This is a genomic window from Pontibacter saemangeumensis (assembly GCF_039541895.1).
GTDB classification, from domain to species: Bacteria; Bacteroidota; Bacteroidia; order Cytophagales; family Hymenobacteraceae; genus Pontibacter; species Pontibacter saemangeumensis.
Genome location: NZ_BAABHC010000011.1, coordinates 1 through 57,671, shown reverse-complemented (window position 1 = coordinate 57,671; position 57,671 = coordinate 1). Strand labels below are relative to the sequence as shown.

Here is a 57,671-nt window from a genome sequence, read left to right as displayed (position 1 = left end):
CCGGTATATATATTTCGGCAGTCATATATTTTTCATGCTTTATTTTTAAAGTCATGACCCTGAAGCATATAGGCTATATAGAAACAGCACGGCCCGCTACGAGTAACGGGCCGTGCTGTTTCTATATAATAGCGCTAAGAGGCTTTGGAGGTAGCTCTGAGTTTTTTAGGCTTCTCGCTCTTCGGGGTCTCCTTCGGCATCACCATCTCCAGCAGGTCCGTAAGCTTTTGCTTCAGCGCCTTCCGGTCCACGATAAAGTCGAGGAAGCCGTGCTCCAGCACGAACTCAGCACTCTGGAAATCCTTGGGTAGGTCTTTGCCGATCGTTTCCCGGATTACGCGCGGACCCGCAAAACCGATCAGGGCGCCGGGCTCCGCAATGTTGAAGTCGCCCAGCATGGCATAGGAGGCTGTCACACCACCGGTGGTTGGGTCGGTCAGCAGGGATATATATGGCAGGCGCTCCTCTGAGAGCAGCGCCAGTTTGGCCGAGGTCTTGGCCATCTGCATCAGCGAGAAGCCGGCTTCCATCATGCGGGCGCCCCCCGATTTGGAGATCATCATAAAAGGGGTGCGGGTTTCGCGGGCGTGGTCTATGGCGCGGGAAATCTTCTCGCCCACCACCGAACCCATCGAACCGCCGATAAAGGCAAAGTCCATGCAGGCGATGGTAATGTTCTGGCCGTTCATTTTGCCGTAAGCCGTCCGGACGGCATCCTTCAGCCCTGTCTTCTTCTCTGTGGCGGCAATGCGCTGCGGATATGGCTTGGAGTCCACAAAGTTAAGCGGGTCTCCGGAGGTCAGGTTCCCGTCCAGTTCCGTGAATTTGTTGTCGTCGAACAGGATGGCGAAATACTCCTCTGACCCGATCCGGTCGTGGTAGTCGCACTTCACGCAGGTGTTCAGGTTTTTGCGGTGCTCGGCCATGCTGATCACGGCTTTGCACTCCGGGCACTTGTACCACAACCCATCCGGCGTCTCCTTTTTCTCCTCTGTGGGGGTATGGATTCCTTTTTCAACTCTTTTAAACCAAGGCATCATAGACAAAAGCGTGCTTGCTGCACTTTAAATTTTGGGTGTACACTTTTCTCGGCAAGTAAAGTGTGAAAATCGCATAACCTGCCTAAACAGCCTCGGAAGAAGGTACCGGAGAGGCAGGCTACAAAAATATGTAATTATCTGCAGTTGTGCTACACATTACGCCACTGTAATCTCGTTTGCCAGGTACACATCCTGCACGGCGTTCAGCAGTTCCACGCCTTCGGCAAACGGCCTTTGGAAAGCCCGGCGGCCCAGGATGAGCCCCATGCCGCCCGCGCGCTTGTTGATAACCGCCGTGCGCACCGACTGCTGCAGGTCAGAGGCTCCCTGCGACGCACCGCCTGAGTTAATGAGGCCGGCGCGGCCCATATAGCAATTCGCGACCTGGTAGCGGCACAGGTCAATCGGGTGTCCGGTGCTCAGCTCGGTGTACATCCTCTCGTCGTACTTGGAGAAATTGATGGCCTTGAACCCGCCGTTGTTCTCGGGCAGTTTCTGCTTGATGATATCGGCCTGAATGGTGACCCCTAAATGGTTGGCCTGCCCGGTGAGGTCGGCGGCCACGTGGTAGTCGGTGCCGTCCTTTTTGAAGGCGCTGTTGCGGGTGTAGCACCACAGGATGGTGGCCATGCCCAGCTGGTGCGCCCGCTCAAAGGCCGCCGCCACCTCTACCAGCTGCCGCGACGACTCCTCCGAGCCGAAGTAGATGGTAGCCCCCACGGCCGCCGCGCCCAGGTTCCAGGCATCCTCCACCGACCCGAACATGATCTGGTTGTATTTGGTGGGGTAAGTCAGCAGCTCGTTGTGGTTGATCTTGACGATGAACGGGATCTTGTGGGCGTACTTTCGGGACATCATGGCCAGAGTGCCGAAGGTGGTGGCCACAGCATTGCAGCCGCCCTCCAGCGCCAGCCTCAAAATGTTCTCCGGGTCGAAGTAGATCGGGTTCGGGGCAAACGAGGCGCCCGCCGTGTGCTCAATGCCCTGGTCGATGGGCAGGATGGATATATAGCCGGTGCCGGCAAGGCGGCCGTGGCTGTAGAGCTGCTGCAGGTTGCGCAACACCTGCGGGCTCCGGTTGGTCTGGGCAAAAACCCTGTCGATGAAATCCGGCCCCGGCAGGTGCAGCTGCGCCTTCGGGAACGTGTTGCTCTCGTACTGCAGCAGGCCCTCTGCATCAGCACCAAGTGTCGAAACAATGTTATCGTACGTCATCTGTCTTACTTTTAGTGACCAGAATACTTTACTTGTTTGTGTGTGCTTAAGTAGGTATACGGGAGGTTACGATCATCTGCACCGTGATTGTGCACATAAATGCGGGCCGGGCTTGGTTACCAGGCAGACATGCAGGCTGTTACTTAAAGTTTGCAGATAGTGAACGCTGCCGTACAAACTGAGGGAGAAACGACCTGCTGCTGTGCCTGCTATATATAGCCTTGCCCCCAACACATCTCCCGGGAGCCATGGTGCATAAGATGGAAAAGCCCTTCCTGCTGGCGAGGATGCAGGCCTGTGCAACACATCAAAAGCCCTGAAGCTGCGTTATATAAACATCGCAACTACTTAACCAGCAACAGACTTATGAGAAGAAACTTCCATTTCCCTACCCGGGCATTCCTGTCTTTCCTCTCCATGCTTTTAGTTGGGGCAGGGTTATATGGCTGCGCACCGTCCACCAGGATAACGGGCACCTGGAAAAACCCGGAGGTCGGCAACCGTGATTATGACAGGATCGTCGTCGCCGCTATCACGGATAACATCCGAGCCAGGCAGACGGTGGAAACCGACATGCAAACACAGCTCCAGCAGCGGGGCATCACCGCCATCAGAAGCATGGACCTGTTACCCCCGACTGTGAGCGAGGATGGCCCTGATGTGAACAAGCTGCTCCAGAAGATAAAAGACCAGGACTACGGCGCCATCCTGACGGTGGCCCTGCTGGACGAGGAAACGGAGACCCGTTACGTGCCGGGCAACTACGGCTATGCCCCGGTCACCCGGTTTGGCTGGTACGGCCGGTTCAGGGGCTATTATACCTACTGGCTGCCCACCCTCTACGAACCCGGTTATTATACCGAGGAGAAGATATACTTCTTGGAGACAAACCTATATGATGTGCACACAGAGAACCTGCTGTGGTCTGCCCAGTCTAAGTCGTACAGCCCGGCCAGCCTCCGGAAAGCCTCCGAAACGCTTGCCGAGTTAACCGCCAGCAGAATGGCCCAGGAGAACCTGATTAAGTAAAGACACACGGCATTAAAGCAGAAGAGGGAACCGCCGACGGCGGTTCCCTCTTCTGCTTTAATGCCGTGGCTGCATGCTATTCATTATATACAACGTGCAGCAGCGTTTGCCCTACCGCCTTCAGCGTGTTTTTGCTGATCACATCCATGTTGTCGGTGTGGCGGTGGTGGTACGGGCCGAAATAATCATCCGGGTTGTTCATGTTGTACTCAATGATATCAATCATGCGGATATTGCCGAACTTGTTCACGTAGTAGTGGTCGTCGATAATGGCCGGGGCATTCACGTATTTAAAGTAGTCGGAGTACCCGATGTTGTTTCCCGCCTTCCACACCTTGTTCACGATCTGGCGGGCAAACTGCATGGAATGGCCTTCGCGGGCAAAGCGGGCATTCTCGGCGCCCACCATATCCACCAGCACGCCGAAGTTGGCCCTGTAGTTGGGCACATGCTTGTTCTTGCTCCAGTACTGCGAGCCCAGGCACCAGGTATTGTCTTTGTAGGGCATGCCGCTGTTGTCCGGCTGCCCGTAGTCCTCCCCGTCGAAGAAGATCATATCCACGCCTATGTCCGGCTTTTGCTGCGCCGTGTGCAATGTGCGGGCAATCTCCAGCAACACGCCCACGCCGCTGGCGCCGTCGTTGGCACCTGCTATCGGCTTGTTTGGCTCGTTCTCGTCCTTGTCGGCCAGCGGGCGGGTGTCCCAGTGGGCGGCCAGCAGCACACGGTTTGCGGCACCGGGGTTGAAGGAGGCGATCACGTTGCGCAGGTTCAGGGTGGTGCCGTTGTAGGCCTCCATCTGGAACTTCTGCTCTTTCACCTCCGCGCCATACTCCTTCAGCTTTGCCACGATCCACTCGCCGGTGGCATAGTGGGCGGCGGTGTTCGGCACGCGCGGCCCGAAGGCTACCTGCTTCGCCACCAGGGCGTAGGCCGTGTCGGCGTTGAAGGCGGGCGCCTGCACCGTCGCTTTCTCCTCCTCTACCTTAGAGAGCTGCGCACTGCCTTTCTCTGCCGAGTCGCAACCGTTCATAAAAAGAAAGCCGCATAGGAGCAGTGCCAGCATATATAGGTTATTCTTCATAAGCCCAGTCAATTCCTGTTTTCAGGTCTTTGATCACGATGCCCTGCTTCTTCAGCTCGGCCCGGATCACGTCTACTTTGTCGTAATGTTTATTTTCTTTCGCTTCTTTGTAAAACTGCAGCACCAGGTCCAGCATCTCCTCCATATCACCCAGCGGCTCTTCCTGCAGCCCCAGCACATCCAGCACCAGCTCCTGGTAGGTATCCCGGATGGTGTCGAACGTTCCGCGCGTCAACTGCTCCATGCTGATCTGCCCCAGGTTCAGGCTGTTGATTTTCTTCAGCAGGTTAAAGAGCGAGGCGATGGTGCGGGCGGTGTTCAGATCGTCGTTCATGCCCCGGTAGCAGTCCTCGGTCAGCCGCAGCATTTCCTCGTTCAGCTTTTCATCCGGCTCCACAGCGGCCGTATTTTCCGGGTACTCCAGCTTTTTCAGCACGTTCAGGCCGTTCATCAGCTTGGTGTACCCCTTCCGGGCCGCCTGCAGCGCCTCATTGCTGAAGTCGAGCGTGCTGCGGTAGTGCGCCTGCAGGATAAAAAAGCGCACCGTCATCGGCGTGTAAGCCTGCTCCAGCATCTCGTGATTGCCGCTGAACAGCTCGCTCAGGTTGATGAAGTTGCCCAGCGACTTGCCCATCTTCTGCCCGTTCACCGTGATCATGTTGTTGTGGATCCAGTAGCGGGCGGCGTCGGTGTGGCTGTTGCTGGCCTGGCTCTGCGCTATCTCGCACTCGTGGTGCGGGAACATCAGGTCCAGTCCGCCCCCGTGTATATCAAAGGTTGTGCCTAAGTACTTGCGGCTCATGGCCGAGCACTCCAGGTGCCACCCCGGGAAGCCGTCGCTCCACGGCGAGGGCCAGCGCATGATGTGCGCCGGCGAGGCTTTTTTCCAAAGCGCGAAATCCACGGGTGATCGTTTATCATCCTGCCCCTCGGTGTCGCGGGTGTTGCCCAGCAGGTCATCGATGTTGCGGCCGGACAGCTTGCCGTAGTGATGGTCCTTGTTATAGGCTTTCACATCGAAGTAAATAGACCCGTTGACCTCGTACGCCAGCCCGTTGTCAATGATTTCCTGAATCATCCCGATCTGCTCGATGATATGGCCGGAGGCGCGCGGCTCTATATCCGGCGGCAGCACTTTCAGCTTCCGCAGCTCCTCGTGGTAGATGTTAGTATAGTGCTGCACCACCTCCATCGGCTCCAGGTGCTCCAGCTTGGCGCGTTTCTCGATCTTGTCTTCGCCCTCGTCCGCGTCGTTCTCCAGGTGGCCCACATCCGTTACGTTGCGCACGTAGCGCACCTTATACCCCTGGCTTTTGAGGAAGCGGTAGAGCACGTCGTAGGTCACGGCGCTGCGGGCATGGCCCAGGTGCGGCTCGCCATATACAGTAGGACCGCAGACGTACATCCCCACCAGCGGCGGGTGCAGCGGCTCAAACACTTCTTTCTTTCGCGTCAGCGTATTGTACAGGTTCAGTTTCTGTTGCATGGTCAAAATCACGTATGCTCACCAGGTGGTGTCGCACTTATATATAGGTTGCCCTTTCTTTCAGGTACGGGGCGATTAAAGTTCAAAGCTATGCATATTGCCTCCTATCTCCTAACGCGCCTCTTCCGTGCGTGGCTCCACCACATACGTAGCCGATATAGGATAATGATCAGAAAGGCCCATTTCGTGGTGCGTCTCAAACCCGACAGCCCGAAGCCCGCTTGTGTAAAACTGGTTATCGATGCGAAGAAAAGGCAGCGGCCCGTTGTACGTGGCGCCTATACCGGTACCTGCTTTCACAAAGGCATTCTCCATCACTTCGGCCAGTTCATTGTAGGTGTAGCTGAAGGGGATGTCGTTAAAGTCGCCGCACACAATCGCCCGGTACGGCGACTCGCGCACATGCTCCAACAGCATGTTGACCTGCTCCCCCCTGGCCACAAAGCCGTTTCGGAGGCGCCTTGCCAGGTTCCGCCCCTCCTTCTTAAAGCTCTCTTCGTTGCCGATGGCCGAGTAGGTGTTCTCAATGTCCTCCGACTTGATGCTCATCGACTGCAGGTGCGCCGCATAGATGCGCACCGTGTCGCCCTTCACATCCAGGTCCGTCCATATAACCCGGTTTGCGCTCGACTTGTTGAAATTAATCACCCCCTTCTCTATAATGGGGTAGATCGAAAAAATCGCAACCCCGATATCGCCCTTCTCCCGATCCACGTTGGCCACCGAAAAGAACCGGTGCTTGTTATACCGCACCCCGATCTTGCTGATCGTATTGTAGAGGTTAGAGTGGCGCTTGCTGTAAAACTCCTGCAGGCAGTACACATCCGCCGGGTGCTCCGCTATCCATTCGATCATTTCCTTTGCGGCCTCTGCCTCTTTCGGGGTCTGGCCCAGGTAGGCGTTAAACATGTGCGTGTTAAAGCTCAGCACCTGCAGGGCCTTAGCCCCTTTTGGCGGCTCCTGCTCAAAGTTGATGGCCAGCAGGCGGGCGTAGTAGTTCCAGCCGAGCAGCAGCACCGTCAGCGGCAGCACAAACAGCCACGAGCGGCTCAGCACCCAGTATAACAAAAAGAAGAAATTGAGCACGAGCGCCCCCGGCAGCGAGAACGCCACGAAGCCGGCTGGCCAGAACTCCTGCGGCGGCACCTGCAGGCACAGCACACCTGCCAGCAGCCAGAACACCACCCCGATGTTAAGGACAAGCCATATACGCCTGCGTATTTTTTTGAAGGAATCTGACACAAAAGCAAACTTACGAATTAAGAGATTATCTACCCTACGCCGGCAGACAGAAATATACAGGAACCCCGCTAATCCACATTTGGTTATATAGGCGTCAGCTCTGCGCAATACGAACTATTGCAACGGGGGCTTTGTTACAAATCAGGCTTCCCGGCAGCCTTGGGTTGCAGCAGGCTTTTGCCTTTACTTTTGCCACAATTTAGAGCATCGCAATAATTTAATAGAGGCAATGGCGGCACGGCATGTTGTTTATCTTAGGATTTTGTAGTAAATTTGCCATTATTTCTAAGGAGATGAGGGGACACGGAGTCCCCTTCTTTATTTCTTAAAGTTTGCTATGGCACTTACTGCAACAACCATAAGGAAGATGGCGGAGGCAAGCCTGCCGGAGCAGGACCTGTTTATCGTGGACGTGGCCGTGTCTGACACGCCGGTCCGCCCGAAGATAACGGTGCTTGCCGATGGCGAGCAGGGCATCACGATTGACCAGTGCGCCACCATCAGCCGCCGCATCAACAAGCAGATCGAGGAGATGCTGGGCGAGGAGGAAGCGAGCTATGTGCTGGAGGTAAGCTCGCCCGGCCTGGATTTCCCGCTCACGCAGCCGCAGCAGTTTAGGCGCAACCTGGGCCGCAGCCTGAAGCTGAGGCTGCAGGACGGCACCGAGAAAACAGGAAAGCTGGAGGAGGTGACCGGAACGGGCCTCAGCCTGCTGGAGGAAGTAAAACAAAAAGGCAAAAAGGCAACGTATGTGCCTGTGCAAATACCTTACGGGGATATTGTGAAAGCAAATGTTGTAATATCTTTTAAATGATAAAATAATGAATAGTTCAGTCCTGATCGAGTCGTTCTCGGAATTCGCGAAATTCAAGAACATTGACCGCCCGACCATGATGCGCATCCTGGAGGATGTGTTCCGCACCATGATCCGTAAGAAGTGGGGTACCGACGAGAACTTTGACATCATCCTTAACGTGGAGAAAGGTGACCTGGAGATATGGCGTAACCGCGAGATCGTGGACGACAACTCCGAGGACATCTGGGACCACGATAAGATCAGCCTTTCGGATGCCCGTAAGATTGAGCCTGACTTTGAGGTGGGTGAGGAAGTGTCGGAAGAGGTGAAACTGGAGGACTTTGGCCGCCGCGCCGTGCTCACAGCCCGCCAGACCCTGATCCAGCGCATCAAAGACATGGAGAAAGAGCTGGTTTTCCAGAAGTACAAAGACCAGGTGGGTGAGATCATCTCCGGGGAGGTGTACCAGGTGTGGAACCGCGAGGTGTTGCTGCTTGACCAGGAGGAAAACGAACTGCTGATACCGAAGGTAGAGCAGATCCCGAAAGACCGTTACCGCAAAGGCGACGTAGTGCGTGCCGTGGTGCAGCGTGTGGAGATCGTGAACGGAAACCCGAAGATCATCCTTTCCCGCACCTCCCCTGCGTTCCTGGAGCGCCTGTTCGAGAATGAGGTGCCGGAGATATACGACGGCCTCATCGCCATCAAAAAAATCGTGCGCGAGCCCGGCGAGCGAGCCAAGGTGGCCGTAGAGTCCTTCGATGACCGCATTGACCCCGTGGGTGCCTGCGTGGGCATGAAGGGCTCCCGCATACACAGCATTGTGCGCGAGTTGGAGAACGAGAACATCGACGTGATCAACTACACCGAAAACACCGAGCTATATATACAGCGCGCCCTTAGCCCCGCCAAGATCAGCAGCATGAAGATCGACGAGGAAAACGGCCGCGTGTCGGTGTTCCTGAAGCCGGACCAGGTATCGCTGGCCATCGGCAAAGGTGGGCAGAACATTAAGCTGGCGAGCCGTTTGGTTGGCCTCGAGATAGATGTGTTCCGTGAGTCTGAAAGTTACGAGGAGGACATCAGCCTGGAGGAATTCACGGATGAGATCGAGGACTGGGTGATCGCAGAACTCAGACGCATTGGCCTCGACACGGCGAAGAGCGTACTGGCTGTGAGCAAAGAGGATTTGCTGCGCCGCACCGAGCTGGAGGAGGAAACCATTGACGATGTGCTCTCGATCCTGCGCGAGGAGTTGGAAGAAGAAGACAATCAATAGTTGTGAGTTGCGTGCTGATCGCTTAATTTTGAAGTAATTACAGCAAAGCGAACCTATTTATCTCTGGCAAGGCAACTATATATTTATTAAGATCGAATTAAAAGACAGCATATTAGAACAAAATGGCAGAAGAACAAACAAGGAGGCTTAAACAGGTTGCGACAAAATTAAACATTGGTACCAATACCATTGTAGAGTACCTCTCTGCTAAAGGTTTTGACGTGGACAACAAACCCACGACCAAAATCACTGCGGAGCAGTTCAGTATGCTGGCGAAAGAGTACGCTTCCTCTATGCAGGACAAGCAGGAGGCAGAGGAAATAAACATTGGCAAGAAGCCGCAAAGCAACCAGGTGATCGACTCGGATAAGCCGTTTCACCAGGAGCCGAAGAAACAAAGCGAGCCTGAGCAGGAGATCCTGATAAAGAACGGCAGCCAGCACAAGCAGGAGGCACCGGCTGCGCCGGCCCCTAAGCCAGCGGCGGCACCGGCAGAGCCTGCCGCAAAACTTCCCGGCATAAAAGTGCTGGGCAAGATAGAGTTGGATGCCAAAGGCCGCCCCGTTCCGAAACAACCGGAGCCCGCAGCGGCGCCTGCTCCGGCACCGGCGCCAGAACCGACACCCGTTGCGGAGGCACCCAAGCCGGAAACTCCAAAGCAGGAAGTTGAGGCCCCTGCTCCTGAGCAGCCTGCCCCTGCCGCACCCGAGGCCCCTAAAGCCGCGGCACCGGAGCAGCAGGAAGCACCCGTATCAGCCAAGGCTCCTGAGGCTCCTGCCAAGCCAAAGGAACCCGAGGCTCCCGTAGCACAACCAGAAACTGCCCCGGCCGCTGCGAAGCCAGCCGCCGAAGCACCTCAAGCACCTGCCCCAGAGACGGCGCCACAGCAACCGGCCACTCCTGACGCAGAAAGTAACAAAGAAACCCAAGAGAACATAGAAAAGATTTCAGGAAGAGCAGACCAACTGAAAGGTCTGACGGTACTTGGCAAAATAGAATTGCCGGTAGAGTCGCGCAGAAAAGGATCTAAGCCGGTGGCGTCGTCAGACGACAAGAAAGGCAAGAAGAAAAAGCGCAAGCGCATTATTGTTGGCACAGAGGGTGCCGCGCAGGGCCAGCAGCAAGGCCAGGGTCCCGGACAGGGCAATCAACGGCCTACCGTTCCGGCCCAGCAACGTGGCGGCGGCGCGCAGCAGCGCCCGCCAAGGCCGGGAGGCGGAAGAGGTCCGCAGCGATCGAACGCCCCTGTTGGCAGGCCGGTTAAAACGGAAGTAACCGATAAGGAAATCCAGGAGCAGATTAAGGCGACGCTGGCGAAACTTAGCGGCGGCAAAGGCGGCGGCGGCGGAAACCGCGCCAAATACCGCCGCGAGAAGCGCTCTGCCATCGCCGATGCAACCGAAGAGCGCCGCATGGCGGAGCAGGCTGAGTCGAAGACGCTGCGTGTAACGGAGTTCGTGTCGGCCAACGACCTGGCGTCGCTGATGGACATCAGCGTGAACGAGGTAATCAAAGTGTGTATGCAGTTGGGCATGTTCGTGTCCATCAACCAGCGCCTTGACGCCGAAGCCATCACCATCATTGCAGATGAGTTCGGCTACGATGTCGACTTCATCACATCCGAGGACGAGCAGGCCCTGGAAGATATAACCGAGGAGAACGAGGAAGACCTGGAAGAGCGTGCGCCGATCGTCACGATCATGGGCCACGTTGACCACGGTAAAACCTCCCTGCTCGACTACATCCGGAACGCAAACGTGACAGCCGGTGAGGCCGGTGGTATTACGCAGCACATCGGTGCCTACAAGGTGCAGACCGAAAGCGGCCGTACCATCACCTTCCTCGATACCCCGGGCCACGAGGCCTTTACGGCGATGCGTGCCCGTGGTGCCAAGGTAACAGACGTGGTGATCATCGTGATCGCCGCTGACGACTCGGTGATGCCACAAACAAAAGAGGCGATCAACCACGCGCAGGCGGCCGGTTCGCCGATTATCATCGCGCTCAACAAAATAGACAAGCCAGGCGCCAACCCGGATAAAGTGCGCGAAGAGCTCGCCCAGATGAACATCCTGGTGGAAGAATGGGGCGGTAAGTACCAGTCGCAGGAGGTATCGGCTAAAACAGGCGCGGGTATCCCGGACCTGCTGGAGAAGGTATTGCTGGAGGCCGAGCTGCTCGAGCTGAAAGCGAACCCGGATCGCGCAGCGGTCGGAACCGTGATCGAAGCCTCCCTGGACAAAGGGCGTGGCTATGTGGCTACGATGCTGGTGCAGACAGGTACGCTCCATATCGGGGATATAGTATTGGCGGGATCGCATTACGGTAGAGTGAAGGCCATGACCAACCACCTCGGCAAGAAAATGAAAGAGGCCGGTCCGTCTACGCCGGTGCAGTTGCTCGGCCTGGACGGTGCGCCGCAGGCCGGTGACAAGTTCCTGGTGATGGAATCGGAGCGCGAGGCACGTGAAATTGCCTCTAACCGCTCACAGGTGCAGCGCGAGCAAAGCCTGCGTACCCGCAAGCACATCACGTTGGATGAAATCGGACGCCGCCTGGCCATTGGTACATTCAAGGAGCTGAACGTGATTGTGAAAGGCGACGTGGACGGATCGGTGGAAGCCCTTTCCGACTCCCTGCTGAAGCTGTCTACGCCTGAGGTGCAGGTGAGCATCATCAACAAAGGCGTGGGGGCCATTTCCGAGTCTGATGTGTTGCTGGCCTCTGCCTCCGACGCGATCATCATCGGTTTCCAGGTCCGCCCTTCGGTGAACGCCCGCAAGCTGGCAGAGCAGGAGCAGATCGACGTGCGCCTGTACTCGATCATCTACGATGCGATTAACGAGGTGAAAGACGCCATGGAAGGCATGCTGGCACCAACGCTGAAAGAAGAGATCACTGGTAACGCAGAAGTGCGTGACGTGTTTAAGATCACGAAAGTGGGTACCATCGCCGGTTGTATGGTAACGGATGGCACGATTCAGCGCAACGCCAAAGTAAGGCTGGTGCGCGACGGTATTGTGGTAATGGACGGCGAGATTCTCGCGCTGAAGCGCTTCAAGGACGATGTGTCCGAAGTAAGGCAGGGCTTTGAGTGCGGTATCAGCCTGAAGAACTACAACGACATCCAGGAAGGCGACGTGATTGAAGCGTACACTGAGAAAGAAGTGAAGCGAACGCTGTAGTAGCGTCGGCACTTATATATAAACAGGACGCCCCGGCTGCTCAGGTAGCCGGGGCGTCCTGTTTATATACCCCATGGTCAATAGATCAGAATTTATATATAGCAGCACATTAAACCATCATTCATATATGTGCCATTTCCTACCTGGAAAAGCCCCTCGTCCCGATCATCCGGGAAGTATCTTATGAGCAGTATGCGGGAAATGCCAGCGTCTCTCTAACAAGATATAGATCAGAATCATGTAGCTGATATCGCCTTGCCGGTAGTAAGTAAATGAAGGGAAGGCTACATGGTGAAGCGGCTATTCAGGACGGAGACAGAGCGGCGCCATATATAAAGCAGGCAGCGAGGCTCAACACCTGCCTCAATAATTGACCTTTCTGAACACAAAAGCGCCTGCCACGAAGAACGTGACAGGCGCTTTTTATATATGGAAGTAGCGTTGCTGCTACTGTGAACGGCGCAGGCGGCGTTTGTCGCGTCTGTGCTTCTTCATCATCTTCTCCTCTTTTTTCAGAATTTCCTTCATCCGCTTGCTGCGCGCGATCTTCTTTTTGTCGAAGGACTTGCGCCGGTCGTCCTCATAGGCGTTGAAGCGGGTGTCTAAGCCCTCTGCACGGCGGCTCACGGCGTCCACGGCGGCGGCCTTGGGCTCTGCCTTGGCAGTTCCCCAATACTCATCCTTGGTGGAGACGGTGCTGCTCTGGGAAGTCTGGGCCTTTGCCTCTGAGTAAAACAGAATAGTTGCGAGCGAAAACAGCAGCAGGGTTACTTTCATCATAGAATCTTATTCGCGTATCAGGGATATAACGTGGGTTCTTCTTAAAAAATTATGTTCTCCCATAACACGTAGTTTTACCGCAAAAGTTCTGCTATTTAAAATTATAGGAGAGGCCGATCCCCAATGTCTGCTTCAGTTGCATCCTCGGGCCTCTTCCGTCTGTGCTGCCATCGTCGTTCCGGTCTACCGCTACCTTTATGTCATCGTCGTAGATCAGGTGCGCGAACAGGCTGGCAGATATGTATTTGTTCACCTGGAAGTTCACGAGGTTTTCCCAGGCCACATCCACGTTCTGCGGGTTGCGCAGGTAATTGGTGAAGAGGTCGAGCTTGGACTGCAGCGTCACGTTCTGGACAATCTCGTTTTTATAGCGCACGTTTACATAACCGCCGAACTCCTTGCGGAAATGCTCCCCCGTACCCGGTACCGGGTCCCCTTCCACATCTTTCCCCGCCGGGGCCACCCCGAAGGCTCCCTGGTCTGCCAAAAACTGACTCTTCACCACCGTAAACTTGCCCGTAAACGGCGACAGGAACACCGACAGCTTCTCATTGGGCTTGTAGTCCATCCCCAGCGAGGTGAGGATATAGGCCGGGGCAAAAAAATCCGAGATCAGCGTGTCGCGCGAGGCGGTATAGGTGGGCGTGAGCTGGGTTTTCAGGTTCACCTGCGCGGTGTAAAACCAGTGCGCCGTGGCGCGGTACCCGTACTTCAGGTTCAGTTCCAGTTTATCGTCGCTTTTTTGCATGCGCCTGCCCTCCAGTTTCACCAGGCCGTAGGTAAAGTCGAGGGAGTTGTTCCAGGTGTTTTTCCCCTGTTCGTAATTGGCAAACATATTGGCGATGCCCAGCACGGAGAGCGAGTTCTGCCCCCCGGCGGCCCAGTTCGTCAGGCTCACCTGGCTGAAGTTAAGGGTGCCGGTGCCACCGAAATCCCATATGTTGGTGGTATCTGCGGCCGTATCCTGGGCAATGGCGCCGGAGAAGGGGCCGGAACATAAAAGAAAGGTAATGGAAAGAAAGAGAAGGGAAGGGAAATGTTTTAGCATGAACAGGGGCTTGCTTATACAACTTTGTTATCGGGCCGGGAGGCGGAGGCGTCGTTGTCTCCTTTCAGCAGGTCGCGTATCTCAGCCAGCAGCACTTCCTGCTTGTTAACAGGCGCGGCAGGCTTGGCCGCCTCGTTCTCGCGGATGCGGTTGATGGTGCGCACCAGCAGGAAAATGGCAAAGGCAATGATCAGGAAGTTGAAGACCGCCTGCAGGAAGTTGCCGTAGTTAAGGGTCACCGCCTGCTCCACCACCTCCCCGTTTTCCACCAGGGCATCGCGCAGCACCAGGTGCAGCCGCGAAAAGTTAACGTTGCTGACCAGCAGGCCCAGCGGCGGCATGATCACGTCGTCTACCAGCGACTTGGTGATGCCACCGAAGGCCGCGCCGATCACCACGCCGACGGCCAGGTCGATGACGTTGCCCTTGACGGCGAACTTCCTGAACTCTGAAAAAAATCCCATGTGCTTGTTTTACGCTGCAGTTAATAATGATTCTGCAAACATAGGGATTACGCGAGACTTTCCCAGCGCTCCCCGCCCCTCTCTCGTGATGGGCTCCTTTTTTAGGGCTTTAGGGAACAAATGAAATCACTATCTTTGCGAAAGTAAAAATTGGTTTTAACCGGAGTTAGATCAACGTATGGCTACATTCGAGAACCTGCTGCTTCACCTGGAAAACGGGATCCTGACGATCACCGTCAACAGGGCAGACAAACTGAACGCACTGAACATAGATACCGTCAAAGAGATAAGGACGGCCATGCAGCGGGTATATGACGACGCCGACGTGAAGGGCGTGATCATTACGGGTGCCGGCCCGAAGGCTTTTGTCGCCGGGGCTGACATCGCTGAGATCACGGAGCTGAGCGAGGTGACCGCGAGGAACTTCTCGGAGCGCGGGCAGGAGACGTTTGGCATGATTGAGCGCTGCAACAAGCCCGTGATAGCCGCTGTGAACGGCTTTGCCCTGGGCGGCGGCTGCGAGCTGGCCATGGCCTGCCATATGCGTGTTGCCAGCACCGGCGCCCGCTTCGGCCAGCCGGAAGTGAACCTGGGGCTGATACCCGGCTACGGCGGCACGCAGCGCCTGACGCAGCTGGTGGGCAAAGGCAAGGCGATGGAACTGCTGATGACCGGCGATATGGTGACGGCGGAAGAGGCCCTGGCACTTGGTCTGGCAAACTACGTGGTGGCGCCGGAAGAACTGCTGCCCCGTTGCGTGGAAATCCTGCAGAAGATCATGAGCAAGGCCCCGCTGGCCGTGGGCCTGGTGATTGAAGGCGTGAATGCCGTATATGACAAAGAGGAGAACGGCTACCAGACAGAGGCAAACGCCTTTGCCCGCTGCTGCGCCTCCGAGGACTTTGTGGAAGGCACCAACGCGTTTATGGAGAAGCGCAAGGCGGTTTTTAAAGGCATCTAATCTTCTCCTCCCCCCGACCCTCAACCCCATGACATGAGTATAGCCAAGAAATTGGTTGGGCAGACAGCCGCCTATGGATTAAGCAGCATCGTCGGCAGGGCCCTCAATTACCTGCTCGTACCCATCTACACGGCCGTTCTTCTAACAGAGGAATTCGGCGTGATGTCCTACCTGTACGCGGGAGTCGGTTTCTTCAACATCCTCTACACCTACGGCATGGAGACGGCCTTTTTCCGCTTCGCCAACAAGCCCGGGTCCGACCGAGACAAACTCTACAACCAGGTACTCAGCCTGATTATCTGCAGCAGCCTTCTTTTCACAACGGTACTCATCCTCGCCTCCGGGGCCATCGCCCGCTATATAGGCTTCCCTGAGCAGCAGGAGTATGTGGTATGGCTGGCGGTGATCCTCGCGGTGGATGCCATCGTAGCGATACCCTTTGCCAGGCTGCGGCTGCAAAACAAAGCGGTGAAGTTCGCCTCTGTCAAACTCGCCAACATCCTGCTTACGGTGGGGGCCAACATGTTTTTCCTGGTGCTTTGCCGCGCTATATATAACGGCGATTACCTGCAGGAACTGCGGCCGTTGGTCGCTTATATATACATCCCGGATTTCGGCATCGGCTATATCTTCCTGATCAACCTGGTGGCAAACGCCCTCATCATCCCCATGCTATGGAGAGAATTCGCAAGCTTCCGGCTGGAGCTGAACCTGGAACTGCTGCGCCCCATGCTGGTGTACGCCTACCCGCTGCTGTTCATGGGCCTGGCGGGCGCCGTGAACGAACTGCTCGACCGTATTCTCCTGCAGGAGTGGCTGCCGGAGGGCTTTTACCCCGGCAAAAGCAATTTCGACGCGATCGGTATATATAGCGCCTGCTACAAACTGGCCATTTTCATGACGCTGGCCATACAGGCTTTCCGTTACGCCGCCGAGCCGTTCTTCTTCTCGCAGGCCGAGGAGAAGGACTCGCCGCAGACATTTGCCTTCATCATGAAATGGTTTGTGATCGTGTGTGCCTTTATCTTCCTGTTCATCTCCGCCAACTTAGAAGACTTTGCCTTGTTTCTGCGCGGCGCCGATTACCGCGAGGGAATTATGGTGGTGCCGGTGCTGCTGCTGGCCAACCTGTTCCTGGGCGTTTACTACAACCTCTCGGTGTGGTTTAAGCTCACGGACAAGACAAAATTCGGCACCTATATCAGCTTTGGCGGCGCGACCATCACGATTATATTCAACCTGCTCCTGATCCCGGTTTTGGGCTATATGGGCTCGGCCATCGCCACGCTCGTCTGTTACTTCAGCATGGCGCTGGTCAGTTACCTCCTGGGCAACCGCCACTACCCCATCCCCTACCCGGTTAAAACCATCCTCGGCTACATCCTGCTGGCGGCGGGCCTGGTGTGGCTGGCGCTCGGGGTGGAGATCGCGAATTTCTGGCTGCGCCATCTGTACCACCTGGCTTTGTGTGCCGCCTTTGTCGTGGTGGTGGTGGTGCGCGAGCGGCCGCGCTTCGTTAAATTTTAATCCTTATATTGAAACATGATGCACACAGAAGAGCTTTTGGTTCACGTGATAAACCGGTCGAAACACGTGCTGCCGTCTTACCAGACCGCCCATTCGGCGGGCATGGACCTGCGGGCAAACCTGGAGGCGCCGGTTACGTTGAAGCCACTGCAGCGCGCCCTCATCCCGACGGGTTTATATATAGCCCTGCCGGAGGGGCACGAGGCGCAGATTCGCCCGCGCAGCGGCCTGGCCTACAAGCACGGCATTTCCATCGTGAACAGCCCGGGCACCATTGATGCCGATTACCGGGGTGAACTCAAGGTGCTGCTGGTCAACCTCTCGGATGAGGCGTTTGTGGTGGAGGACGGCGAGCGCATCGCCCAGCTGGTGGTGGCCCGGTATGAGCGCATTGCGTGGCAAGAGGCGGAGGAACTAAACGACACGGCACGTGGCGCTGGAGGCTACGGCAGCACCGGCACCAAATAATTTTTGTAACCCTGTCGCTTTTTCCCGTTATAAGAAGAAGCACCCTTTGGCATCCGGAGCATATACTACCCTGATTACGAAACCTATGTATAACAGCCACAGCGGCAGAAACTGCTCTGGCTATAATTCAAATCAATAAAAAACTATGAGAATAATCATACCAATGGCAGGCATGGGCAAGCGCATGCGTCCCCACACCTTAACTGTCCCTAAGCCCCTGATCCCGATTGCCGGCAAGCCTATCGTGCGGCGCCTGGTGGAGGACATCGCCAAAGTCTGCCACGAGCCCATCGAGGAGGTGGCGTTCATCATCGGGCATTTCGGCGAGAAGGTAGAGCAGAACCTGATCAAGATCGCGGAGGCCGTTGGCGCCAAAGGCAGCATCTATTACCAGGAGGAGGCCCTTGGCACGGCCCATGCCATCCTTTGCGCGCAGGAGTCTCTGCAGGGGAAAGTGGTGGTGGCCTTTGCCGACACGCTTTTCAAAGCCGACTTCCAGCTCGACACCAACGCCGACGGCACCATCTGGGTGCAGCGCGTGGAAGACCCGCGCCCGTTTGGCGTGATCAAGCTGAACGAGCAGAACGAGATCACCGATTTTGTGGAGAAGCCGGAGCACTTTGTGTCCGACCTGGCCATCATCGGCATCTACTATTTCCGCGACGGGGAGTACCTGCGCAGCGAGCTGCAGTACCTGCTCGACAACGACATCAAAGACAAGGGTGAGTTCCAGCTAACCAACGCGTTAGAGAACATGAAGAACAAAGGCACCACCTTTATCCCTGCCGTGATATCGGAGTGGCTCGACTGCGGAAATAAAAACGCAACCGTTTATACTAATCAACGCTATTTAGAGTATATAAAGGATGAGGAAGGCCTGGTGGCCTCGTCGGCGCAGCTGGAAAACGCGGTGGTTATCCCTCCTGTATACATTGGTGAGAATGTGCGCATTACGAATTCCGTGATCGGCCCACACGTTTCTATCGGCAACAACACGAATGTCTACAACTCAGTGGTAAGCAACTCAATTATCCAGGAAGATACTTCCCTTAAAAATGGCAATGTTGCAAACTCAATGCTTGGCAACTTTGTTGTGTTTGAGGGGCGCCAGTCTGACCTCAGCCTCGGCGACTTCAACACGCTTACAGAGTAGACCCATGACCACATTCAGAAACGTACTTTTAGCCTCTTGCTGCCTGGCCCTCGTAGCGACCGGAGAGAGCAACGCGCAGTCTTCTAAAAAGAAAGCGAAAGCTGCCACCGAAACAGCCCCGGCGCCAGCGGCGCAGGAACCTTCGGAACGGGACAGACAGGTGAGCGAGGCGTTGTTTCTGGATGGGATGAAATATTTTATGCTGGAGGACTACCAACAAGCCCTCCAGCTTTTTCAGAAAGCCTACACTGTTACGCCCAATAACGCCGCCTTAAATTACAAGATCGGCGAAACTTACCTGCAATTGCAAAATGCGGAGGCAGCCATGCCTTTTGCCAAGGCCGCCGTCGCCTTAGAAAAGCAGAACGCGTACTACTACCTGCTGGTAGCCCAGCTGCACACTGACAGGAAACAGTTTGATGAGGCCGCGCAGGCCTTCAACGACCTGCTGCGCAACGTGCCCAACTCCGAAGAATACCTTTTTAACCTCGCCGACCTCTACCTGTCGCAGTCGCGGTTTGATGATGCGCTGAAAACCTATGATCGCATCGAGAAGAAGTTCGGCGAAATGGAGCAGCTCCTCGTGAACCGCCAGCAGATATACCTGCGCCAGAAGAACATCGACAAGGCGGTTCAGGAAGGAAATAAGCTGCTGTCGTCAAACCCCACCGAGGTCCGCTATTTCCTGGCACAGGCCGAGCTGCTGAATGCCTCTAAAAAGCCGGATGAGGCGATCGCTGTTTTAGACAAGGCGCTCCGCATGGAGCCGAACAACCCCTTCGCCCACCTCATGCTCTCTGACCTGAACCGCCAGAAAGGCAATAAGGCCGCAGCTGAGAAAGAAGTGAAAACAGCGTTTGAAAGCCCACAACTGGACATAGACACCCGCGTGCGCATACTGGTGGATTTTATCCGCCAGTTGCCTAACCCGGAGATAGAGGGCGTGGCACTGGAACTGGCAGACCTGACGATCGAAACGCACCCGGAAGAGGCCAAGGCCTATGCTGTGGCCGGCGACCTGCAGACGATCACGGGCAAAAAAGAAGTGGCGCGCGACAATTACCTGAAAGCCGTAAAGCTCGACGACTCCCACTTTAAGATCTGGCAGCAGATCGTGCTGCTGGATGCTGAGCTGTCGCAGCCAGAGGCGATGGTGGAGCACTCGGAGAAGGCGCTCGAGCTTTTCCCGAACCAGGCTATTTTCTGGTTCTACAACGGCACCGGCCACCTCATCACGAAGGACTTTAAAAAGGCGGTGAAATCACTGGAGCACGGCAAGCGCCTGTCGGCTGGTGAACAACAGCTGCTGATGCAGTTTAACATGCAGTTGGGCGACGGCTATAATTCTTTGAAAGAATATACCAAGTCGAACGAGGCCTATGAGGCCGTGCTGGCACAGGACAAGGACAACGAGCACGTGCTCAACAACTACAGCTATTTCCTGTCGCTGCGCAACGAGAACCTGCCAAAGGCGGTTGAAATGGCGGAGCGCCTGGTAAAGCTGCACCCCACTAACCCCACCTACCTCGACACCTATGCCTGGGTGCTCTATAAAAACGGCAATTATACCGAAGCCCGCAAGTACCTGGAGCAGGCTGTTGCCATCTCTGACGATGCCACCATCGTGGAGCATTATGGCGATGTGCTGTTTAAGCTTGGGAAAAAAGAGGAGGCGGTGAGCCAGTGGCAGAAAGCTAAACTGAAGGGCGAAGCCTCTGCCTATATAGACAAGAAGATAAAAGACAAGAAACTCTATGAGTAAACCCCTTTTGCTTTGCCTGCTGGGGATTTTCCTGCTGGCAGGCTGCAAAAAAGAGGCAGTGCCCACTACTGCCTCCACCACTACAGAAAACATCGGTGCCGTAGAAGTAAGCAATTTCGATTTCAACTACCTCAGTTCCAAAGGCCAGATCACACTGAAAGACAACAACGACAACCTCTCCTCCGGTGTCACCATCCGGATGAAGAAAGACAGCGTGATCTGGATGTCGGTGCAGCCGGGCCTGGGCATTGAAGCCGCCCGGGTGATGCTGACCCAGGACTCGGTGTACATCGTGAACCGCCTGCAGAAAGAGTATGTGGCCGCCGATTACGCGTTCCTGCGCAACAAACTGCAGGTGGATGTGAGCTTTGAGCTGCTGCAGTCCATCCTGCTGGGCAATTACCAGTCGCAGGGCGCTGAAAAGGCACTGGACGAGGGAGACACGCAACACGTGCAACAGCTCCGCCAGAACCTGACCTTCGATTACTTTATCGGCCGGCTCAACAGCAAGCTGCTCCAGCTGAACGTGCAGGACAACAACACCGGCAACACCATTACGGTGAGGTATGATCGCTTTCAGGAGATCGGCCAAGTGCCTTTTGCGCATGGCCTGGCGGCAAAGGTGCTGCAAAAAGGCCAGGTGTCGGACTTCACGCTCACCCACAGCCGCATCACCGTCTCCGACGAAGTCCTCTCTTTTCCCTTCAGCGTACCAGCTGATTACGCACGCGCCGCGGTTAATTAATTCCCGGCGGCTGTTGGTTCTTCACTTATAGTTTTACCATCTTTGTAGACTTAGAGTAGAAGAACCACCCTTGTGATGAACGCCCTTTACAGATTCACTTTTTTCCTGCTGATCCTTTGCCTGCCGCTGGCTGCCCAAGCCCAGAAAAAGAAGAGCAAGGCGCAGCTGGAGAAAGAGAAGAAAGAAAACCTCTCCCGCATCAAAGAAGCCAACCGCATTCTGCAGCAGACCAAAAAGAAGAAAGAGGCTTCCATTGGCCAGCTTAATGCCATCAAGGAGAAAATAACGGTGCAAAAGGGCGTCATCAGCAACATCTCGCGCGAAATAAACTATATAGAGTCTGATGTCAGGGAGACGGAGGGAATTGTGGGTGCGTTACAGAACGATCTCGACAAGCTCAAGGCCGAATACGCCACCATGGTGTATGCCGCCTCCAAAACAGCCAACAGCTATAACAAGCTCATGTTCCTGTTTGCCTCCGACAACTTTAACCAGTTAGTCCGGCGCATGCGTTACCTGCAGCAGTACTCCGAGGCCCGCAAGAAGCAGGTGGAGCAGATAAACAAGGTGCAGACCGTACTGTCGGGCCAGCTTGCCGTGCTGGAATCCAAGAGAAGACAGAAACAGAACCTGCTGGGGAAGCAGGTGGCCGAGAGCAGAAACCTGCAGACGCTGCGCCAGCAGCAGGATAGTGTGATCACGAACCTGACGAAGCAGGAAACCAGCCTGAAGCAGGAAGTGGCGGCCCGGCAGGAGTCGGTGAGGAAACTGGACAAGCTCATCGCCGACATGGTGCGGGAGGAAATCGAGCGCGCGGCGCGCGCGGCAAGGGCAGCGGGCAAAGCCACGAGCGGCAGTTCCAGCAAAGTGACCCTGACGCCAGAGGCAGCGCTAATCTCCTCTTCTTTTGCTGGTAACAAGGGCCGTCTGGCCTGGCCCGTGGAGCGCGGCTTCATCTCGCAGAGCTTTGGGCGCCACAACCACCCGGTGCTGAAGGGCGTGGTGGTGGAAAACCATGGCGTGGACATACAGACCTCGCAGGGAGCCAGCGCCCGCGCCATATTCGAAGGCACGGTACTGACCGTGGCCTCGGTGCCTGGCATGAACAACATTGTGATGGTGCAGCACGGGGAATATTTCACGGTGTATGCCAAGCTAAAGTCTGTAACCGTAAAAGCCGGGCAAACAATCAAAATGAAAGACCCCATCGGCACGGTATACACCGACAGCGATGGCACCACCGAATTGCAGTTCCAGGTCTGGAAGAACCAGCAGAACCTGAACCCGGCTGGCTGGATCGCCCCGAAATAGCCTCTCCCTCTATATCAGCAGCGGGAAAGCCACAGTTGAGTAGTGGCTTTCCCCCTTTCAGGCTCCCCAGTCCATGCACCTGAAGATGCTGTAGATGCCCTCCTATATGCGTACTATCTTACTGCCTCCCAGCTATATATACTTCGTGAGCAGTGTCGTGAAAACAGCAAGCGCATGGAAAGGGCTAGTACTTAGCCCGGATTAAACCCATATATTATTTTTCGCTTTAAACAGGTGAGGTGCTCCGAACGATACGTAATACCGGGAAGTTGGGAAGTCTGACCGAGGGTTAAATAAAACAGGAAAGCTCTTAAATAAAAAAACACCCCACAGTGTAGGGTGCCTTTCCAAGCTATGAAAACAAACTTAATATTTTTATCTAAATGCAGCCTTTTTGAGGTTGCAGCGAATTCATGTTCAAATGTACAACGATCTGATTAATAATGCAACTTTAATGCATCCACTCAGAGTATTCAACAATTAATTTATATATATACTTATATCTAATCAAAAGGTTAAGCAAACGCCCCTTTTTATTTTAGAACAATCCGCGCCCACCAGAAGTTGCTAATTTAGCTAAAAAGAATCACAGAATTAATACTTACACTTCTCCGAAATAAAACACTAACAGGTTTCATCGGTACGGCGTGTTTCCCAAGACTTTAAGTAGTTTTCGGGGAGGGCTGTTGATTTAGTGGCTTCCTCTGATTACATTACCAAGGTAATTTGCTGTGTTGCCCCACTGCGGCTGCCAGTGTCCCGGCATTGGCTATATACATGGGGCCTGTGTTTTTGATGATGCCGATTCCTATGGCCTGCGGTGGGAAACACAACAGCCAAGCACCGGCAGCAGCATAGCATTAGCTTTGCTCCCGGGCAATAAAAATTTGAGATGAATAGGAGCCCGATTAAACTTATATAACTGGATATGGGTTTAAATTAAATATTAACTCTAATTTTGTAGCATTCATTTAAAATCGAAAAAGATGGGTATCAACAACATTTTCTTATTCTTAGGAGGCTTGGGAGGCACAGAAATCCTTTTGATCCTTTTTGTTATCCTGCTTCTGTTCGGCGCCAAGCGCATCCCGGAACTGGCAAGAGGCATGGGCCGCGGCATCCGTGAGTTCAAAGACGCCACAAAGGAGATCAAGAGCGACATCGAGAATTCGGTGAAGGACGATAGCCACAGCACCACGAAGTAGTAACCCATTTAGCTTTAAGTAGCTGTATGAATTCTGGTTCTTTGCTTCTCTTCCTGGGGGACCTGGGAGGAGGAGAAATGCTCGTCATTTTAATGGCCGTGCTGATGTTATTTGGCGCAGACAAGATTCCGGGTATAGCCCGCGCTTTCGGGCGTGGCATGCGGGAATTCAAGGATGCGACTGACCAGATCAAAAACGAACTTGAGCAATCCATCAAAGACGACCCTAAGTCAAAAATAGATTGAGACAATACAACTCGCTTCACGACATCCGTGCTGCTATCGCCGACGAACAGTTAACGTGCCGGCAGTTGGTAGAGCACTACCTACAGAATATCAGGGAAAAGGCAAATCTAAATGCTTTCCTGGAAGTATTTGAGCAGGAGGCATATACCCAGGCGGATATCGTAGACCACAAAATCGCAAATGGCACCGCCGGGAAACTGGCGGGTATGGTGATCGGCATCAAGGATGTGCTTGCTTACAAAGGCCACACCCTGCAGGCTTCGAGCCATATATTGGAGGGATTCAAATCCTTGTACACCGCCTCGGCTGTGGAGCGGCTCCTGCAGGAAGACGCCATTATCATCGGCCGCCAGAACTGCGATGAGTTTGCCATGGGTGCCTCCAACGAGACCTCTGCTTTTGGCAATGTGCTCAATGCCGATGACGCCTCCCGCGTGCCGGGCGGCTCTTCGGGTGGTTCGGCCGTGGCCGTGCAGGCCGGGCTTTGCCTTGCTTCCATCGGCTCCGATACCGGCGGCTCTGTGCGCCAACCGGCCTCGTTTTGCGGGGTAGTCGGTTTTAAGCCTACTTATTCCCGTATCTCACGCTACGGCCTTATCGCCTACGCGTCTTCTTTCGACCAGATCGGTGTGATCACCAACAACGTGCCTGATGCAGCCCTGCTGCTGGAGGTAATGGCTGGCAAAGACGGCATGGACAGCACCGCCAGCCAGCGCGAAGTGCCGCCGTACAGCGAGTTGCTTGGCGCCGATAAGAAATACAAAATCGGCTATATCCGCGACTGTTTCGAGAGCGAGGGGCTTGATTCCGAAGTAAAGGATGCGATTCTGGGCGTGAAAGAGATGCTGAAAGACGATGGCCACCAGGTGGAGGCCGTAGATTTCCCGTACCTCGATTATATTGTGCCAACGTATTATATCCTCACCACCGCCGAAGCCAGCTCGAACCTGGGCCGCTACGACGGGGTGAAGTACGGCTTCCGCTCCCAGAATGTGACTGACCTGACCTCGCTCTACAAAAAGACGCGGGCAGAGGGTTTCGGGCAGGAGGTGCAGCGCCGTATCATGCTCGGCACCTTCGTGCTGAGCGCCGATTATTACGATGCCTATTACACCAAGGCGCAGAAAGTGAGACGACTGATTAAAGAGAAGACGGATGAGTTGCTTCAGGCATATGATTTTCTTATATTGCCTACCGCCCCTACCACTGCTTTCAAGATAGGGGAAAACACAGCGAATCCGTTGGCCATGTATTTGGCAGACATCTTTACGGTGCAGGCCTCACTTGCCGGCGTGCCAGCCATCTCTATTCCGGTTGGGCGCGATGCCAACGGCCTGTCCATCGGGTTGCAGTTAATGACCCGATCATTCGAGGAGCCGCAGCTGCTGGCCTTCTCGAACCAAATTCTGGACAAGATATCCGTTGAAGCCTAAATAATGTCATGACGCATACAAAATTTCTTACACTGCTTTCGGCTGTGGTCTGTAGCATGTGGGCATCAAACGTCCCTGCTTTCGGCCACGGCCGTTTGTTTGAACAGCCTGCCCCCGGTGATACTCTTACCAAGCCCAGGGTGGATACCACGGTCCTCTCCCCCGAAGAGCTGGCCCTGCTGGTTGAGTATATCCCCAACGAGCCCAATGAAGTGATCGCCGACAGGCTGAGCTGCATTGACACGGAAATCCCGATTGAGTTCAACAACTATGTAAGAAACTTCATTGACTACTTCACTATCCGGAACCGCAAGTACACGCGCATGATGCTGACGCGCGAAAACGTGTATTTCCCGATGTATGAGAAGTACCTCAAAAAGCACAACATGCCGATGGAGCTCAAGTACCTCTCCATCGTGGAGTCCGGCCTTAACCCAAAGGCACAGTCGCCGGTAGGCGCGGCGGGCCTTTGGCAGTTCATGAAACCCACCGCCGGCGACTTCGGCCTGAAGTTTAACCAGTATGTAGACGAGCGCCTGGACCCCGAGAAGTCCACGGATGCTGCCCTGCGCTTTCTGCGCCGCCTGCACAACACCTACGATGACTGGGAACTGGCCCTGGCGGCCTATAACTGCGGCCCCGGCAACGTGAACAAAGCCATCCGCAGGGCCGGAGGCGGCAAAAAGACATTCTGGGAGATTTTCCCCTACCTGCCAAAGGAGACGCGCGGCTATATCCCATCGATGACGGCGGTGATCTATACCATGCACCACGCCGCCGACCACAACATTTTCTCTGACTCTATCCTGTACCAGCCACAGGTGGCGTACCTAGAGGTGACGCAGGAGCTGGACGTGGAGCGACTGGCCGAGGAACTGCACATAACCCCGGCACAGCTGATGGCGCTTAACCCGGAGCTGAAGCAGAACGTGATTCCGAAGCACCTGCGTTACAGGCTGCGCATCCCGGCAGAGCGTGCCGCTTTGTTGGCCTCGGCCGAAGACAAAAGCTGCATTATGATGGCCGCCGCCCCTTCCCGTGCGCCTTCCATGAAGCTGGCACCCGCCGAGGCGCCCGTCATGCTGGCTTCCTCCAAAAAGGAGCAGGCCGCCGAGGAGCCGGCGGAAAAGAAGGCGGTTGCCCAGAAAGAAGTCGGGGCTGCTGAAAAGAAGATATTCTACACCGTGCAGCGCGGCGATAACCTGACGCAGATCGCGTCGCGGCACCAGGTAACGCTGGCACAACTGCAGGAATGGAACAATATAAAAGGGAGCCGCTTGCAGCCAAACCAGAAGCTGGTGCTCTATAAAACCTCCCCCGAGGAAAACCAGGCCATCGCGCTTGCCACCCCCCACGAGGAGAAGCCGGCAATGGATAAAGCCTCGCAGGCAGCTGAGGCGCAGCAGCGGCAGGTGATACACCATGTGCAGCCCGGCGATACGCTCTGGAACATCTCCCAGAAGTACAACGGCATCAGCATTGAGCAGATCAAGAAGCTCAACAAGCTGAAGTCCGACAACCTGAAGCCCGGGCAGAAGCTGATCCTGAGCTAACGCCGGCAGGCAGGCTATATGAGTAAAGCACCTTCGTTCTGAAGGTGCTTTTTGTTTATTTAAGGTGTAGCTGCAGAAATGGATGAAAAAATGTACAATTGCTGCGCTGAAAACTCCTCTACCCCTTATCTTTGGCAACTCAACTTGGATAAGCGGTAAATTCTTATAAAATTGGTATTTAGCGATATACATATATAAAGCAGGCGAAGGCCTGATCGCGCAGCCCGAAACGATAACGCAAACGACAAACGCATTTATGAGTAAAATTAACAGAGAGGATGCTCTTGCCTACCACATGGAAGGCAAGCCCGGGAAAATTGAGGTAATCCCCACTAAAATGGTAAGCACACAGCACGACCTGGCGCTGGCTTACTCCCCCGGTGTTGCAGAGCCGTGCAAAGAGATCCATGCTGATAAGAACAATGCCTATAAATACACGGCCAAGGGCAACCTGGTGGGTGTTATATCGAATGGCACCGCCGTGCTTGGGTTGGGAAACATCGGCCCCGATGCCTCCAAGCCGGTCATGGAAGGGAAAGGCGTTCTTTTCAAGAAGTTTGCAGGCATCGATGTGTTTGATATAGAGATAGACTGCGAGGACCCGGAAGAGTTCATCCGCATTGTGCGGTCGCTGGAGCCGACCTTTGGCGGCATTAACCTGGAAGACATCAAAGCGCCGGAGAGCTTCAAGATCGAGGTGGCGCTGAAGGAGCAGATGAACATCCCGGTGATGCACGACGACCAGCACGGCACGGCCATCATCTCGGCTGCGGCCCTGCTGAACGCCCTGGAGATTACCGGCAGAAGGATAGAGGAGGTGAAGATGGTGATGAACGGCGCCGGAGCCGCCGCCATTGCCTGCGCCAAGCTATACGTGGCCCTGGGCCTGAAGCTCGACAACATCGTGATGCTGGACCGCGAGGGCGTTGTTCGCCCTGACCGCGACGACCTGGACATATACAAGGCCCAGTTCGTGACGATGCGTAAAATCCGCACGCTGGAAGAGGCCATGGAAGGCGCCGACGTGTTTGTCGGCCTTTCGGCGGGCAATGTGCTGGCCCCGGAGCTGGTGAAGACCATGGCCCCGAACCCGATCATTTTTGCGCTGGCAAACCCGGACCCGGAAATACCTTACGACATAGCCATGGCCACCCGCAATGACCTGATCATGGCCACAGGCCGTTCTGACCATCCGAACCAGGTGAACAACGTGCTGGGCTTCCCCTATATCTTCCGGGGTGCCCTGGATGTGCGCGCCACCGAGATAAACGAGGAGATGAAGCTCGCAGCCGTGCGGGCGCTGGCGGCGCTGGCCAAGGAGCCGGTGCCGGACGTGGTGCTCAAAGCCTACAGCGACACCACCATCAACTTCGGCCGCACCTACCTTATCCCCAAGCCGCTGGACACGCGGCTGATCACGACCATATCCCCGGCGGTGGCGAAAGCGGCGATGGAGAGCGGGGTGGCCCGCAACCCGATCACCGATTGGGAGGCGTACGAACTGGAACTGAAAGAGCGCATCGGCATCGACCAGAAACTGATGACCCGCATCACGAACCAGGCCAAGAAAGACCCGAAAACAGTGGTGTTTGCCGAGGCAGACAACTATAAGATCCTGAAGGCCGCGCAGATCGTGAAAGAGCAGCGCATCGCCAACCCGATCCTGCTGGGTAACCGCGAGCGGATAGAGGCCATCATCGCCGAGAACAACATGGACCTGCAGGGCGCCCGCATCATCGACCCCTTCCAGGAGGACGCCAAACGGGCGGAGTACGCAGAGCTGCTCTTCCAGAAACGCCAGCGCAAGGGCCTCACGCTGTTTGACGCCGAGCGCCTGATGCGCGACCGTAACTACTTCGGCAGCATGATGCTGAACAGCGGCGAGGCGGACGCCCTTATATCCGGCCTCACCCGCGACTACTCCAAAACCATTGTGCCGGCGCTGCAGGTGGTAGGCGTAGAGGAAGGCATCAACAAGGTCGCCGGCATGTACATCATCCTGAGCCGGCGCGAACCGTTTTTCTTTGCCGACACCACCGTGAACCTGAACCCGACGGCCGACGAGCTGGTGGACATCATCGGGCTGACGGCCCGCACCGTGAAGTTCTTCGACACGGAGCCGCGCGTGGCGATGCTGTCTTACTCCAACTTCGGGTCGGTGCGCGGCGAGGTGCCGGACAAGGCAGCCGAGGCCGTGCGCAAGGCAAAAGTGCGCTACCCCAGCCTGCTGATAGACGGCGAGATGCAGGCCAACACAGCGCTTAACCGCAACCTGCTGCGCGAGCACTACCCCTTCAGCGAGCTGGCCGAGAAAGGCGCCAACACACTGGTGTTCCCGAACCTGGCCTCCGGCAACATTGCCTACAAGGTGCTGCAGGAAATTGGCGGGGCCGAAGTGATCGGGCCGGTGCTGATGGGCATGCGGAAGCCGGTACACATCCTGCAGCTAGGCAGCTCCATCCGCGAAATCGTGAACATCGTTTCCATTGCGGTGGTAGATGCGCAGAACGATCATAACCAGCATATATAAATGATAGCCTATATTGACGGGAAACTAACGTACAAAGACCCCACCTACGTCATCATCGACGTGGGTGGGGTAGGTTACCAGATTAAAGTTTCGCTGAACACGTACTCTTCGCTGCCGGCCGGTGAGCGCTGCAAGCTGCACACCTACCTGAATATAAAGGAGGATGCGCACACGCTCTACGGCTTTAACACAATCGCTGAGAAAGAGCTGTTCCTGCTGTTGATCTCGATCTCGGGCGTGGGGCCGAACACCGGGCTCATGATCCTGTCTTCGCTGTCGGTGGAGGAGGTGCAGCAGGCCATTGTGCGGGAGGACGTGCGCACCATCCAGCACGTGAAGGGAATCGGGGCGAAAACAGCGCAGCGCATCATACTGGAGCTGAAGGATAAGGTTAGGAAAGAGGTCCTGCTGTCGGAGGCGGGCACGCCTGCGACAGCACACAATACAAACAGGGCCGAAGCGTTATCTGCATTAGTGACTTTGGGCTTTGCAAAGAATGTGGCCGAGAAGACCCTTGACTCTATCATCAAACGGGAAGGCAGCAGCCTGAGCGTAGAGGAGTTGATTAAGTTTGCGTTGAAGTCTTCATAAGAGAATATATCCTATTTTGATCTGGAAAAGCAAAAAGAACAACCTCCTTTGGGTTACGGTTGCTACTATTTCTATGCTGGGCTGGTGGTCGCAGGCGGAAGAGCTGCGTGCGGCAAGCCGGATCAGATTCACCATTCTGAAGAACATTTTACTGCTGCAGGACACAGTACAGACAGACACTTCCAAAGCACAGCAATATATCCCCAGCCGCAGGCCTACGTTCGTGCCTTCCGACAGGCGGGGAAGCCCTTTCAGCACGCGCCCTACCACCTCTCCCCTGCTGCTGGGCCAGCCGAGCAACCTCCAGCTGAACGTGGAACTGGACGACAGCCTGCAGGAATACAGGATATCGGAAACCATCGGGGGTATAAACTACCGGCCGCCCTCCACTATGTCGCTGCGGGAGTTCTCGGAGTGGCAGCAGCGCGAGTCTATCCGTAACTACTGGCGCGCCAAATCCGGCGGCCTGGACGGCGAGAGCGTGGTCAGCAGCAACCGCCTCATCCCAAAGCTATATATAAGCCCGATGTTCGACCGCATCTTCGGAGGCAACTACGTCGACATTCAGCCAAACGGCAACGTGTCGCTCAAGTTCGGGGCGCGCTTTAACCGAAACCAGAACCCGAGCATCCCGCTCAGCCAGCAGCGCACCGGCGACTTCGACTTTGAGCAGAACATCTCGCTGAACCTGGTGGGCCAGATCGGGGAGAAGATGCGCCTCAACTTTAACTGGGACAACAACGCCAACTTCGACTTCGAGAACAACATGAAGCTGGACTACACCGGCTACGAGGAGGAGATCGTGCGCAAAGTGGAGGCCGGCAACGTGAGCCTGCCGCTCAACAACTCCCTCATCATGGGCGCCCAGAACCTGTTCGGCATCAAGACGCAGCTGCAGTTCGGCCGCCTCGGCGTCACCACTATCGCCTCCAGCGTGCGCGGCACCAACGACGAAGTGGTGGTGCAGAACGGCGCCCAGAACAGGCCTTTCTCCATCCGGGTGGACGAGTACGACAACAACCGCCACTTTTACCTCTCGCAGTTTTTCAGGGGCCGCTACAACGAGTCGCTCAAGAACCTCCCGCTGGTGAACTCAGGCATCGTGATCCGGCGCCTGGAGCTGTACGTGACCAACAGCAACCGCTCCACAGAGAACCTGCGCAACATGGTAGCTTATATGGACCTGGGCGAGGCAGACCCATTCCGGGACCAGTTCGGGAGCGGCAGGCCCGCCACGGCGCCCGCCGACAACGCCGCCAACACACTCTACAGCCAGGTAGCCCGCAACAACACGGCCCGCGATAACTCGCAGGTAGACGGTTACCTCAACAGCCTGGGCCTGCAGAAAGGCATTGACTTCGAGCATGTGCGCGCCCGCAAGCTGGACCCGCGGGAATACAAGTTCAACCCACAGCTGGGCTATATATCCCTCAACACGGTGCTGCTGCCCGACCAGGTGCTGGGGGTGGCTTTTGAGTATACCTACAACGGCAAAACCTATCAGGTGGGCGAGCTGGTGGATGACTACCAGAACCTGAACGCCGAGCAGGTCATCCACCTGAAGCTGCTGCGCGCCACCAACCCCTCGCTGCAGTACCCGACCTGGGACCTGATGATGAAGAACGTCTACAGCCTGGACGCCACGCAGCTGAACCGCGAGAACTTCCAGCTTCAGATCATATATAAAGACGACGAGACCGGCGTAGACATCACCAGCATCAAAGAGCCAAGCCCGATCCAGAACATCCCGTTGGTGGAGGTGATGAACCTGGACAACGTGAACACGAACAACGACAAGCCGAGCGACGGCAATTTCGACTTCCTGTCCGGCATCACCATCGACCCGGAGACGGGCCGCATTTTCTTTCCGCAGGTGGAGCCGTTCGGCGACTACCTGGCCCAGAAACTGGAGGGCCGCCCCGAGCTGATCGAGAAATATGTGTTCCAGGAACTGTACGACCAGACGCAGACAGACGCGCAGCAGAACAGCGTCAAAGCCAAGTTCTATATTAACGGCCGTTTCCAGGCTTCCTCCGCCGACGAGATCACACTGCCCGGCTTCCGGATTGCGGAAGGCTCCGTGGCGGTGTACTCGGGCGGCACGCGCCTGGTGGAGGGCACCGATTACCAGGTGTTCTACGACCTGGGCCGCATCAAGATCCTGAACCCAAGCTACATCAGCTCGGCCAACGACCTGCGCGTGACCTATGAGAAGGCCGAGCTGCTGAACATACAGCCCCGCACGATGCTGGGCGCCCGCTTCGACTACCGCCTGAGCGACGATATAAACCTGGGCGCCACGGTGCTGTCCATCAACGAGCAGGCCTATATAAACCGCGTGAGCATCGGCGACGAGCCCGCCAACAACACCATATATGGCTTCGACCTGAACCTGCAGAAAGAGTCGCGCTTCCTGACGAAGATGACGGACGCGATTCCGCTGATCCAGACGAAGGAGCCGTCGCTGGTGACCTTCAGCGGCGAGTTTGCGCAGCTGATCCCGGGGCAGACAAAATCCAATGCCAACGAGGACGGCGCCTCCTATATAGATGACTTTGAGGGGGCGGAGACGCCTTACAGCCTGGGCGGCTTCAACAACACCAACTGGCGCCTGGCGGCCACGCCGGCGCCGCTGGTGCCCGGACCCGGGATAGAATACTCCTACAACCGCGCCAAAATAGCCTGGTATACCATCGACCAGATCTTCTACCGCAACAGCGACAACCTGAAGCCGGACAATATTTCGGATGATGACCTGAAGAACCAGTACGTGCGCCCCGTGCGGCGCACGGAGGTGTTTCCCGGCCGCGACGCGGAAACCTCCAACACCTTCGAGTATACCTTCGACGTGGCCTACTACCCCAACGAAAGGGGCCAGTACAATTACAACCCGAACCTCACCTCGCAGGGCCTGCTGGCCGGTGACCCGCGCGACAACTGGGCCGGTATCAGCCGGGAAATCTCTTTCGACACGGATTTTGACAACGCCAACATCGAGTATGTGGAGTTCTGGCTCCTGGACCCTTTCATCACAGGGCCGAACGGCCGGCAGGACGCGCAGGGCAACGAAGTGACGAACAACGGCGGCGGGGAACTGGTCCTGAACCTGGGCAGCGTGTCGGAGGATATCCTCAAAGACAACGAGTACGCGTTTGAGAATGGGCTGCCAACCAATGCCACCGACCTGCAGGACCTGGAGGAGACCATCTGGGGCCGTGTGACGCAGCAACAGTTCCTGACGGACGCCTTCTCTGCCGTGCCGGGCGCCCGCCAGAACCAGGACATCGGTCTGGACGGCCTGGGTGACGCAAACGAAGCCACTTACTTTCAGAACAGCTTCCTGAGCCGCATACCGGGCACAGCGCCGCAGTCGGTGCTCCGCGACCCTTCCGCTGATAATTTCCTGCACCACCTGGACCCGCTCTACGACCAGCAGGACGCAGGCATCCTGGCGCGATACAAGAACTACAACGGCATGGAGAACAACTCCCCGGAGGACAGCCGCTTCGCGAACTACGCCTTCCCGGACAAGGAGGACCTGAACCGCGACAACGTGATAAACGACCTGGAGCAGTACTACGAGTATAAGATAAACCTGCGCCCCGAGCAGATGGAGGTAGGCCAGAACTATATCGTGGATGCAGTGCAGGATGATAACACCAAAGCCACCTGGTACCAGTTCCGGGTACCGGTGCGCCAGCCCACCAACACGGTGGGGGGCATCAGCGGCTTTAAGTCCATCCGGTTTATGCGCATGTACCTGACGCAGTTTGCCGACCCGGTGGTACTGCGCTTCGTGCAGTTTCAGTTCATCGCCAACCAGTGGCGCAAGTTTGAGCAGCCGATCTCCGAAGGCACCCCGTGCCTGACCTGTACTGACGACGCCCGCAGCTTTACCGTGTCCACGGTGAACATAGAGGAGAACGGGCAGTTGGTGGAAGGCATCAACAACACGCCCTACAAGGTTCCGCCGGGCATCGACCGCCTCCGCGACTACGCCTCGGTGAACGACCGCCGCCAGAACGAGCAGTCGCTGCAGCTGTGCGTGGAAGACCTGAAGGACTCCTTCTCGAAGGCGGTGTACAAGAACATCTCCCTCGACATGCTCATATACAAGCAGCTGAAGATGTTCCTGCACGCCGAGACAAGCGACCCTTCCGCTACCGGGGACGACGATGTGCAGGCCTTTATCCGGATAGGAACCGACTTTACCCAGAACTATTACGAATACGTGGTGCCTCTTAAGCTGACCCCTTCGGGCAGCGACGCGGTGGCCGAGATATGGCCGGAACAAAACCAGATAGAGATCGCGCTGCAGGACCTGGTGGATGCGAAGGTGCAGCGCAACAGCGACCCCGATCACTCCTTTATCTATGTGCCGTATGAGGTGACGCTGCCTGACGGCAAGCTGATCCGCGTGGTGGGTAACCCGGACTTCAGCGAGGTGGAGGGCATCATGATCGGTGTGCGAAACCCGCGCCAGGCCAACGACGACAACCGTCCGCACTCGGTGTGTATATGGGCGGATGAGCTGCGCGTGACCGATTTCCGCAACCAGACGGGGTGGGCGGGCAATGCGCGCCTTAACACCAAGCTGGCCGACTTTGCCAACATTACCGCCACCGGGGCCTATACCACGATCGGCTTCGGCGGCCTGCAGCAGAAGATCGCGCAGCGTGCCCGTGAGAATACCGCCCTGTTCGACATGAGCGCCAACGTGATGATGGATAAGTTCCTGCCGCAGAAATGGGGCATAAAAGTGCCGCTTACCCTGCAGTACGGCACCCTGTACAGCGAACCACAGTTCGACCCGCTGGACCAGGACGTGCCGCTGGAGCAGTCGCTCACCAAGTTTGACTCAGACGAGCAGCGGAGGGCTTACCGGAAAGAGGTGACCACCCGCGAGACCCGCCGAAGCATCAGCCTGCTGAACGTGCGCAAAGACCGGGTGGACCCGGAGGCGCGGGTGCGCCTGTACGACGTCGAGAACTTCTCCTTTTCCTATTCCTACGCCGAGCGCCTGTTCACCAACGTGGAGACCGACCGCGACTTCAGCAAGACCTACACGGGCGGCGTGGCCTATACCTACAACAACACGCCCAAGAACTATACGCCCTTCGCCAACGTGCAGGGGCTCAGTTCGCCCTACTTCCGCCTGCTCAAGGAGTTCAACTTCTCGCTGGTGCCGAGCCGCTTTGCGGTGCGCGCGGACCTGAACCGTTTTTACAACGAGGTGTACCTGCAGCGCCCGGACCAGGAAACGGGCTTTGTGACAACCAGGGGGCTTACGCCGACTTTCCAGAAGTACTTTTACTTTAACCGCATCTACGACATGCGCTGGGACCTGACCAAGAGCCTGTCGCTGGACTACACAGCCACCAACCGCGCCGTGGTGGACGAGCCTTACGCCCGCATCAACAACGAGGTGGACTCCCTGCAGTACAAGAACAAGGTCATCTGGGATAACCTGATGCGCGGGGGCCGTAACACCAACTTCAACCAGCTGGTGGCCCTGAACTACAAACTGCCCTTCGACAAGTTCCCGCTCACCGACTTCCTGGACGCCGAGACGCGCTATGCCGCCACCTATATATGGACGGCGGGCTCTACGGCCCTGAACCAGGCGGCGGACTTCCAGTTAGGAAACACGGCCGAGAACAGTACCGAGCTCAGCGTGAACGGCAAGATCGACATGGTGAAACTGTACAACAAGGTGAAGTTCCTGAAGGAAGTAAACTCCCCGGCACCGGCAGGGCGGCCTGTCGCCTCGCCGGTACCGGCCGACTCGACAGCCGCCGCCACCAAGCCAAAGGCAGACCTGAAGGCGCTGAAGTCGCTGGCGAGGCTGCTGATGATGACGCGCTCGCTGAACGTGGCCTACCTCGAGAACCGCGGGTCGATGATGCCGGGCTACCTGCCGACCACCTCCTTCTTCGGCTTCGACGATGACTTCGAGGCGCCGGGGCTGCCGTTTATCCTGGGCAGGCAGTACGACCTGGACGAGCTTTACAACCGCGCCTACACCAACGGCTGGTACACCGACAGCAGCCAGTACCTCAACACGCCGTTCAGCGCCCTGAACACCCAGACGTTCACGGCGCGGGCCAACCTGGAGCCGTTCCGCAACTTCAACGTACAGCTGGACGCGCGCCGCACCAAATCGGTGATCGATGAGATCTTCTACCGCAAGGAGTTTGATGACTTCGGGGACATCAGCGAGATGAACCAGCGCCAGAACCCGTTTACCTCCGGCTCCTTCAGCACCTCGTTTTTAGCATTGGGCACCTTGTTTGAATCAACGGAGGACGGCACTTCGGAAGCCTTCAACAACTTTGTGCGCTACCGCCACAACGTGCACGACAAGCTCACCGCGGCCAACGAGTTCGCCGGCGACTCCGGCTATACCCTCAACTCGCAGGAGGTGCTCATGAAGTCGTTCCTGTACGCGTACCAGGGCCGCGACATCAACGGGTATGAGGCCGAGGCCGAGGAGAGCCCGTTCAAGCGCCTGCCGATCCCGAACTGGCGCATCGACTACAATGGCCTGGAGCGCCTGCCGATCTTCCAGAAGTGGTTCAGCCAGATCAACCTCTCGCACGCCTACAACTCCAGCTACAACATCACCAGCTTCACCACCTCGCTCATATATGACCAGGAGCCGGAGGGTTTCCCGACGCAGCTAAACGACGTGGGGCGCCTGGAGTCGTATTACATCGTGAACCAGCTGACGGTGGTCGAGCGCCTGGCGCCGCTGCTGGGGGTTAACTTCCGTACGAAAAACAACCTGACCGGCCGCATCGAGTACAAGATTGAGCGCAACCTGTCGCTGAACCTGACGAACGCGCAGGTGACGGAAACGAATGTGAAGGACTATGTGATCGGGTTTGGCTACACCACCAACAACTTCCGGATTCCGTTTAAGATTGGCGGGGAGCGCAAAGTGCTGGAGAATGAGCTGACCATGCGCCTCGACCTTTCGGTGCGCGACAACCAGACGGTGCAGCGGGCCATCTCCACCGACGACCAGAACGTGGAGCGGATTCAGAACCAGATCACCAACGGCACGCGCCAGTTGCAGCTGCGCCCCACCGTGGACTATGTGCTGAGCCAGCGCGTGAACCTGCAGTTTTATGTGCTGCGCACGGTGTCTGACCCGAAAATTTCCACCTCGTTCCGTAACAGTGTGACCGAGGGCGGCGTTCAGCTGAGAGTTAGTCTGCAATAAAATTTTAGCATTGCCAAAAAGAACGTAATTTTGGCAGAATTCTATATTAATCAAAACTCATGAACTTACCTGAGAACCTAAAGTATACCAAAGACCACGAGTGGGTACGCGTTGAAGGCGATGTAGCCGTAGTAGGCATCACAGATTTTGCACAGAGTGAATTGGGTGACATCGTTTACGTAGACATCGACACTGTCAACAAGCAGGTCAGCCAGGAAGACGTTTTTGGCACGGTAGAGGCGGTGAAAACAGTCTCTGACCTGTTCAGCCCACTGAGCGGCACGGTGCTGGAAGTGAACCAGAAGCTGGAGAACAGCCCGGAACTCGTGAACTCCGACCCTTACGGCGACGGTTGGATCATCCGGATGTCGATCGGCGACGCCAGCCAGATCGAGGGCTTATTGACGGCAGAAGGCTACCGTGAGGTGATCGGGCAGTAGCCATATATAAATAGGTTTGATACTCCGCTACAACCTGTTTACCATGATGTGGGCAGCAGTGATTTTGCTGACAACGCTGCTGCCCTCTTCCTCCATGCCCGCTGTTTCGGTTTGGGAGCTGTTCTCCTTCGACTCCTTCGCCCACGCCTTTCTGTTCAGCGTGCTCACGTTCCTGATGATCGTGGGCCTGGCAAAGCAGTTCACCTTCCCGCGGCTCCGGCACTACACCATCCGCTACTCCCTTTTCCTCAGCACCATGTTCGGCATCTCTATCGAACTGATGCAGCACTACTTCATCCCGGGCCGACAGGGCGACATCATCGATGTGCTGGCCAACACCATCGGCTGCCTCCTGGGCATTGTACTGTTCAAGTGGATATACGTCTGGTAACTTTCCCGGCAGACGCGCCGTAGCTTCCTTTTCTTTTCCCCAGTTTCCCCGGCTTCTACAGCGGATCATATATAAACCCCATGGCATTGCAAGCTGGTTATGTATGATGTATAAGTTTTATATTTAAGGAATGAAGCGATTCCACTTCCTGCTCCTGCTGGTATATATGGCAGCAACGTCAGGCACGGCGCAGGACATGCCCCGCGTGCGCCACACCATCGACACCCTCACCTCCGCCGCCATGCACGGACGCGGCTATCTATATAACGGCGATGCCAAAGCGTCAAGCTATATACAAAGCAGGTTCCGGCAACTGGGGCTGCAGCCGCTGGGCGATAGTTATACCCAATCTTTCACTTTCCCGGTAAACACCATCACGGGAACACCCCGGTTGCAGGTGGCGGGAAAGGCGCTGCAGCCGGGCAAAGATTTTGTAGCCAACGCAGCCTCCGCCTCCGGCAAGGGCAAAGCCGTCATAATTTCGTTGGATACCGCTGTTTTCAGAGATGCTGTGGCCGCCAGCACGTTCTTCTCCCAAAGCTTCCGGAACAAAGCCGTTATATATAACCAGCAGGATCAGAAGCGAATCAGCCAGTTGCCAGCACCCTACCAGCAGAAACTACAGCAGGCAAAGCTGCACGTGGTGCTGCAGCCGAAGGCGCTGCTGACCTCGGTGGCGCGGGAGCAGGCACCGCTGCCGGTGCTGGAGGTGCTGGAACAGGCTTGGCCGTTGGGCGCCAAAAAACTAAGGTTTGAGGTGAAAGCCCAACTGAAACCGCAGCACGAAGCAAATAACGTGATCGCATATATAGCAGGCAGTGCCCAGCCGGATTCGTTCCTCGTTTTCACGGCGCATTACGACCACCTGGGCGGCCAGGGCAAGGCTGTGTATTATCCGGGAGCGAACGACAACGCCAGCGGCACCGCCATGCTGCTGGAACTGGCCGCTTACTACAGCCAGCCGGAGCACAGGCCAGCTTACAGCATCGCCTTTATGGCCTTCGCCGCCGAGGAAGCCGGGTTGCTCGGCTCTTTTTATTACACGGAGCACCCGCCTTTCCCGCTCTCCCAGATCCGCTTCCTCATCAACCTCGACCTGCTGGGCACTGGCTCCGAAGGCATGATGGTGGTGAACGGAAAAGTACATGCGCCGGAATACGAACAGCTGCAGCAGCTGAACCAGCAGCACCAGTACCTGCCGCAGCTCAGAAGCCGGGGCAAAGCCGCCAACTCCGACCATTACCCTTTCTCCGAAAAAGGCGTCCCGGCTTTTTTCTTCTACACCCTGGGCGGCACCGCCGCCTACCACAACCCCAACGACCACGCCTCCCAACTGCCCCTCACCGAGTTTGAGGACGTGTTTCAGCTGATCGTGGATTTTGCCGGGGCGCTGCAGGAGTAGCCAGGTTGCCTGAATCAGGATTTCAGGATGGCCGGGAGATAGGGATTTAGAGATTTTGCATCCTGCTTCAGACGCTCGCAGGAACCGCGCACGCAGCCAGGTCTTGCGAAAAACAAAAAAGCGCCTGCCACTTTTTATAGCAGCAGGCGCTTTTATATATAGCTTTCCATCACACGGGCCAGTTAAAACCTCTCCCGCGGGTGTCAGGCTTACAGTATATTGTTGATCTGCTCCTTGATCTTCTCCAGTTCCTCTTTCATCTCCACCACATGGTGCTGGATGGTCGCGTCGTTGGCCTTGGAGCCGATGGTGTTGATCTCGCGGCCGATCTCCTGCGAGATAAAGCCGAGTTTTTTGCCCGTGGGCTCGGGCAGGTAAACGGTTTCGGTGAAGTAGTGCAGGTGGTTCACGAGGCGCACTTTCTCCTCGGCAATGTCCAGCTTCTCTATGTAGTACACCATTTCCTGCTCAAAGCGGTTCTTGTCGAAATGCTCCGACACGGATATCTCCTTTATATGCCCCCGGATGCGGCCCCGGATGTTCTCCATCCGAACCGGGTCGTGCTTGTCTGTCTCGGCCAGCAGAATCCTGATCCGGTCTATATAGCCCATGATCTCGGCCGTCAGCGCCTTGCCCTCATCCGAGCGGAACGTGTTGAGGTTCTGGATCGCCTCCTCCAGCAGGGGCTGCACCTTGTCCCAGTCGGCGTCCGTCACTTCCTCTTCCTGCTCCTGCTGCAGCACCTCCGGCATGTGCAGCGCCAGCCGGAACAGTTCTTCTTTTCCTGCGCCCAGCGTGTCGGCCACTGCATCCAGTTCGTTGTAGTAGGCCTGCAGCAGTTCTTTGTTGATGGTGTTCTTCGCCTTCTGCGCCTTGTTCTTCGAGAACTCGATGTTCACCCCTACCTTGCCGCGCACCAGTGCCCGCTGCACCATGTTGCGGATGTCGTATTCCCGGTCCGATAAAAATTTGGGGAGCCGCACGCTCAGGTCCATACTCTTGGAGTTGAGCGAGCGGATTTCAACGGAGATCGAATATTGGTCGGCATCAAGGCGTGCACTACCAAAGCCTGTCATAGACTGCAACATAAGCTCATCATCGTATGATACAATGGCAAAGTAACTAAATTTATCCAATTTTGCTTGCCCCGCCGCACGAAAGCTGTTTCCGGGTATGTTGCCTCACAGAAATTCCTTAACTTTGTGCCATGAAATTTGGTGTAGTCGTTTTCCCGGGGTCCAACTGCGACCAAGACCTTGTAGATGCCATCCGCATTGGCATACAGCAGGAAGTTGTAAAGCTGTGGCACAAAGACCACGATTTGCAAGGCTGTGATTTTATACTCTTGCCAGGTGGCTTCTCGTATGGCGACTACCTGCGTTCGGGTGCAATTTCACGCTTCTCCCCCATCATGCAGGAGGTAACGCAGCACGCAAACCGCGGTGGCTACGTGATGGGCATCTGCAATGGTTTCCAGATCCTGACGGAGGCCGGGCTGCTGCCGGGCGCACTGCTGCGAAACGTGAACCAGAAGTTTATCTGCGACAACGTCTATATAAAGCCTGTGACCACCAACCTGCTGCCGACGCAGCTGCTGGACGTAAACAAGGCCTATAAAATACCGGTGGCACACGGCGAAGGCCGCTACCATGCCGACAAGGAAACGCTGAAGCAACTGCACGACAACGACCAGATCATGTTTAAGTACAGCAGCAATGTGGCCGATACGCATGAGATCTATAATATAAACGGCAGCCTGCTGAACATTGCCGGCGTGAGCAACGCCAACAAGAACGTGTTCGGCATGATGCCGCACCCGGAGCGCGCCGTAGACCCTGAATTGGGCAACACCGACGGGCGCCTCATTTTTGAATCGATCCTGAACCTCGTGAACGCGTAGCTCCGGCTACGGTCCTATATATAAGATGCCCCGCCTGTCTTCGTAGCACGCGGGGCATCTTATATATATGGCTTTTGCAAGTGCTTGCCTGTCATATAATTACAAGATGCGCTTCCATCTTAGGCACGAAAGCCTTACCTTTGCACCCTCTATGAGAAAAGCAACGCCATTCCTTTCCCTGACTCCGCCGTGAGTTCCGACTGATCAAATTCTTCCTGTTTCTTCAGCGCCCTCCTATACCGGCCCTGACGATGCCCCTTTTTGATGTACCTCCATTTTCAGCAACCGCTAGTTGCTGCCGGTACCGTTTTCCCTATTTTTTGTAATTAATTACCAAGGATGAAGCCTTATTTACGCTTATTCGACTTCAGTAACAAAGTAGATTATAAAATTGAGATCCTGGCCGGGCTCACGGTGGCCATGACCATGATCCCGGAGTCCCTTTCCTTTGCCATCTTAGCCGGTTTCCCGCCGCTGGTAGGCTTATATGCCGCTTTTATCATGGGCCTGGTTACGGCCATATTCGGCGGAAGGCCGGGCATGGTGTCGGGTGGCGCGGGTGCCACCGCCGTGGTGCTGATCGCGCTCATGCAGTCGCATGGCGTGGAGTATGTGTTTGCAGCGGTAGCCTTGGCGGGGGTGCTGCAGATCCTGGTCGGGCTGTTCAAGCTCGGCAAGTTCATCCGCCTGGTGCCGCAGCCGGTGATGTTTGGTTTTGTGAATGGCCTGGCGGTGATCATTTTCATGTCGCAGATCGTGCAGTTTAAAACGGTGGTGAACGGCGAACTTGTCTGGCTATCAGGCAGCCCGTTACATATCATGGCCGGCTTAGTGGCCCTGACCATCGCCATCATTATCCTGCTGCCCAAAGTCACGAAGGCCGTGCCTCCTTCCCTGGTTGCTATTTTGGTAGTCTTCGGCCTTGTGCTCGGCTTTGGCATCGACACCAAAATGGTGAAAGACATTGCCTCCGTCAGCGGCGGCCTCCCGCCTTTCCATATCCCGCAGGTGCCGCTCACCCTCGATATGCTGCAGGTGATTTTCCCCTATGCCCTGATCATGACGGGCGTGGGCCTGACGGAGAGCCTGCTGACCCTGAACCTGGTGGATGAGATAACCGGTACGCGCGGTAGCAGCAACCGCGAATGCGTGGCCCAGGGCGGCGCAAACCTCCTCAACGGCTTTTTCTTCGGGATGGGCGGCTGCGCCATGATCGCGCAGACACTCGTTAACCTGTCGGCCGGCGCCAGGGCCCGGTTGGCGGGTATTGTGGCGGCGCTCACCATTCTGGTGATTATCCTGATCGGGGCGCCCGTCATCGAACGGGTGCCAATGGCCGCCCTGGTAGGCGTCATGATCATGGTGGCTTTCGGCACGTTTGAATGGATCAGTTTCAGGATCATCAACAAAATGCCGAAGCACGATGTGTTTGTGGGCATCCTGGTAGCCGTTATCACGGTCTGGCTGCACAACCTGGCCTTGGCCGTGCTGATCGGTGTGATTATCGCCGCGTTGGTGTTTGCCTGGGAGAGCGCCAAGCGCATCCGGGCCCGAAAGTATACGGACGTGAATGGCGTAAAGCATTATGAGATGTACGGGCCGCTGTTCTTCGGCTCTGTGGCCGCTTTCACCGAGAAGTTCGACGTACTCCATGACCCCGAAGAAGTGATCATCGACTTCAGGGAAAGCAGGGTGGCCGATATGTCGGGCATCGAGGCTCTGAACAAACTGACGGAACGTTACCACAAGGCAGGCAAGAAACTGCACCTGAAGCACTTGAGCCCGGATTGCATCGTGCTGCTCCGCAACGCCGACAAAGTGATTGACGTCAATATCCTGGAAGACCCGAATTATGTGGTGATGGGCGACTAGGCCGGTTCCGAAACACCAATCCTGATTTAACCAGCGACGGTGCCTGCAGTATATAGCAGGCATTGTCGCTATTTAGTACATAACCTATGTGCGGTATATAACCGGTTATCTTTTTATGACGAACAAGCTACCCCTCCCGGCAGAGGAATTTTCCGCAAAAGTAGTTCATTCCCCACCTCGGAGAGGTTAGGGGTGGGGCATGTTAATAAGGTAGGTAAATCGCAACTCGGGTTATATATGAAGTGATTCCCTCAGGCGAAAGTGGTCATTTCCACGTGGCATTTAGAAAGGGTTTTGCCCTCACCTACTTCACCACCTTGTTCACCGCATCCACGATCACCCGTAGATCAGAGGGGTGATTGGCTACAAGTTCGCTTCGCTCTTTTCCCAGCCGCACGATCACCAGCTGCTTCTCCGGGATCACAATGATGTACTGCCCCAGAATGCCGCGGGCGTAGAAAATGTCCTGGCCTTTGTAGCCGGGCATCAGCCACCACTGGTAGCCGTAAAAATCGACCTTGCTGCCATCATCGGCCTTGGGAAGGCCGGTGGGTGTGAGCGAGGCTTTTACATAAGCGGGCGGCACAAGCGTGTCTCCGTTCCAAACCCCGTTGTGCAGGTATAATTTACCGAGGCGTGCCAGGTCGCGGGCATTGGAGAAGAAGCAGCAGTAGGCTTTCTCCATTCCGTCGGGTTTGTCCACACTCCACTCCGCGTTGCGCGCCGCCCCCATGGGTTTCCACAGCTTTTCTTCTACCAGCTGGCTCAGGCTTTTGCCGGTGGCCGCCTGCAGCACGAAGGCCAGCACCTGCGTATCGCCGCTTTTATATGTCCACTGCTGCCCTGGTTCTTCCACCGCCTCCAGCCTGTCGATCACCTTTTTCAGGTCAGAGCCATAATAGCTTTCGGTGGTCATGGAAAAGGGATTTATATAGGACTCGTCCCAGTTCAGGCCGGAGCTCATCCGCAGCAGGTCAATGATCCGGATCTTTGCCTTAGCCCCTTCGCTGAACCCTGGCAGGAAATCCCCCACCGGCTGCTCCACGCTTTTGATCTTGCCCTCTTTGATGGCGACACCAACCAGTATGCTCACGATGCTTTTGGCCATGGAAAAGGAGTTGCTCAGAGAGGCATCGGAATAACCGCCCCAATACTGCTCGTGCAGCAGCGAATCATCTTTCACCACCAGGAACGCCACCGACGACAGTTCTTCATGCAGGTGCTCTAACTCTCTGGGGAAGCTAAGCTCATTATAAGCAGCGGCCTTTGGCCATGGCTGCGTCACTTGCGGTGCTGTTATCTGCCGCTGCTCGAATATTTCATTATCGTCTATATCTGCCAGGTTATAGAAGGCGGCTCTGTACACGTAGTTTTTGTCGGCAATATGTATCCAAGCGGCCAGCAGCCCCAACAGCAGTACGGTTCCCAATCCAAAGCGCCTTGCTTTCCGGCTCATACAGCTCAGCTTAGAAGTCGTAGCCCAGGGTCACGTAAAACTTTGGCCCCGTACGACTCTCTTCCGCTTCGCCCCATGCCACATCCAACTTCCCATATACCCCCAACAAGGTAGTGCGTGCGCCCACGCCGTAGCCGATCAGGAACGGGTTACGGTAGTTGATAACGGTGATTTCAAAGTTGTCGCGCTCCGTCGGGCTGATAACGCCGCCAATGACGCGGGTGTTGATAGAGTTTTTCCCGGTGAACGGGTTGGCCCCGTCATAAGCAGAGCCGGCATCCGCAAAGGCTGACAGCTGCAGGTTACGGAAGAAGCCTGAGGCAATGGGCCCGTTGTAGAGGTACTGCACAATCGGGATGCGCAGCTCGGCGTTGGCGAGCAGGTGCCGGCTGCCACTGCGCACGTTGTAGTTAAAGCCGCGCAACGGTGTCACGTACTCCAGGTAAAACAGGTCCGCGGGCGAGGTGATCTCCACGTCGTTCAGCTCGGTGCTTTCGTCCTGGTCGGCCAGCAGCCAGTTGTCCATCCCGCCAATCAGAAACTTTTTATCGGAGTTGCCGAAGAAGGCCCCATAGCTGATGCGGGTGGCCAACACGATCTCGCGGTGTATTTTCTGATAATGCCTGAAATCAACATACAGTTTGTTGAAGTTGCTTGCCGCTCCGTTAAAACCTTTCAGCGAAAGGGCCCCCACTTTCAAGCGGGTTCCCTCCAGCATGTTGATGCCGGTCTTCACGCTGTTGTCATAGACCAGTTCCACGTTCCCTCCCCAGAAGTTCTCTACGCTGTCGGGCACGTAAAAGTCATTCATATAGGTAAAGCGCGTACTTACGAACTTGGGGATGGCGTGGATGCTGGTGCTGTGGCTCAGCGGGAAAACCACCGTCGGGCTCAGCTCGTTTTTGGCGAAGCGCACCCGTGACCCCGGCACGTTCAGCAGGCTTCCCTCCAGCGTCTCCCGCTCGAACTCCACCCCCACATCCAGGCGGTTCTTCAGGTTCATGTACTGCGCCCAGAAGTTACTCGCCCCCAGGTCGGTGCGCAGGAAGGCGGTGCCCTTTATATGATGATTCTCGAACAGGTCGCTCATGTTCACGCCAGCCACAATACCGAAACCCAGCAAGGGGTCCGCGTGCACTGACGTTACGATCTCCTGCACACTGAAGCGCAGGTCGTAGTCCAGCGGCCCCACCATCTGAAAAGGCCTGGCGGTAGAGGCGCGGCGAATAGGCGCCTGTGGTTTGGCCTCGGGCTCGGGGTCAGCGGTGGCAACCGAATCGTTCCCGAACTCATAGTCATTGATATTTACCTCGCCGTTCTTGCGGCGGGGGCTCGCGCGCCTTGTTACGGTATCATCCTCCTCCACCAGCTTGCGGGTGTTGGCGGCGCTGTTCGCGGTTCGCGCGCGGGTCTCCAGGATAATCTGGCGCGAGGTACGCGGCAGCTCCGGAAGGGTGGTTGGCGTAAACTGCGGCAGCAGGTACACGAAACTGCGCGATTCGTCTTTCGCAACCAAAGCCAGCACATTGGCGGACGGCACATAGTCATACGCTTCGATGCCCTGCACAAAGCTGGTGACAGGCATGCTGGCTCCGGTGCTGAGGTTATAGCTGTAGAGGCTGCGCACGCCGCTTTGCTCGCCCAGATACACGAAGTTGCCGTCCTGTGTTGCCCTCGGCATCAGTTCGCTGGCAATGGAGGTCGTCAGTTGTCGGGTGCGGGCATCAGGGCCCTGTTGCTGCTCCAGCAGGAAAATGTCGTAGTTGTTGACCACGCTGCTGAAGGTGGCTGCCGCGGCATTGCCCGTGCTGTCGGCAAGCCGGTTAGAGCTGAAGACGATACCCTGGTTGTTCCTCAGGAAAACAGGGTCTATGTCATCGTAGATGTCGTTGGTAAGCTGCTGCTGCAGGCGGCCGGTGGCGCGAAGCAGGAACAGGTCCGTCTGGCCGTTGCGCACCGCGCTCACCACCATGCTATTGCCATCCTCGGAGTAGCTCATGCTGTTCACCTGCGAAAACGGCTCCAGCACCACTCCCGCTGTGGTCAGGTTCTCTAGGAAGGGTACAAACGAGTAGCCATCGCGGGCGTCTACCTGGCGCAGCATCATCTCTCCCCGCCGCGACTCTATAAAACCCAACTGGGTGTTAGAGCGCCAGGCCAATACGGGCATCTTAAAGTCCACTTTCTGGTCTACGCTCTTGTACCCGGCGCGCCACACCACGCGGTCCCGCTTGCGGCGCACGTCTTTCACAAATATTTTATAGATGCCGTTGTCGTTCTTCACATAGGCCAGCAGCGTGCCGTTCGGGTTCAGCACCGGCTCCCCGTAGTGATGGCCTTCCTTGTTCTTTTTGAACAGCTTGCCGTTGTCTGGGAGCTGGATCAACGGACTGTCGGCACTGGTGTTTATCTGCACATAATAGTTGTACCAGTCCTGCAGGAAGCGCTTGTAGGGGATGTTCAAACTGCTGGTGATCCCGATCTCCACATCGCGGGTAATGCGGGTCAGGTTCAGGATATTCTGGATGGCCGTGTAGCCGTAGCGTTCTGCTATATAGTTCCACACTGATTGGCCGGTAAGCTCCGGGTTAAGGGCGAAAAGCTTCTCCGGGCGCTGCCTGTCCTGCTGCTGCTTTAGCAGCATATCGCGCATGTAGTTGTCCATGCGCACACTCCACCCCTCCGCCGTGTAGGCCGCCACGCCACCGATAAACCACAGGGGCAGCCGGAGCAGGTAGCTGCTTTGCAGCGCCTCTTTCAGGCTGCCGCCATACATCATGTCGTTCATCAGGAGCTGCGTCAGCTCATAGCTCAGGTCACGCTTGAACTCTGTCTGGGTGCCCTGGTACGCCATCTCGATCTTGCTCTTCATAAAGAGCGTCTCGCCGCCGGTCTGGTACTGGTCGTTGTTCAGGCCGATGTTGCTCTGCAGCAGGTCGGTGGGCGAGGTGTACAGCATCAGGGTGATCTTGGAGTACGGGTAGTACCCGATCAGGCTGGTGATGCGGCGCAACTCTTTTTCGGCATACTCCGCAGCGTTTTTGGCCGCCGCCTCACCGCCCTGGTAAAAGTAGACATTAAAGTTCTGCGTGCTGTAGAGCTTCCAATCGAAGTTCTTGTATTGGATCCGGCTTTTGCCGAACGTATCACGGTTTGGCTGCGCATGCAAGGCGGTACCCATCAGGGAGCAAAGCACAAACAGTAACAGTAACCTTATAGGAAAACGCATGCGCTTAAAGTTGAGTGTTTTGTTGTTTTATATAGTCGTAATATAACGATAAATACCGTGAAATTCGTATGTCAGGCATCACTTCCGCCCCGCCGCCCAGGGCATCGGCGAACTGCTGCGCCAGGTAGGGGGCCATCTGCACCGCCTTGGAGCCCATGCCGTTGAAAACGCTCAGTTGCGGGTACTTGGGGTGCACCCCTACCAGCGGTTTCCGGTCGCGGACGGCTGGCCGGATGCCAGCCCGATGCTTGATAATGCGAAAGTGTTGAGAGGTGATCTGGCTGAAGCGGGCCGCCAGCTCCTGCCGCCCCTCCGCGCTTGGCTGCTCGTCAGGTTGCCGCCAGTCGTAGGTGGCCCCGACCAGGAACCTGCCTGCCCCTACCGGAACAACGTAAACAGCTTTGTTATAGATGCATTCCGGGTTAAAATTCTCGGTCTGCACCTCCAGCACCTCCCCCTTGGTTGGCTTTACCGGCAGCCACTTAAAGTACGGGTTCTGCACCACCTGGAATCCCTCACAGAACACGAGGTGGCCCGCCTCCTGCTCCTTGTATTTCACCCCCTGCGCGGTAAGCTGCAGCTGGTCCATCTGGAAACGCTCCGGCAGCAGCAGCCCCTGCGCCAGCAGTTCCGCAGTCAGCAGGCGCAGCATATCCTCCACCAGCAGGCTGCCGCCCCTGCCGATCATGATGCCGCCGTACGGATCGTCTATGGTGGGCTGATGGGTGCTTGTTGTATGGGTGGCCAGTATGAAATCATTCCATCCTCCGCTGGCGCTATTGGCCATCCAGGTATTCTGTTCTTCTATGGTGGAGAAAATCTTATAGATGGGTTTGTGAACGAAAAGCTCCTGCCCGAAATGCGCCTCCAGTTCAGCATAAAATGCATCGGCGGCCGGTATAAACGCGTCGGCCATCCACGATTTGGCGAAGCGCTTCCCGGCAATGGGGTTCAGCAGGCCGGCCGCCACCCGCGAGGCGCTGCTTGGCCGCGGCTCGTCGACCACCAGCACCTGATAGCCGCGCTTGCGTAAGGTATAGCTTAGTATGGCACCGGCCAGGCCGTGCCCTACCACTATATAATCGTATTTCATCAGGGCAAGTTACGAGATGTACAGGTGAAATTAGTAACTTACAAGCCGATTTTGTACTTGCTACTCAACCTGAAACCGATGAAAGTGACCTGCCTTACGTTTAACCCCTTCCAGGAAAACACCTACCTGCTGCACAACGACACCAACGAGTGCGTGGTGATTGACCCGGGCTGCTATGAGAAAGAGGAGCGCGAGGAGTTGCGGCAGTATATACAGGAAAATGGCCTGAAGGTGGTGCGGCTGCTAAACACCCACTGCCATATAGACCATGTGCTGGGCAACAAGTTTGTGGCCGACACTTACCACGTGGGACTGGAGATACACCGCGCTGACGAGCAGACGCTGCGCGCCGTTACGGCCTACGCCCCTTCCTATGGCTTCCAGCAGTACGCCGAAACGCTGCCGGCAAACTTTCTGGAAGAGGGCGACACGGTAAAGTTCGGGAATACGGAGCTGCAGGTGCTGTTTACGCCAGGCCACGCGCCAGGGCATGTCGTGTTTTACAACGGCTCGGAGAAGATCTGTATCGGGGGCGATGTGCTGTTTCAGGGCAGCATTGGCCGCACCGACCTCCCCGGCGGCGATTTCGACACGCTGATCACCAGTATCAAAGAAAAAATGTTCGCCCTCCCCGACGACGTGACCGTTTACCCGGGCCACGGCCCTGAAACCACCATCGGGTACGAAAAAAGACACAACCCATTCCTGCGTTAGCACGCGTCGCCCCTTGCATATGAAGAAGCACATCCCCAACGCCATCACCTGCCTCAACCTGTTCGCGGGCTGCCTGGCCCTGTACTTTGCCTTCGAAGACCAGCTGGTGTACACCGCTTACCTGGTGGGCATAGCCGCCGTGTTCGACTTCCTGGATGGGATGGTGGCGCGCGTGATGAAGGCCTATTCTGAGATCGGAAAGCAACTGGACTCGCTGGCGGATATGGTGTCGTTTGGGGTGGTGCCGGGAACCGTGATGTTCATGCTGCTGCAGCGGGCCGATGCGACAGTGCTGGGCATCCCCGCCGACATAGTGGCTTTCTTCGGTTTCCTGATCACCGTCTTCTCCGCACTGCGGCTAGCCAAGTTTAACATCGACACCCGCCAGACCACCTCGTTTATCGGGCTGCCGACGCCGGCCTGCACCCTCTTTGTGGCTTCGCTGCCGCTTATCCTGGAGTATGGCGACCTTATCCATTACGAGATTATCCTGAACCCGCTGGTGCTGCTGGTGCTCACGGTGCTGCTCTCGTTTTTGCTGGTGGCCGAGCTGCCGCTGTTTGCGCTGAAGTTCTCCAACCTGACGTGGCAGGACAACTCGGTGCGGTTTATTTTCCTCGGTTTGTCGGTTATCTTGGTGGCTCTTCTTAAATTCGCAGCGATACCACTGATTATCGTGTTGTACGTACTTTTGTCTATCATCAAAAAAACATCCCACTCATCATGAAATTTGTCGCTGAAATAGATATAATGCCCCGCCCCGAGCTGTTAGACCCACAAGGCAAAGCCGTGCTGCTGGGCCTGGAGCACCTGGGCCTGGACCAGGTAAACGATGTGCGCATCGGTAAGCACATCACCCTGCAACTGGAGGCCGAGACAGAGGAGATTGCCCGCGAGAAAGTGGACAAAGCCTGCAACAAGCTCCTGGCTAACCTCATCATGGAGTCGTTCACGTATGAGCTGCAGCAGGCGTAACACCTGCTGGCATACAATAAATTAGCCGTATATTTGTTGATCAAGAAGGCTGCCTGCCGCTCTATATAGGTGCGGCAGGCAGCCTTTGTACAGGATATACAGGAGTGATGATGATGTGGCCTTCCCGACTGGTTTATGTTTGCGCGCTTTTTCTGCTGTGCTTACTGACAACGCAGGCGCATGCACAGGCCACCACCGTCACCCTGCAATGGCAGGCACAGGCCACTGTACTCCCCACCCGCAGCCCCGCCGGCAAAATCCCCACCTTCACAGGCGCCTCCGTTGATGCCGTGGAAGGCCTTCCGTATTACCGCCTGCGGCTACCCGGCGTGCAGGCCTCCGGTTTCCAACTGAAAGACACGCAGTACCAGGCCTTTACCCCGGAGGAGCAGAAGCTGTTCGGGGATTATGTGTTCCCCGCCGAGCCGCAGGTATATATAAACCCTTCCAAACAGAACAGGCAGCCAGTCACCTTAGTCTCCTTTCTCCCCATCCGGCGCAACCCTGCCAGCAACCAACTGGAGAAGCTGGTGCGCTTCCGGTACACCTACTCCGCCAGCGGCACCAACACCACGCTTGCCCGCACTGCCAGCACGAGCAGCTTTGCCGCTAATTCGGTGCTCAGTAGCGGAGAGTGGTATAAGCTGGCTGTCACCACAACGGGTATATATAAAATAGACAGAGGCGTGCTGCAGGCGCTGGGCCTGAATGCCCAGAGCATCGACCCGAAAAAAATACAGGTATATGGTAACGGCGGCGGCATGTTGCCCCAGCCCAACAGCGCCCCCCGCCCCGACGACTTGCAGGAGAACGCTATATATGTGGCCGGCGAGGCGGACGGCAGGTTTGATGCGGGGGATTATATCCTGTTTTACGCGCAGGGGCCGCACACCTGGGCATATGATTCGGCACAAAGTAAATTTCAACACTCCTACAACCTCTACTCCGACACCGCCTATTACTTTCTGCGGGTAAATTATGCGGCCGGCGCGCGCGTTGGCACCCGCAGCCCAACTCCGGGCGCTACGCAAACCGTCAGCACCTATGAGGAGCACCTGTTCCATGAGCAGGACCTGAAGAATATGGTGTACTCGGGCCGGGAGTGGTATGGCGAGGAGTTCAGCAGCTTCAACGCCTCCCGCGATGTTTCCTTTGCCGTGTCGGATGTGGTGCCGGATTCCGAAGTGCAGCTGACGGCGGCCCTGATGGCCAACTCCCCCGCCGCCTGCTCCTTCACGGTAAAGCTGAACGACCGGGAACTCGGCTCGCAAAGCATCCCCTCGCGCGGCACTTACAATTATCACCCCGAGGGCACCAACAGCTCTAAGACCTATACCATCCACCAACAGGCGCTGGGCAGCTCAGCTATATATAAAGTAAGCCTGGCCTTTGGCACCGGCGGCAGTTCCACCTCCCTCGGCTACCTCAATTACCTCGAACTTATATATGAGCGCCAGCTCAAGCTATATGGCGAGCAAACCAGTTTCCGTTCAGTGGCGAGTCAGGCTTCGCCGGTGAGCATGTTCAATATAGCCGGGGCACCGGCCGGGGTCATCGTGTGGGATGTGACGAACCCGCAGCGCCCCGAGGCACAGCAGCTTAGCAACGGCTCTTTCAGCGCCGCTACCCATATACTCCGCGAGTTCGTGGTGTTTGAAGGAAACAGCATCAGCACGAAACCGGTGGCGGTAGGCAAGGTGACAAACCAAAACCTGCACAGCGTGAACGCCGACGGTTCCCTCGACTTTGTGGTGGTGGCGCACCCGGCGTTTCTGCAGGAGGCAAACCGGCTGGCGGCCCACCGGGCGCAACACGGCAACATGCAGGTGCAGGTGTTCACACCGCAGCAGATCTACAACGAGTTCTCGTCCGGGGCACAGGACGTAACGGCCATCCGCGACTTTATGCGGATGGTGCACAGCCGCAGCGGCAAGCAGGGCGATGCCATCATTTACCTCCTGCTCTTCGGCGACGCCTCCTACGACTACAAATACCGCATCCGGAATAACACCAACTTTGTGCCCATATATGAGTCGCGGGAATCGCTGCACCCCATTACCAGCTACTCTTCCGAGGATTACTTCGGTTTCCTGGATGAGGAGGAGGGCGAGTGGGCGGAGAACGCCTTCGGGGACCACCTGCTGGACATCGGCATTGGCCGGCTGCCGGTGAAGTCGGCGGCGGAGGCTGCGACCGTGGTTGACAAGATCATCGCTTACGACAGCCCCGCCCACTTCGGCAACTGGCGCAGCAAGGTAACTTTTATAGCCGACGACGGAGACCGCAACGAGCACCAGGACGACGCCGAGTACCTGGCCCGCTACGTGGAGAGCAATTTCCCGGCCTATACGCCCAACAAAGTATATATAGACCTGTACCAGCAACAGGCGGTGTCGAATGGCCAGCGGGCACCGGGCGCCGCTGACGCCATCGACAAAGCCGTGGAGCAGGGTTCCCTCATCATGAACTACACCGGGCACGGAAACGAAATAAGCCTGGCGGCGGAGCAGATCCTGACCCTGCCCCAGGTCAACAGCTGGACCAACAAAGACAAGCTGACCTTCTTCCTGACAGCCACCTGCGAGTTTGGCCGCTACGACGACCCGGCCCGGGTATCAGGGGCAGAAACAGCCTTGTTGCTCGAGGGCGGCGGGGCCGTGGGCCTTGTAACCACCACCCGCCCCGTTTACTCCACCGACAACCGCGTGCTGAACCGCAACTTCTTCAAAAGCGCTTTTACGCCGCTGAACAACCGCATGCCGCGCCTCGGCGACCTGGTGCTTCAGACCAAGAACAACAGCATTTCTGATACCATCGGGGGCTCTACCGGCGTGAACAACCGTAACTTTTCGCTCCTCAGCGACCCTTCGCTGCAACTGGCTTACCCGGCCCTGCAGGCGCAGATCACGCATATAAACGGCAGCGAAGCCTCGGCAGACACGATTAGCGCGCTGAGCAAAGTGACGCTGAAAGGACAAGTGACCACAAGCACCGGCAGCGTGGCCTCCGGTTTCAGCGGCGACCTGCACCTGACGGTATTCGAAAAGCTGGCCACCCGCTACACCCTCGGCGACGAAAGCTCCCAGAAAGTACCGGTAAAGGTGCGGGAGAATATCATATACGACGGCAAGGCGTCCGTGCAGCAAGGGCAGTTCGAGACTACGTTTGTGGTGCCCAAGGACATCGCCTACGACTACGGCACAGGCAAGATCGCACTATATGCCAGCAACAGCGCCACGGATGCGATGGGTGCAGACCACTCCATCATTATTGGCGGCACCGCCGCCAACGTGCCGGCAGACGATGTTCCGCCCACGGTGAATTTATATATGGACGATGAGTCGTTTGTGCACGGAGGCAGCACCGGCAGAACAACCGTTCTGCTCGCCAACCTTTTCGACGACAACGGCATCAACACAGCGGGCATGGGCATCGGCCACGAGATTACCGCCGTGCTGGACGGGAACAGCGAAAACGTGATTGTGCTGAATGATTATTATACCGCAGCGCAGAACAACTACCAGAAAGGACAGGTAAAATACACGCTGAAAGACCTGGAGGCTGGGCCGCATTCGGTGCGCCTGAAGGCATGGGATACGCACAATAACTCTTCAGAAGAATATATAGAGTTTTTTGTATCTATTGATGCTAATCTTGCGTTAGAGCATGTGTTGAATCATCCAAATCCTTTTTCCACGAATACCATCTTCCATTTTGACCATAACAGAGTTGGTGAAAACCTCGACATACAGGTGCAGATCTACACCATATCTGGTAAACTAGTGAAAACACTGCAAACCACTTCCTATGCCAGCACGGCCCATGTGGCAGATTTGTACTGGAATGGCAGAGACGAATACAATGATACGCTTGCGCGTGGCGTTTATGTGTATAGGATAAATGTACGGTCGCAGCAGGACGGTTCAAAAGCCTCTAAATTCGAGAAACTTGTAATTTTAAATTAACATAGTTATTCTTAATTTCTATATTTGATACAGCTATCAACCCTATATATGTACAATAAACGTCAGATTCTAAAGGCTACTGCATTCGCTTTCGCCTTATTTTCAGCCCCTGCTGCTTTTGCACAAACTTCAACTGGTCAGGAAGTGAGTGCCGTGACGACGGCGGTACCAATCCTGACTGTAGCGCCCGACACCCGTTCTGCAGCCCTCGGAGACGCCGGAGTGGCTTTGTCGCCGGATGCAAACGCTGCCTACTGGAACGCCGCCAAGCTTGGCTTCGTAGAAAATGACATGAGTATCGCCTTCTCGTATGCCAAATGGCTGGGCAACATCGTGGACGATATGTCGCTGAACTACCTGTCAGGCTACAAGAAACTAAGCGAAACCTCCGCTATTTCTGCCTCCCTGATGTATTTTGACCTGGGCGAGATCCAGTTTATCGATGCCAACCAGGCGCCGCTGCAAAACTACAATCCGAAAGAGTATGCGGTGTCGGTGGCCTACGGCCAGGCGCTCAGCGAGAACTTTAGTGTGGGGGTAGCCGCCCGCTTCATCCACTCTAACCTTGCCGGCGATGTGAATGTGAGCGGAAGCAACATTGAGTCGCAGCCGGGCAACACAGCGGCCGTAGATGTGGGCGTATATTATAACAAAGACATCAACCAGAACCTGAACCTTGGCTTGGCGGCTAACGTCTCTAACATTGGCGGTAAAATAGCCTATTCTGAGAATGAGGATAAAAGTTTCCTGCCCACTAACCTGAAAGTAGGAACCGCCCTGACCTATAATTTAGACGCTTATAATTCTCTTACACTGGTTGTAGACGCCAACAAGCTACTGGTGCCTTCACCGGGCGCAGACACTGACCAAAGCGTGGTAAGCGGCATTTTTTCGTCCTTTGGCGATGCAGAAGGCGGCGGAAGCGAAGAGTTGAAAGAAGTAAACCTTTCTGCTGGGGTGGAGTACTGGTATAACAAGCTGTTTGCAGCACGCGCCGGTTATTTTTACGAGCACCCTGAGAAGGGCGGCAGGAAGTATTTCTCTGCCGGTTTGGGCCTGCGTTACCAGAAGTTCGGGTTGGATGCCGCCTACCTTATCCCCGGCGACCAGAGCAACCCGCTTGCAGACACCTGGCGCTTTACACTCGCGCTTAACCTTGAATAGTTAATTAAACAACAAAGAATGCTTGATAGAACAAAAGCACCAGAAACATACGAAATAGATGCCATCACACTCCAGGTAGCAGAAGTTACAAACCTGAGCAACGGAGCAAGAATGCATGTCATCAAGAGCGAAACCCAGCCTGTCATCAGGCTGGATTTTGTTTTTAAGGCGGGCAAGTGGTTCGAAGAGAAAACAGGGGAATCAGACCTCGCGGTTAAAATGCTTTTAGAAGGCACCTTGAACCATACCGCGAAGCAGATAGCCGATAAAACGGCTTTTTACGGGGCCTCCTTTGAGAACAACCACGGTTACGACCGCACTGAATTCACGCTTTACTGCCTCTCCAAGTATGTACCGGATTTACTCCCGCTCGTGCTGGACGTGCTGCAGAACCCCGTGTTCCCTGAGGAAGAGTATAAACTCTTAAAGCAACGCACCATTCAGAATGTAAAGGTACAGCGGCAGAAGAACAGTTACCTTGCCACGCACAGCTTCACTAAGCAGCTTTTTGGGGAGGAGCACCCTTACATCTTCGGGTTTGATGACGACGCCTTAGAAGCCCTGACGAAAGAAGACCTGCAGCAGTTTTACAGGAACAGGTTCCTGACGCAGGAGATGGAAGTATTTGCCTGTGGTGCTATTGATGCACCAATGCAACGCTACCTAGAGCATGAGATACAGCAGCTTACCCTGCAGCCATCTAAAGCCTCCCATACTACGGCCCAGAAAGAGACGGCGGTGCACGCCGCTGCAAAAACGAACCTGGTGTTGATGGAAGATAGCCTGCAGTCCTCAATCAGGATGGGGCGAAGGTTTCCGCATATAAAGGACAAAGATTACCTCCAGCTGTTAGTCCTGAATGAGATTTTCGGCGGCTACTTCGGCTCCAGGCTGATGCGCAACATCCGGGAAGACAAAGGCTATACATATGGCATCTATTCCGTGGTGTCTTCTAAGGAGCAGGACAGTATGTTTTATATAGGTACCGACGTGAACTTTGCTGTAACAGACAAGACCATCGAGGAGATCGTGAAAGAGATAAACCAGTTACAGCAGGAGGAAGTGCCGGAGGAGGAGTTGAAAACAGTTAAGAACTATATGCTGGGCAAGTTCCTGAACGATATTAATACGATTTTTGAGCAATGCGACCGCTATAAAAAGATTGTGCTCTATGACCTTCCCCAGAATCACTACAACGACTTCGTCACAACCATAAGAACGGCCACTTCTGCAGAGTTAAGGGAGTTGGCTAAGCGCTATCTGCAACCTGATGATCTGTACACTGCAATCGCCGGACGAAAAGCTTGATTTCACATTTAGCTAAACTCATAAAAAAAGCCCTGGCATATATAGCCAAGGCTTTTTTTATGAGTGCTTATTAAGATATCCGGTTGCTGCTTCCGGTTCATAAACTTCCGCTGTAAGATAGCCTCCCCTGCAGACAGGGGAACCGCAGACAGATGAAGTGCAAGACACCTGGACTGGCCGATAGGGCTTAATGTTACATCGCCTAAAGCCGCTTCCATATATAAATCTGGCTTCATCTTCTTAAACAAGAAGGGAATGCCATATCTATATATGAAAAGATGTATCTATGATATCCTGTAAGGCCTAGCTGACACCCCCCATTTCACTGCGCCGGTCTGCCCTTTGGTGGGTGGGTTGTAAACGCGGGAGCGCCCTGCCCCGTTTCCGGGGAGGGCGCTCCTCTGT

The 57,671-nt window shown here is 55.8% G+C and carries 41 protein-coding genes; 29 read left to right on the top strand and 12 right to left on the bottom strand.

Going from position 1 to position 57,671, the window contains the following annotated elements:
• Positions 1-134 precede the first annotated feature (134 nt).
• Together accD and ABD920_RS10145 are read right to left on the bottom strand one after the other, a co-directional pair.
• Positions 135-1,037 carry an acetyl-CoA carboxylase, carboxyltransferase subunit beta gene (gene accD, locus ABD920_RS10150; RefSeq protein WP_345158881.1) on the bottom strand — a complete coding sequence of 301 codons (903 nt, stop codon included), beginning with the start codon at positions 1,035-1,037 and terminating at the stop codon, positions 135-137.
• A 159-nt stretch (positions 1,038-1,196) separates the two neighbouring features.
• A complete protein-coding gene (locus tag ABD920_RS10145; protein ID WP_345158760.1) occupies positions 1,197-2,255 on the bottom strand; it encodes a class I fructose-bisphosphate aldolase in 1,059 nt (352 codons plus the stop codon).
• 366 nt (positions 2,256-2,621) lie between these two features.
• Between ABD920_RS10145 and ABD920_RS10140 the strand changes: the two genes are divergently transcribed.
• Positions 2,622-3,284: a hypothetical protein gene (locus tag ABD920_RS10140; RefSeq protein ID WP_345158759.1), complete on the top strand. Its 663-nt coding sequence runs from the start codon at positions 2,622-2,624 to the stop codon at positions 3,282-3,284.
• A gap of 76 nt (positions 3,285-3,360) precedes the next feature.
• Here ABD920_RS10140 and ABD920_RS10135 read toward each other — a convergent pair whose 3' ends face one another.
• The 3 genes from ABD920_RS10135 to ABD920_RS10125 form a co-directional block, all read right to left on the bottom strand.
• Positions 3,361-4,368: a M28 family peptidase gene (locus ABD920_RS10135; RefSeq protein WP_345158758.1), complete on the bottom strand. Its 1,008-nt coding sequence runs from the start codon at positions 4,366-4,368 to the stop codon at positions 3,361-3,363.
• Entirely contained in the window at positions 4,358-5,854 is a 1,497-nt protein-coding gene (gene cysS / locus ABD920_RS10130; RefSeq protein ID WP_345158757.1) for a cysteine--tRNA ligase, read from the bottom strand. Before cysS ends, ABD920_RS10135 begins: the two co-directional genes overlap by 11 nt.
• Before the next feature lie 111 nt (positions 5,855-5,965).
• Positions 5,966-7,096, bottom strand: coding sequence for an endonuclease/exonuclease/phosphatase family protein (locus tag ABD920_RS10125; RefSeq protein WP_345158755.1), 1,131 nt, complete (start codon positions 7,094-7,096; stop codon positions 5,966-5,968).
• A 337-nt stretch (positions 7,097-7,433) separates the two neighbouring features.
• Here ABD920_RS10125 and ABD920_RS10120 point away from each other — a divergent pair, with 337 nt between their 5' ends.
• The 3 genes from ABD920_RS10120 (at position 7,434) to infB (ending at position 12,356) form a co-directional block, all read left to right on the top strand.
• Positions 7,434-7,910: a ribosome maturation factor RimP gene (locus ABD920_RS10120; protein ID WP_345158754.1), complete on the top strand. Its 477-nt coding sequence runs from the start codon at positions 7,434-7,436 to the stop codon at positions 7,908-7,910.
• Between the two features lie 7 nt (positions 7,911-7,917).
• Positions 7,918-9,171, top strand: coding sequence for a transcription termination factor NusA (nusA, locus tag ABD920_RS10115; RefSeq protein ID WP_345158753.1), 1,254 nt, complete (start codon positions 7,918-7,920; stop codon positions 9,169-9,171).
• Positions 9,172-9,293: 122 nt separating this feature from the next.
• Positions 9,294-12,356: a translation initiation factor IF-2 gene (infB, locus tag ABD920_RS10110; protein WP_345158751.1), complete on the top strand. Its 3,063-nt coding sequence runs from the start codon at positions 9,294-9,296 to the stop codon at positions 12,354-12,356.
• Between the two features lie 447 nt (positions 12,357-12,803).
• Here infB and ABD920_RS10105 read toward each other — a convergent pair whose 3' ends face one another.
• The 3 genes from ABD920_RS10105 to mscL all read right to left on the bottom strand — a co-directional run bounded on the left by ABD920_RS10105 (position 12,804) and on the right by mscL (position 14,648).
• Positions 12,804-13,136 (bottom strand): hypothetical protein, encoded by a 333-nt coding sequence (locus ABD920_RS10105; RefSeq protein ID WP_345158750.1) that lies wholly within the window; start codon positions 13,134-13,136, stop codon positions 12,804-12,806.
• A 91-nt stretch (positions 13,137-13,227) separates the two neighbouring features.
• Positions 13,228-14,184, bottom strand: a complete 957-nt coding sequence (locus ABD920_RS10100) for a DUF3078 domain-containing protein (RefSeq protein WP_345158748.1) — start codon at positions 14,182-14,184, stop codon at positions 13,228-13,230.
• 14 nt (positions 14,185-14,198) lie between these two features.
• Positions 14,199-14,648: a large-conductance mechanosensitive channel protein MscL gene (mscL, locus tag ABD920_RS10095; RefSeq protein WP_345158747.1), complete on the bottom strand. Its 450-nt coding sequence runs from the start codon at positions 14,646-14,648 to the stop codon at positions 14,199-14,201.
• A gap of 178 nt (positions 14,649-14,826) precedes the next feature.
• On the opposite strand from mscL, the gene ABD920_RS10090 reads away from it, so the two are divergent.
• From ABD920_RS10090 to ABD920_RS10010, 17 genes are all read left to right on the top strand, one after another.
• A complete protein-coding gene (locus ABD920_RS10090) occupies positions 14,827-15,609 on the top strand; it encodes an enoyl-CoA hydratase/isomerase family protein (protein WP_345158745.1) in 783 nt (260 codons plus the stop codon).
• Between the two features lie 33 nt (positions 15,610-15,642).
• On the top strand, positions 15,643-17,136 hold the full coding sequence (locus ABD920_RS10085) for a lipopolysaccharide biosynthesis protein (RefSeq protein WP_345158744.1): 1,494 nt from the start codon (positions 15,643-15,645) through the stop codon (positions 17,134-17,136).
• 18 nt (positions 17,137-17,154) lie between these two features.
• Entirely contained in the window at positions 17,155-17,604 is a 450-nt protein-coding gene (dut, locus tag ABD920_RS10080) for a dUTP diphosphatase (protein ID WP_345158880.1), read from the top strand.
• 145 nt (positions 17,605-17,749) lie between these two features.
• Positions 17,750-18,757: a sugar phosphate nucleotidyltransferase gene (locus ABD920_RS10075; protein ID WP_345158742.1), complete on the top strand. Its 1,008-nt coding sequence runs from the start codon at positions 17,750-17,752 to the stop codon at positions 18,755-18,757.
• 4 nt (positions 18,758-18,761) lie between these two features.
• A complete protein-coding gene (locus tag ABD920_RS10070; RefSeq protein ID WP_345158741.1) occupies positions 18,762-20,519 on the top strand; it encodes a tetratricopeptide repeat protein in 1,758 nt (585 codons plus the stop codon).
• Positions 20,512-21,264: a lipoprotein insertase outer membrane protein LolB1 gene (gene lolB1 / locus ABD920_RS10065; RefSeq protein WP_345158740.1), complete on the top strand. Its 753-nt coding sequence runs from the start codon at positions 20,512-20,514 to the stop codon at positions 21,262-21,264. The genes ABD920_RS10070 and lolB1 overlap by 8 nt, the downstream gene beginning before the upstream one ends.
• A gap of 75 nt (positions 21,265-21,339) precedes the next feature.
• Positions 21,340-22,575, top strand: a complete 1,236-nt coding sequence (locus ABD920_RS10060) for a murein hydrolase activator EnvC family protein (RefSeq protein WP_345158738.1) — start codon at positions 21,340-21,342, stop codon at positions 22,573-22,575.
• 986 nt (positions 22,576-23,561) lie between these two features.
• Positions 23,562-23,780 (top strand): Sec-independent protein translocase subunit TatA/TatB, encoded by a 219-nt coding sequence (locus tag ABD920_RS10055; RefSeq protein WP_345158736.1) that lies wholly within the window; start codon positions 23,562-23,564, stop codon positions 23,778-23,780.
• Between the two features lie 26 nt (positions 23,781-23,806).
• The gene (locus ABD920_RS10050; protein ID WP_345158735.1) at positions 23,807-24,025 is read left to right on the top strand and encodes a Sec-independent protein translocase subunit TatA/TatB; all 219 of its coding nucleotides are present in this window, start codon (positions 23,807-23,809) and stop codon (positions 24,023-24,025) included.
• Positions 24,022-25,458: an Asp-tRNA(Asn)/Glu-tRNA(Gln) amidotransferase subunit GatA gene (gene gatA / locus ABD920_RS10045; protein ID WP_345158733.1), complete on the top strand. Its 1,437-nt coding sequence runs from the start codon at positions 24,022-24,024 to the stop codon at positions 25,456-25,458. The genes ABD920_RS10050 and gatA overlap by 4 nt, the downstream gene beginning before the upstream one ends.
• Positions 25,459-25,466: 8 nt before the next feature.
• Positions 25,467-27,011, top strand: coding sequence for a lytic transglycosylase domain-containing protein (locus ABD920_RS10040; protein ID WP_345158732.1), 1,545 nt, complete (start codon positions 25,467-25,469; stop codon positions 27,009-27,011).
• A gap of 256 nt (positions 27,012-27,267) precedes the next feature.
• Positions 27,268-29,541, top strand: a complete 2,274-nt coding sequence (locus ABD920_RS10035; protein WP_345158730.1) for an NADP-dependent malic enzyme — start codon at positions 27,268-27,270, stop codon at positions 29,539-29,541.
• A complete protein-coding gene (gene ruvA, locus ABD920_RS10030) occupies positions 29,542-30,132 on the top strand; it encodes a Holliday junction branch migration protein RuvA (protein WP_345158729.1) in 591 nt (196 codons plus the stop codon).
• 16 nt (positions 30,133-30,148) lie between these two features.
• On the top strand, positions 30,149-37,357 hold the full coding sequence (sov, locus tag ABD920_RS10025; protein ID WP_345158728.1) for a T9SS outer membrane translocon Sov/SprA: 7,209 nt from the start codon (positions 30,149-30,151) through the stop codon (positions 37,355-37,357).
• Between the two features lie 59 nt (positions 37,358-37,416).
• On the top strand, positions 37,417-37,797 hold the full coding sequence (gene gcvH, locus ABD920_RS10020) for a glycine cleavage system protein GcvH (protein WP_345158726.1): 381 nt from the start codon (positions 37,417-37,419) through the stop codon (positions 37,795-37,797).
• Positions 37,798-37,840: 43 nt separating this feature from the next.
• Entirely contained in the window at positions 37,841-38,188 is a 348-nt protein-coding gene (locus ABD920_RS10015; RefSeq protein ID WP_345158725.1) for a VanZ family protein, read from the top strand.
• A 130-nt stretch (positions 38,189-38,318) separates the two neighbouring features.
• A complete protein-coding gene (locus tag ABD920_RS10010) occupies positions 38,319-39,590 on the top strand; it encodes a M28 family metallopeptidase (RefSeq protein WP_345158723.1) in 1,272 nt (423 codons plus the stop codon).
• A 209-nt stretch (positions 39,591-39,799) separates the two neighbouring features.
• Here ABD920_RS10010 and ABD920_RS10005 read toward each other — a convergent pair whose 3' ends face one another.
• Complete coding sequence (locus ABD920_RS10005) at positions 39,800-40,678, bottom strand: YicC/YloC family endoribonuclease (RefSeq protein ID WP_345158721.1); 879 nt, start codon at positions 40,676-40,678, stop codon at positions 39,800-39,802.
• 119 nt (positions 40,679-40,797) lie between these two features.
• Here ABD920_RS10005 and purQ point away from each other — a divergent pair, with 119 nt between their 5' ends.
• Entirely contained in the window at positions 40,798-41,490 is a 693-nt protein-coding gene (purQ, locus tag ABD920_RS10000; RefSeq protein WP_345158719.1) for a phosphoribosylformylglycinamidine synthase subunit PurQ, read from the top strand.
• Between the two features lie 339 nt (positions 41,491-41,829).
• Positions 41,830-43,362: a SulP family inorganic anion transporter gene (locus ABD920_RS09995; protein ID WP_345158718.1), complete on the top strand. Its 1,533-nt coding sequence runs from the start codon at positions 41,830-41,832 to the stop codon at positions 43,360-43,362.
• A gap of 304 nt (positions 43,363-43,666) precedes the next feature.
• Here ABD920_RS09995 and ABD920_RS09990 read toward each other — a convergent pair whose 3' ends face one another.
• From ABD920_RS09990 to ABD920_RS09980, 3 genes are read right to left on the bottom strand one after another with little or no spacing between them, the layout of a single operon-like run.
• A complete protein-coding gene (locus tag ABD920_RS09990; protein WP_345158717.1) occupies positions 43,667-44,818 on the bottom strand; it encodes a serine hydrolase domain-containing protein in 1,152 nt (383 codons plus the stop codon).
• Positions 44,819-44,828: 10 nt separating this feature from the next.
• The gene (locus tag ABD920_RS09985; protein ID WP_345158715.1) at positions 44,829-48,047 is read right to left on the bottom strand and encodes a hypothetical protein; all 3,219 of its coding nucleotides are present in this window, start codon (positions 48,045-48,047) and stop codon (positions 44,829-44,831) included.
• Between the two features lie 4 nt (positions 48,048-48,051).
• Positions 48,052-49,140, bottom strand: a complete 1,089-nt coding sequence (locus tag ABD920_RS09980; protein ID WP_345158713.1) for an NAD(P)/FAD-dependent oxidoreductase — start codon at positions 49,138-49,140, stop codon at positions 48,052-48,054.
• Positions 49,141-49,218: 78 nt separating this feature from the next.
• Between ABD920_RS09980 and ABD920_RS09975 the strand changes: the two genes are divergently transcribed.
• The 6 genes from ABD920_RS09975 (at position 49,219) to ABD920_RS09950 (ending at position 57,266) form a co-directional block, all read left to right on the top strand.
• Entirely contained in the window at positions 49,219-49,854 is a 636-nt protein-coding gene (locus ABD920_RS09975; protein WP_345158879.1) for an MBL fold metallo-hydrolase, read from the top strand.
• 19 nt (positions 49,855-49,873) lie between these two features.
• The gene (locus tag ABD920_RS09970) at positions 49,874-50,581 is read left to right on the top strand and encodes a CDP-alcohol phosphatidyltransferase family protein (protein WP_345158712.1); all 708 of its coding nucleotides are present in this window, start codon (positions 49,874-49,876) and stop codon (positions 50,579-50,581) included.
• Positions 50,578-50,829: a phosphoribosylformylglycinamidine synthase subunit PurS gene (purS, locus tag ABD920_RS09965; protein WP_345158711.1), complete on the top strand. Its 252-nt coding sequence runs from the start codon at positions 50,578-50,580 to the stop codon at positions 50,827-50,829. The genes ABD920_RS09970 and purS overlap by 4 nt, the downstream gene beginning before the upstream one ends.
• Positions 50,830-50,936: 107 nt before the next feature.
• Positions 50,937-54,794, top strand: coding sequence for a type IX secretion system sortase PorU (gene porU, locus ABD920_RS09960; protein WP_345158709.1), 3,858 nt, complete (start codon positions 50,937-50,939; stop codon positions 54,792-54,794).
• A 48-nt stretch (positions 54,795-54,842) separates the two neighbouring features.
• A complete protein-coding gene (porV, locus tag ABD920_RS09955) occupies positions 54,843-55,958 on the top strand; it encodes a type IX secretion system outer membrane channel protein PorV (RefSeq protein WP_345158707.1) in 1,116 nt (371 codons plus the stop codon).
• Between the two features lie 18 nt (positions 55,959-55,976).
• On the top strand, positions 55,977-57,266 hold the full coding sequence (locus ABD920_RS09950; protein WP_345158706.1) for a M16 family metallopeptidase: 1,290 nt from the start codon (positions 55,977-55,979) through the stop codon (positions 57,264-57,266).
• Positions 57,267-57,671: the final 405 nt, after the last annotated feature.

Excerpts from the sequence above, each read along its gene's own strand:
- accD (WP_345158881.1), bottom strand. The coding sequence starts at position 1,037 with ATGCCTTGGTTTAAAAGAGTTGAAAAAGGAATCCATACCCCCACAGAG.
- ABD920_RS10145 (WP_345158760.1), bottom strand. The coding sequence starts at position 2,255 with ATGACGTACGATAACATTGTTTCGACACTTGGTGCTGATGCAGAGGGC.
- ABD920_RS10140 (WP_345158759.1), top strand. The coding sequence starts at position 2,622 with ATGAGAAGAAACTTCCATTTCCCTACCCGGGCATTCCTGTCTTTCCTC.
- ABD920_RS10135 (WP_345158758.1), bottom strand. The coding sequence starts at position 4,368 with ATGAAGAATAACCTATATATGCTGGCACTGCTCCTATGCGGCTTTCTT.
- cysS (WP_345158757.1), bottom strand. The coding sequence starts at position 5,854 with ATGCAACAGAAACTGAACCTGTACAATACGCTGACGCGAAAGAAAGAA.
- ABD920_RS10120 (WP_345158754.1), top strand. The coding sequence starts at position 7,434 with ATGGCACTTACTGCAACAACCATAAGGAAGATGGCGGAGGCAAGCCTG.
- nusA (WP_345158753.1), top strand. The coding sequence starts at position 7,918 with ATGAATAGTTCAGTCCTGATCGAGTCGTTCTCGGAATTCGCGAAATTC.
- infB (WP_345158751.1), top strand. The coding sequence starts at position 9,294 with ATGGCAGAAGAACAAACAAGGAGGCTTAAACAGGTTGCGACAAAATTA.
- ABD920_RS10105 (WP_345158750.1), bottom strand. The coding sequence starts at position 13,136 with ATGATGAAAGTAACCCTGCTGCTGTTTTCGCTCGCAACTATTCTGTTT.
- ABD920_RS10100 (WP_345158748.1), bottom strand. The coding sequence starts at position 14,184 with ATGCTAAAACATTTCCCTTCCCTTCTCTTTCTTTCCATTACCTTTCTT.
- mscL (WP_345158747.1), bottom strand. The coding sequence starts at position 14,648 with ATGGGATTTTTTTCAGAGTTCAGGAAGTTCGCCGTCAAGGGCAACGTC.
- ABD920_RS10090 (WP_345158745.1), top strand. The coding sequence starts at position 14,827 with ATGGCTACATTCGAGAACCTGCTGCTTCACCTGGAAAACGGGATCCTG.
- ABD920_RS10085 (WP_345158744.1), top strand. The coding sequence starts at position 15,643 with ATGAGTATAGCCAAGAAATTGGTTGGGCAGACAGCCGCCTATGGATTA.
- dut (WP_345158880.1), top strand. The coding sequence starts at position 17,155 with ATGCACACAGAAGAGCTTTTGGTTCACGTGATAAACCGGTCGAAACAC.
- ABD920_RS10075 (WP_345158742.1), top strand. The coding sequence starts at position 17,750 with ATGAGAATAATCATACCAATGGCAGGCATGGGCAAGCGCATGCGTCCC.
- ABD920_RS10070 (WP_345158741.1), top strand. The coding sequence starts at position 18,762 with ATGACCACATTCAGAAACGTACTTTTAGCCTCTTGCTGCCTGGCCCTC.
- lolB1 (WP_345158740.1), top strand. The coding sequence starts at position 20,512 with ATGAGTAAACCCCTTTTGCTTTGCCTGCTGGGGATTTTCCTGCTGGCA.
- ABD920_RS10060 (WP_345158738.1), top strand. The coding sequence starts at position 21,340 with ATGAACGCCCTTTACAGATTCACTTTTTTCCTGCTGATCCTTTGCCTG.
- ABD920_RS10055 (WP_345158736.1), top strand. The coding sequence starts at position 23,562 with ATGGGTATCAACAACATTTTCTTATTCTTAGGAGGCTTGGGAGGCACA.
- ABD920_RS10050 (WP_345158735.1), top strand. The coding sequence starts at position 23,807 with ATGAATTCTGGTTCTTTGCTTCTCTTCCTGGGGGACCTGGGAGGAGGA.
- ABD920_RS10040 (WP_345158732.1), top strand. The coding sequence starts at position 25,467 with ATGACGCATACAAAATTTCTTACACTGCTTTCGGCTGTGGTCTGTAGC.
- ABD920_RS10035 (WP_345158730.1), top strand. The coding sequence starts at position 27,268 with ATGAGTAAAATTAACAGAGAGGATGCTCTTGCCTACCACATGGAAGGC.
- ruvA (WP_345158729.1), top strand. The coding sequence starts at position 29,542 with ATGATAGCCTATATTGACGGGAAACTAACGTACAAAGACCCCACCTAC.
- gcvH (WP_345158726.1), top strand. The coding sequence starts at position 37,417 with ATGAACTTACCTGAGAACCTAAAGTATACCAAAGACCACGAGTGGGTA.
- ABD920_RS10015 (WP_345158725.1), top strand. The coding sequence starts at position 37,841 with ATGATGTGGGCAGCAGTGATTTTGCTGACAACGCTGCTGCCCTCTTCC.
- ABD920_RS10010 (WP_345158723.1), top strand. The coding sequence starts at position 38,319 with ATGAAGCGATTCCACTTCCTGCTCCTGCTGGTATATATGGCAGCAACG.
- ABD920_RS10005 (WP_345158721.1), bottom strand. The coding sequence starts at position 40,678 with ATGTTGCAGTCTATGACAGGCTTTGGTAGTGCACGCCTTGATGCCGAC.
- purQ (WP_345158719.1), top strand. The coding sequence starts at position 40,798 with ATGAAATTTGGTGTAGTCGTTTTCCCGGGGTCCAACTGCGACCAAGAC.
- ABD920_RS09995 (WP_345158718.1), top strand. The coding sequence starts at position 41,830 with ATGAAGCCTTATTTACGCTTATTCGACTTCAGTAACAAAGTAGATTAT.
- ABD920_RS09990 (WP_345158717.1), bottom strand. The coding sequence starts at position 44,818 with ATGAGCCGGAAAGCAAGGCGCTTTGGATTGGGAACCGTACTGCTGTTG.
- ABD920_RS09985 (WP_345158715.1), bottom strand. The coding sequence starts at position 48,047 with ATGCGTTTTCCTATAAGGTTACTGTTACTGTTTGTGCTTTGCTCCCTG.
- ABD920_RS09980 (WP_345158713.1), bottom strand. The coding sequence starts at position 49,140 with ATGAAATACGATTATATAGTGGTAGGGCACGGCCTGGCCGGTGCCATA.
- ABD920_RS09975 (WP_345158879.1), top strand. The coding sequence starts at position 49,219 with ATGAAAGTGACCTGCCTTACGTTTAACCCCTTCCAGGAAAACACCTAC.
- ABD920_RS09970 (WP_345158712.1), top strand. The coding sequence starts at position 49,874 with ATGAAGAAGCACATCCCCAACGCCATCACCTGCCTCAACCTGTTCGCG.
- purS (WP_345158711.1), top strand. The coding sequence starts at position 50,578 with ATGAAATTTGTCGCTGAAATAGATATAATGCCCCGCCCCGAGCTGTTA.
- porU (WP_345158709.1), top strand. The coding sequence starts at position 50,937 with ATGATGATGTGGCCTTCCCGACTGGTTTATGTTTGCGCGCTTTTTCTG.
- porV (WP_345158707.1), top strand. The coding sequence starts at position 54,843 with ATGTACAATAAACGTCAGATTCTAAAGGCTACTGCATTCGCTTTCGCC.
- ABD920_RS09950 (WP_345158706.1), top strand. The coding sequence starts at position 55,977 with ATGCTTGATAGAACAAAAGCACCAGAAACATACGAAATAGATGCCATC.